Source organism: Bradyrhizobium sp. NBAIM08, assembly GCF_020193935.1.
GTDB lineage: Bacteria > Pseudomonadota > Alphaproteobacteria > Rhizobiales > Xanthobacteraceae > Bradyrhizobium > Bradyrhizobium yuanmingense.
In genome coordinates, this window is sequence record NZ_JADYVR010000006.1 from 229,076 (window position 1) to 284,877 (window position 55,802).

General features: G+C 64.9%; 55 protein-coding genes (2 of these 55 running past the window's edge). 36 read left to right on the plus strand and 19 right to left on the minus strand.

Features of this window, described 5'->3' with window-relative positions; translation table 11 throughout:
* Positions 1–1,454: the end of a bifunctional cytochrome P450/NADPH--P450 reductase gene (locus I6F37_RS22030; RefSeq protein ID WP_225152675.1), read on the plus strand. It extends 1,783 nt beyond the left edge of the window; 1,454 of the gene's 3,237 nt are visible here — the last part of the coding sequence; the start codon falls outside the window, past its left edge; the stop codon is at positions 1,452–1,454.
* A 138-nt stretch (positions 1,455–1,592) separates the two neighbouring features.
* Positions 1,593–2,279, plus strand: a complete 687-nt coding sequence (locus tag I6F37_RS22035; RefSeq protein WP_225152677.1) for a spermidine synthase — start codon at positions 1,593–1,595, stop codon at positions 2,277–2,279.
* Here I6F37_RS22035 and I6F37_RS22040 read toward each other — a convergent pair.
* Both I6F37_RS22040 and I6F37_RS22045 read right to left on the minus strand, forming a co-directional pair.
* Positions 2,276–2,737: an ester cyclase gene (locus tag I6F37_RS22040; RefSeq protein ID WP_225127369.1), complete on the minus strand. Its 462-nt coding sequence runs from the start codon at positions 2,735–2,737 to the stop codon at positions 2,276–2,278. The genes I6F37_RS22035 and I6F37_RS22040 overlap by 4 nt on opposite strands.
* A 122-nt stretch (positions 2,738–2,859) precedes the next feature.
* On the minus strand, positions 2,860–3,774 hold the full coding sequence (locus I6F37_RS22045) for an alpha/beta fold hydrolase (protein ID WP_225152679.1): 915 nt from the start codon (positions 3,772–3,774) through the stop codon (positions 2,860–2,862).
* A 162-nt stretch (positions 3,775–3,936) separates the two neighbouring features.
* Between I6F37_RS22045 and I6F37_RS22050 the strand changes: the two genes are divergently transcribed.
* The 16 genes from I6F37_RS22050 (at position 3,937) to I6F37_RS22125 (ending at position 17,887) form a co-directional block, all read left to right on the plus strand.
* Positions 3,937–4,317: a hypothetical protein gene (locus tag I6F37_RS22050; protein WP_036004795.1), complete on the plus strand. Its 381-nt coding sequence runs from the start codon at positions 3,937–3,939 to the stop codon at positions 4,315–4,317.
* Positions 4,314–5,396: an alpha/beta hydrolase gene (locus I6F37_RS22055; RefSeq protein WP_225152680.1), complete on the plus strand. Its 1,083-nt coding sequence runs from the start codon at positions 4,314–4,316 to the stop codon at positions 5,394–5,396. The genes I6F37_RS22050 and I6F37_RS22055 overlap by 4 nt, the downstream gene beginning before the upstream one ends.
* Positions 5,393–5,986, plus strand: a complete 594-nt coding sequence (locus tag I6F37_RS22060; protein WP_036004801.1) for a GNAT family N-acetyltransferase — start codon at positions 5,393–5,395, stop codon at positions 5,984–5,986. The genes I6F37_RS22055 and I6F37_RS22060 overlap by 4 nt, the downstream gene beginning before the upstream one ends.
* 224 nt (positions 5,987–6,210) lie before the next feature.
* A complete protein-coding gene (locus I6F37_RS22065) occupies positions 6,211–6,666 on the plus strand; it encodes a phasin (protein ID WP_036004804.1) in 456 nt (151 codons plus the stop codon).
* A gap of 186 nt (positions 6,667–6,852) precedes the next feature.
* On the plus strand, positions 6,853–8,139 hold the full coding sequence (locus I6F37_RS22070) for a DUF445 domain-containing protein (RefSeq protein ID WP_225152682.1): 1,287 nt from the start codon (positions 6,853–6,855) through the stop codon (positions 8,137–8,139).
* Positions 8,140–8,339: 200 nt separating this feature from the next.
* Positions 8,340–9,110 (plus strand): triacylglycerol lipase, encoded by a 771-nt coding sequence (locus I6F37_RS22075; RefSeq protein ID WP_036025751.1) that lies wholly within the window; start codon positions 8,340–8,342, stop codon positions 9,108–9,110.
* Positions 9,111–9,240: 130 nt separating this feature from the next.
* On the plus strand, positions 9,241–10,107 hold the full coding sequence (gene paaX, locus I6F37_RS22080; protein WP_036025750.1) for a phenylacetic acid degradation operon negative regulatory protein PaaX: 867 nt from the start codon (positions 9,241–9,243) through the stop codon (positions 10,105–10,107).
* A gap of 75 nt (positions 10,108–10,182) precedes the next feature.
* Positions 10,183–11,175: a 1,2-phenylacetyl-CoA epoxidase subunit PaaA gene (gene paaA, locus I6F37_RS22085; protein WP_036004899.1), complete on the plus strand. Its 993-nt coding sequence runs from the start codon at positions 10,183–10,185 to the stop codon at positions 11,173–11,175.
* A 9-nt stretch (positions 11,176–11,184) separates the two neighbouring features.
* Complete coding sequence (gene paaB / locus I6F37_RS22090) at positions 11,185–11,472, plus strand: 1,2-phenylacetyl-CoA epoxidase subunit PaaB (RefSeq protein WP_015687593.1); 288 nt, start codon at positions 11,185–11,187, stop codon at positions 11,470–11,472.
* 13 nt (positions 11,473–11,485) lie between these two features.
* A complete protein-coding gene (gene paaC, locus I6F37_RS22095; RefSeq protein ID WP_036004817.1) occupies positions 11,486–12,262 on the plus strand; it encodes a 1,2-phenylacetyl-CoA epoxidase subunit PaaC in 777 nt (258 codons plus the stop codon).
* Complete coding sequence (paaD, locus tag I6F37_RS22100; RefSeq protein WP_036004902.1) at positions 12,262–12,756, plus strand: 1,2-phenylacetyl-CoA epoxidase subunit PaaD; 495 nt, start codon at positions 12,262–12,264, stop codon at positions 12,754–12,756. The genes paaC and paaD overlap by 1 nt, the downstream gene beginning before the upstream one ends.
* Positions 12,757–12,758: 2 nt before the next feature.
* A complete protein-coding gene (gene paaE, locus I6F37_RS22105; RefSeq protein ID WP_036043142.1) occupies positions 12,759–13,841 on the plus strand; it encodes a 1,2-phenylacetyl-CoA epoxidase subunit PaaE in 1,083 nt (360 codons plus the stop codon).
* 101 nt (positions 13,842–13,942) lie between these two features.
* Positions 13,943–14,392 carry a hydroxyphenylacetyl-CoA thioesterase PaaI gene (paaI, locus tag I6F37_RS22110; protein WP_225146092.1) on the plus strand — a complete coding sequence of 150 codons (450 nt, stop codon included), beginning with the start codon at positions 13,943–13,945 and terminating at the stop codon, positions 14,390–14,392.
* Between the two features lie 39 nt (positions 14,393–14,431).
* Positions 14,432–15,763, plus strand: coding sequence for a phenylacetate--CoA ligase PaaK (gene paaK, locus I6F37_RS22115; protein ID WP_036025742.1), 1,332 nt, complete (start codon positions 14,432–14,434; stop codon positions 15,761–15,763).
* Between the two features lie 64 nt (positions 15,764–15,827).
* Positions 15,828–16,829 (plus strand): zinc-binding alcohol dehydrogenase family protein, encoded by a 1,002-nt coding sequence (locus tag I6F37_RS22120; RefSeq protein ID WP_225152684.1) that lies wholly within the window; start codon positions 15,828–15,830, stop codon positions 16,827–16,829.
* 2 nt (positions 16,830–16,831) lie between these two features.
* On the plus strand, positions 16,832–17,887 hold the full coding sequence (locus tag I6F37_RS22125) for a YeeE/YedE family protein (RefSeq protein WP_225152686.1): 1,056 nt from the start codon (positions 16,832–16,834) through the stop codon (positions 17,885–17,887).
* Here the strand turns inward: I6F37_RS22125 and I6F37_RS22130 are convergent.
* Positions 17,866–18,780 (minus strand): DMT family transporter, encoded by a 915-nt coding sequence (locus I6F37_RS22130; protein WP_225152688.1) that lies wholly within the window; start codon positions 18,778–18,780, stop codon positions 17,866–17,868. The two genes, I6F37_RS22125 and I6F37_RS22130, sit on opposite strands and share 22 nt — an antisense overlap.
* Before the next feature lie 83 nt (positions 18,781–18,863).
* Between I6F37_RS22130 and I6F37_RS22135 the strand changes: the two genes are divergently transcribed.
* Positions 18,864–20,309 carry a PLP-dependent aminotransferase family protein gene (locus I6F37_RS22135; RefSeq protein WP_225152690.1) on the plus strand — a complete coding sequence of 482 codons (1,446 nt, stop codon included), beginning with the start codon at positions 18,864–18,866 and terminating at the stop codon, positions 20,307–20,309.
* Positions 20,310–20,319: 10 nt separating this feature from the next.
* On the opposite strand, the gene I6F37_RS22140 is transcribed toward I6F37_RS22135, so the two are convergent.
* From I6F37_RS22140 to I6F37_RS22155, 4 genes are all read right to left on the minus strand, one after another.
* Complete coding sequence (locus I6F37_RS22140) at positions 20,320–21,543, minus strand: bifunctional alpha/beta hydrolase/OsmC family protein (RefSeq protein WP_225152691.1); 1,224 nt, start codon at positions 21,541–21,543, stop codon at positions 20,320–20,322.
* A gap of 25 nt (positions 21,544–21,568) precedes the next feature.
* Positions 21,569–22,228: a sulfite oxidase-like oxidoreductase gene (locus I6F37_RS22145; RefSeq protein ID WP_225152693.1), complete on the minus strand. Its 660-nt coding sequence runs from the start codon at positions 22,226–22,228 to the stop codon at positions 21,569–21,571.
* Positions 22,229–22,314: 86 nt separating this feature from the next.
* Positions 22,315–23,538 carry a cytochrome P450 gene (locus I6F37_RS22150; RefSeq protein ID WP_036025735.1) on the minus strand — a complete coding sequence of 408 codons (1,224 nt, stop codon included), beginning with the start codon at positions 23,536–23,538 and terminating at the stop codon, positions 22,315–22,317.
* A gap of 56 nt (positions 23,539–23,594) precedes the next feature.
* The gene (locus I6F37_RS22155; protein ID WP_018648108.1) at positions 23,595–23,804 is read right to left on the minus strand and encodes a ferredoxin; all 210 of its coding nucleotides are present in this window, start codon (positions 23,802–23,804) and stop codon (positions 23,595–23,597) included.
* Between the two features lie 138 nt (positions 23,805–23,942).
* Between I6F37_RS22155 and I6F37_RS22160 the strand changes: the two genes are divergently transcribed.
* Positions 23,943–24,590 (plus strand): TetR/AcrR family transcriptional regulator, encoded by a 648-nt coding sequence (locus I6F37_RS22160; RefSeq protein WP_036025733.1) that lies wholly within the window; start codon positions 23,943–23,945, stop codon positions 24,588–24,590.
* A gap of 97 nt (positions 24,591–24,687) precedes the next feature.
* Here the strand turns inward: I6F37_RS22160 and I6F37_RS22165 are convergent, their stop codons facing one another.
* From I6F37_RS22165 to I6F37_RS22180, 4 genes are all read right to left on the minus strand, one after another.
* Complete coding sequence (locus I6F37_RS22165) at positions 24,688–25,326, minus strand: aspartate/glutamate racemase family protein (protein ID WP_225114446.1); 639 nt, start codon at positions 25,324–25,326, stop codon at positions 24,688–24,690.
* A gap of 168 nt (positions 25,327–25,494) precedes the next feature.
* Entirely contained in the window at positions 25,495–26,505 is a 1,011-nt protein-coding gene (locus I6F37_RS22170) for an amino acid ABC transporter substrate-binding protein (RefSeq protein WP_225152695.1), read from the minus strand.
* 12 nt (positions 26,506–26,517) lie between these two features.
* Entirely contained in the window at positions 26,518–27,867 is a 1,350-nt protein-coding gene (locus I6F37_RS22175) for an aspartate aminotransferase family protein (RefSeq protein ID WP_225152697.1), read from the minus strand.
* Between the two features lie 3 nt (positions 27,868–27,870).
* Entirely contained in the window at positions 27,871–28,743 is an 873-nt protein-coding gene (locus I6F37_RS22180; RefSeq protein WP_074447505.1) for a MurR/RpiR family transcriptional regulator, read from the minus strand.
* An 88-nt stretch (positions 28,744–28,831) separates the two neighbouring features.
* On the opposite strand from I6F37_RS22180, the gene I6F37_RS22185 reads away from it, so the two are divergent.
* The 3 genes from I6F37_RS22185 to I6F37_RS22195 all read left to right on the plus strand — a co-directional run bounded on the left by I6F37_RS22185 (position 28,832) and on the right by I6F37_RS22195 (position 32,666).
* Complete coding sequence (locus I6F37_RS22185; RefSeq protein WP_036004908.1) at positions 28,832–30,013, plus strand: amino acid ABC transporter permease; 1,182 nt, start codon at positions 28,832–28,834, stop codon at positions 30,011–30,013.
* 2 nt (positions 30,014–30,015) lie between these two features.
* On the plus strand, positions 30,016–31,125 hold the full coding sequence (locus tag I6F37_RS22190) for an amino acid ABC transporter permease (protein ID WP_225152699.1): 1,110 nt from the start codon (positions 30,016–30,018) through the stop codon (positions 31,123–31,125).
* Positions 31,126–31,229: 104 nt separating this feature from the next.
* Positions 31,230–32,666: a hypothetical protein gene (locus tag I6F37_RS22195; protein ID WP_051056879.1), complete on the plus strand. Its 1,437-nt coding sequence runs from the start codon at positions 31,230–31,232 to the stop codon at positions 32,664–32,666.
* 114 nt (positions 32,667–32,780) lie between these two features.
* On the opposite strand, the gene I6F37_RS22200 is transcribed toward I6F37_RS22195, so the two are convergent.
* The gene (locus I6F37_RS22200) at positions 32,781–34,199 is read right to left on the minus strand and encodes an amidase (RefSeq protein ID WP_036004868.1); all 1,419 of its coding nucleotides are present in this window, start codon (positions 34,197–34,199) and stop codon (positions 32,781–32,783) included.
* Positions 34,200–34,315: 116 nt separating this feature from the next.
* Entirely contained in the window at positions 34,316–35,092 is a 777-nt protein-coding gene (locus tag I6F37_RS22205) for an SDR family oxidoreductase (protein WP_036004871.1), read from the minus strand.
* 153 nt (positions 35,093–35,245) lie between these two features.
* Here I6F37_RS22205 and I6F37_RS22210 point away from each other — a divergent pair, with 153 nt between their 5' ends.
* Complete coding sequence (locus I6F37_RS22210) at positions 35,246–36,319, plus strand: tartrate dehydrogenase (protein WP_036004872.1); 1,074 nt, start codon at positions 35,246–35,248, stop codon at positions 36,317–36,319.
* A 247-nt stretch (positions 36,320–36,566) separates the two neighbouring features.
* On the opposite strand, the gene I6F37_RS22215 is transcribed toward I6F37_RS22210, so the two are convergent.
* The 5 genes from I6F37_RS22215 to I6F37_RS22235 form a co-directional block, all read right to left on the minus strand.
* Complete coding sequence (locus I6F37_RS22215; RefSeq protein ID WP_036004875.1) at positions 36,567–37,208, minus strand: suppressor of fused domain protein; 642 nt, start codon at positions 37,206–37,208, stop codon at positions 36,567–36,569.
* 163 nt (positions 37,209–37,371) lie between these two features.
* Complete coding sequence (locus I6F37_RS22220; RefSeq protein WP_036004878.1) at positions 37,372–38,445, minus strand: malate/lactate/ureidoglycolate dehydrogenase; 1,074 nt, start codon at positions 38,443–38,445, stop codon at positions 37,372–37,374.
* A gap of 11 nt (positions 38,446–38,456) precedes the next feature.
* A complete protein-coding gene (locus I6F37_RS22225; RefSeq protein WP_036004881.1) occupies positions 38,457–39,368 on the minus strand; it encodes an NAD(P)-dependent oxidoreductase in 912 nt (303 codons plus the stop codon).
* 12 nt (positions 39,369–39,380) lie between these two features.
* Entirely contained in the window at positions 39,381–40,631 is a 1,251-nt protein-coding gene (locus I6F37_RS22230) for a Zn-dependent hydrolase (protein ID WP_225152701.1), read from the minus strand.
* A gap of 32 nt (positions 40,632–40,663) precedes the next feature.
* A complete protein-coding gene (locus tag I6F37_RS22235; RefSeq protein WP_036004923.1) occupies positions 40,664–41,581 on the minus strand; it encodes a LysR family transcriptional regulator in 918 nt (305 codons plus the stop codon).
* Between the two features lie 120 nt (positions 41,582–41,701).
* Here I6F37_RS22235 and I6F37_RS22240 point away from each other — a divergent pair, with 120 nt between their 5' ends.
* The 6 genes from I6F37_RS22240 (at position 41,702) to I6F37_RS22265 (ending at position 47,303) form a co-directional block, all read left to right on the plus strand.
* A complete protein-coding gene (locus I6F37_RS22240; RefSeq protein WP_036004926.1) occupies positions 41,702–42,517 on the plus strand; it encodes a putative hydro-lyase in 816 nt (271 codons plus the stop codon).
* Positions 42,518–42,606: 89 nt separating this feature from the next.
* A complete protein-coding gene (locus I6F37_RS22245; RefSeq protein ID WP_036004928.1) occupies positions 42,607–43,851 on the plus strand; it encodes an ABC transporter substrate-binding protein in 1,245 nt (414 codons plus the stop codon).
* Between the two features lie 174 nt (positions 43,852–44,025).
* A complete protein-coding gene (locus I6F37_RS22250; protein ID WP_036043193.1) occupies positions 44,026–44,904 on the plus strand; it encodes a branched-chain amino acid ABC transporter permease in 879 nt (292 codons plus the stop codon).
* Positions 44,904–45,887, plus strand: a complete 984-nt coding sequence (locus I6F37_RS22255; protein ID WP_036004933.1) for a branched-chain amino acid ABC transporter permease — start codon at positions 44,904–44,906, stop codon at positions 45,885–45,887. Before I6F37_RS22250 ends, I6F37_RS22255 begins: the two co-directional genes overlap by 1 nt.
* Entirely contained in the window at positions 45,884–46,615 is a 732-nt protein-coding gene (locus I6F37_RS22260) for an ABC transporter ATP-binding protein (protein ID WP_036004935.1), read from the plus strand. Before I6F37_RS22255 ends, I6F37_RS22260 begins: the two co-directional genes overlap by 4 nt.
* Positions 46,599–47,303, plus strand: coding sequence for an ABC transporter ATP-binding protein (locus I6F37_RS22265; RefSeq protein WP_036004938.1), 705 nt, complete (start codon positions 46,599–46,601; stop codon positions 47,301–47,303). The genes I6F37_RS22260 and I6F37_RS22265 overlap by 17 nt, the downstream gene beginning before the upstream one ends.
* A gap of 181 nt (positions 47,304–47,484) precedes the next feature.
* Here the strand turns inward: I6F37_RS22265 and I6F37_RS22270 are convergent, their stop codons facing one another.
* The gene (locus I6F37_RS22270) at positions 47,485–48,159 is read right to left on the minus strand and encodes an aldolase (protein ID WP_036004941.1); all 675 of its coding nucleotides are present in this window, start codon (positions 48,157–48,159) and stop codon (positions 47,485–47,487) included.
* 106 nt (positions 48,160–48,265) lie between these two features.
* Between I6F37_RS22270 and ltnD the strand changes: the two genes are divergently transcribed.
* The 6 genes from ltnD to I6F37_RS22300 all read left to right on the plus strand — a co-directional run.
* On the plus strand, positions 48,266–49,183 hold the full coding sequence (gene ltnD, locus I6F37_RS22275; protein WP_225139551.1) for an L-threonate dehydrogenase: 918 nt from the start codon (positions 48,266–48,268) through the stop codon (positions 49,181–49,183).
* A gap of 13 nt (positions 49,184–49,196) precedes the next feature.
* Positions 49,197–49,979, plus strand: coding sequence for a 2-oxo-tetronate isomerase (otnI, locus tag I6F37_RS22280; RefSeq protein ID WP_036043197.1), 783 nt, complete (start codon positions 49,197–49,199; stop codon positions 49,977–49,979).
* Positions 49,976–51,250 (plus strand): 3-oxo-tetronate kinase, encoded by a 1,275-nt coding sequence (gene otnK, locus I6F37_RS22285; protein WP_036004948.1) that lies wholly within the window; start codon positions 49,976–49,978, stop codon positions 51,248–51,250. The genes otnI and otnK overlap by 4 nt, the downstream gene beginning before the upstream one ends.
* Positions 51,251–51,418: 168 nt before the next feature.
* Positions 51,419–53,110: a methyl-accepting chemotaxis protein gene (locus I6F37_RS22290; RefSeq protein WP_225152703.1), complete on the plus strand. Its 1,692-nt coding sequence runs from the start codon at positions 51,419–51,421 to the stop codon at positions 53,108–53,110.
* 244 nt (positions 53,111–53,354) lie between these two features.
* Positions 53,355–55,043, plus strand: a complete 1,689-nt coding sequence (locus I6F37_RS22295) for a methyl-accepting chemotaxis protein (RefSeq protein WP_225152705.1) — start codon at positions 53,355–53,357, stop codon at positions 55,041–55,043.
* A gap of 229 nt (positions 55,044–55,272) precedes the next feature.
* A protein-coding gene (locus I6F37_RS22300; RefSeq protein ID WP_036016234.1) for a methyl-accepting chemotaxis protein crosses the window boundary here: on the plus strand, positions 55,273–55,802 show its 5' portion. It continues 1,165 nt past the right edge of the window; only the first 530 of its 1,695 coding nucleotides appear in the window; the start codon lies at positions 55,273–55,275; its stop codon lies beyond the right edge, outside the window.

A 55,802-nucleotide genomic window follows, 5' to 3' on the forward strand; every position in this document is an offset into this window, starting at 1 on the left:
CCTATCAATCGGTGCCGCGCTTCATCGACGAGCAATTGTCGAAGCATGGTGCGCGCGCGGTCTATCCGCGCGGCGAGGGCGATGCCCGCAGCGATCTCGACGGCCAGTTCCAGAAATGGTTCCCCGCCGCCGCGCAAGTCGCGACCAAGGAGTTCGGCATCGACTGGAATTTCACCCGCACCGCCGAGGACGATCCGCTCTATGCAATCGAGCCGGTCGCGGTGACCGCCGTCAACACCATCGTCGCCCAGGGCGGCGCAGTGGCGATGAAGGTGCTGGTCAATGACGAGCTCCAGAACAAGTCCGGCGCGAATGCTTCCGAGCGCTCGACGCGCCACATCGAGGTGCAGCTGCCGGCCAACCTCAGCTACCGCGTCGGCGATCACCTCAGCGTCGTTCCGCGCAACGATCCTACGCTGGTTGATTCAGTTGCCCGCCGCTTCGGCTTTTTGCCGGCCGATCAGATCAGGCTTCAGGTGGCCGAAGGCCGGCGCGCGCAATTGCCGGTCGGCGCGGCCGTATCGGTTGGTCGCCTGCTCAGCGAGTTCGTCGAGCTCCAGCAGGTCGCGACCCGCAAGCAGATCCAGATCATGGCCGAGCACACCCGCTGCCCCGTCACCAAGCCGAAGCTATTGGCCTTCGTCGGCGAGGAAGCGGAACCGCTCGAGCGCTATCGCGGTGAGATCCTCGCCAAGCGCAAATCGGTGTTCGACCTGCTGCTCGAATATCCGGCTTGCGAACTACCGTTCCACGTCTATCTCGAAATGCTGTCGCTGCTGGCGCCGCGCTATTACTCGATCTCGTCCTCGCCGTCGGTCGACCCCGCGCGTTGCAGCGTCACGGTCGGCGTGGTCGAAGGTCCGGCTGCCTCCGGCCGCGGCACCTACAAGGGCATCTGCTCGAACTATCTCGCCAATCGGCGGGCGGGCGATACGATCTATGCCACCGTGCGCGAGACCAAGGCGGGCTTCTGCCTGCCGGACGATCCTTCCGTGCCTGTTATCATGATCGGTCCGGGCACGGGACTTGCGCCGTTCCGCGGCTTCCTCCAGGAGCGCGCCGCGCGCAAGGCGAAAGGGGCCGCGCTCGGCCCGGCCATGTTGTTCTTCGGCTGCCGCCATCCCGACCAGGATTTTCTTTACGCGGAGGAGCTGAAGGCGCTCGCGGCGAGCGGCATCACCGAGCTGTTCACGGCGTTCTCGCGCGCGGACGGACCGAAGACCTATGTGCAGCATGTGCTTGCCGCGCAGAAGGACAAGGTCTGGCCGCTGATCGAGCAGGGCGCGATCATCTATGTGTGCGGCGACGGCGGCAAGATGGAGCCGGACGTGAAGGCGGCGCTGGTTGCGATCCACCGCGAGAGGAGCGGCAGTGATGCTGCGGCAGGCGCGCGTTGGATCGAGGAGATGGGCGCGAACAACCGCTATGTGCTGGACGTCTGGGCGGGAGCGTAGCCGCAGATCGTGGGGTGGGTTAGCCCCGCGGATTGCGCGAAGCGCAAACCGCTAGGCGTAACCCACCAATTCTGTCCGAGCGGTGGGTTTCGCCTTCGGCTAACCCACCCTACAATCCTGTTCGTGCTAAGCATTCCCATGATTCCCTGGGAAAAGATCGACACCGCCAAGATCCCCGGTTCCGACGAGGAGCTCCGCCTGATGCGGCGGGGCAAGGAGTTCTCCATCAAGCTCGGCACCAACGAGCTGATGAACAGCCGCCTGTCGGGGTCGGAAGCGGCGCTGGCAACCCTTGCCGCGAAGCAGATCGAGAAAGTCGCAAAGCCCGTCGTTCTCATCGGCGGTCTCGGCATGGGTTTTACGCTACGCGCGGCGCTGGCCGTGCTCGGAGCCCAGGCGAAGATCGTGGTCTCCGAGTTGGTGCCGTCGGTCGTCGCCTGGGCGCGAGGCCCGATGGCCGAGGTCTTCGGCGATAGCCTCGATGATGCCAGGGTGAGCATTCGCGAGATCGATGTCGGTGAAATCATCCGGGCGAAGCGTTCGGCCTTCGACGCCATCCTGCTCGACGTCGACAACGGGCCCGAAGGGCTGACCCGGAAGGGCAATGACGCGCTCTACGATGCGAGCGGGCTGCAGGTTGCGAAGACGGCGCTGCGGGCGGGAGGCGTGCTGGCCGTCTGGTCGTCGGGACCCAATCCGCCGTTCACAGGGCGCCTCAAGCGCGCCGGCTTCGACGTCAACGAAGTCAACGTTCGCGCCACCGGCAGAGGCGGCGGCGCGCGCCACGTGATCTGGATCGCGCGGAAAGGCGCGCCTCGAGGCTAGAACATCGTGTTGCCGTTCGCCGGGTTTTCAGGAATCTCCTGAATGACGTCCCAATGCTCGACGATCTTGCCGTTCTCCAGCTTGAAGATGTCGACGATCGCGCGGCCCCTGGTGCCGGGCTCGCGAACGGAGTGGACGTGCAGGATGACGAAGTCGCCCTCCGCGAAGCTGCGCTTGATCTCGCTGCGCGAGTTCGGAAACTTCTCGCGCAGGAAGCCGATGAACTTCCGGAAGCCCTCCGGCCCGTCGGGAGCGGTTGGATTGTGCTGGACGTAACGGTTGCCGACATAGGCGAGGGCGGCGTCGGCGTCCTTCTGATTGAGGCCCTTCTCATAGAAGGCCAGCACAGTTTGGCGGTTGGCTTCTTCCTGCGCGCTGGCCGCCATCGCGGCGCCGCCGGCGAGAGACAACATGAGAATGGAAGCGGCCATTGCCGCCGATCGAATGATGAAGTGCATGTGAGCTCCGAGAGGCCGCAGCCTCTGTCTGGCGTCTGAGACGGTCTGTATAGCCTTCATCGGAACCCGCGTTAAGACAGGCACCGGCTGCTCACATGGTCACCTGGAGGAGACCGGCCGGCCTAGGCCGCCTGCGCCGCCGCGCCATGCGCGTGCTTGTCGATCGCGTCGATGATCTCCGGCCAGAAGCGCATGGGCAGCGCGTGGCCCATGCCCTCGATCATCAGCAGCTTTGCGTTCGGGATCGACGCGGCCGTGTCCTTGCCGCCTTCGGGGCGGACCAACGGATCGACGGTGCCGTGGATCACGAGCGTCGGAGCCTTCACGGCGTGCAGCCGTTCCTTGCGGCTGCCGGAGGCAAGCACGGCGCGGAGCTGACGGCCGACGCCGGCCGGATTGAGCCCGCGCGCGAACACCCGCTCGGCGCGGCCGGGGTCGAGCGCTTCCTCTTCCGGGAAATGCCCGGCGCGCAGCACCTTCCAGGTCTGGCCATAGCGGACGATGAACTCCCCCTTGCTGCGCGGCGGCGGTGCCATCAGCACCGCGGCGGCCTCGCGCGTCGGCGGCGGCACGCGCGGATTGCCCGTCGTCGACATGATCGAGGTCAGCGAGCGCACGCGGTGCGGAAACGACAGCGTCACCTCCTGCGCGATCATGCCGCCCATGGACGCCCCAACGAGATGCGCCGACTTAATGCCGAGCGCATCCATCAGCCCGACCGTGTCCTTTGCCATGTCGATCAGCTTGTAGGTCGCGGCCACCGGGATGCGCAAGAAGCGCAGCTTCAGCAGCTCGAACGGCGTCAGCCGCTTGCCGCCGGTGAGATGGCTCGACTTGCCGATGTCGCGATTGTCGAAGCGGATCACGCGGAAGCCGCGTGCGGCGAGCTGCTCGCAGAATGCATCGTCCCAATGGATCATCTGCGCCCCGAGGCCCATGATCAGCAGCAGCGGCTCGGCATTGTCGTTGCCGAAGATCTCGTAGCAGATATCGATGCCGTTGGCGCGGACGGTCTGGGGCGGTTGATGGGCGGTCACGGGTTCCTCCTGCTGACCGATGCTGTATCGCACGGTTTCATTTCACGAAGAAGCCGCGTCTCCGACGTTGCGTCGGTTGCTTGCCGGTTGACCGGCACCGCGCAACGGTGTGGTATGGCGGGACAAGAAGGGTGCAAAGCCCTCCGCATTGGGAGGACGCCGATGACCGACAAGATCACTGATCCGGTCGCCTTGTGGCAGAAGATGGTTGGCGAAATGGAGAAGGGTTTCAACTCCTTCGCGACCAAGGCGATGGAGACGCCCGAATTCTCGCAGGCCATGAACCGCGCCGGCGGCGTTGCTGCAGGTGCTCAGAAGCAATTCGGCGATCTCATGGAGAGGTACCTGATCTCGATGAACCTGCCGAGCCGCGAGCAGATGACCGGCATTGCGGAACGGCTCCAGTCGATCGAAGGCCAGCTCGGCGAGATCAAGTCGATGCTGAGCCAGATGTCGGCCACGTCGGGCGCGCCGCAACCCGGCGCCGCGCCGCGGCCACCGCGAACCAAGCGTCCGCCGTCCGAAGGCGGAGACCAAAAATGAACGCGCCGGCGGGACTTGATCTTGCCTCGATCCCGGAGCGCATCCAGTCCGAGGTGCAGCGCGCGATTCAGCGCAGCATCAAGGGCGTCGAATATTTCTCGACCTCGGGCCCCTCGCTCGGCTCTACGCCAAAGGACGTGCTGCACTCGCGCGGCACCATGAGCCTCTATCACTACCGGCCGATGTCGGACGAGATCTACCGCGTGCCGGTGCTGATCGTAATGGCAACCACCAATCGCGGCTACATCCTCGACCTCGTGCCCGGCCAGAGCTTCATCGAGTTCCTGCTGAAACGCGGCTACGACGTCTACATGCTGGACTGGAGCGCGCCGAGGCCGGAGGAGAAGAGCCTGCGCATGGAGGACTATGTCCTCGACTTCATTCCGGACTGCGTCCGCCGCGTGCAAGCCGATTCCGGCGAGCAGGACGTCTCCGTCATCGGCTATTGCTTTGGCGGCGTGCTGTCGCTGCTCTACGGCTCGATCCACAAGGACGGGCCAATGAAGAACCTGATCTGCTTCACCACGCCGATCGACTTCCGGGAGATGAAGCTGTTCTCGAACTTCTCCGACCGCCGCTATTTCGACGTCGACCACCTCGTCGACAGCGTCGGCAACGTGCCGCCGGAGATGATCCTGTCCTCGTTCGAGATGCTGCGGCCGGCCTCGCGCACGGTGAGCCAGATCCAGCTCTGGGAAAACATCTGGAACGACGAGTTCGTGAAGTCGTACCGCATGTTCGACCGCTGGGCGACCGACACGCTGCCGCTCGCCGGCGAATATTTCCGCACCATCACCAAGGACCTGATGTGGGATAACAGGCTGTTCAACGGCACCATGTCGGTCGGCGGCCGTGCGGCCAGGCTCGAGAACATCACGGTGCCGATCCTGCATGCGGTCGCCGAGCACGATCACATCGTGCCCTATGAGGCCGCCAAGCACCTGATCGCCAAGATCGGCTCGACCGACAAGGAAGAGGTGATCCTGAAGGGCGGTCACGTCTCGCTCGTCGCCGGCGCCAACGCGGTGAAGCGGCTGTGGCCGAAACTGGATTCCTGGCTGGGAAAGAGATCGACATGAGCGAGCAGCGTTCCTATCCGCGCGACGTCAAGACCGACGCGGGCGCTATCGAGATCCGCCTGATGTCGCCCGCAGACGAGGCCGCGGTGCTGGCCTTCGGCAAGGGCCTGCCGACCCACGACTTGTTGTTCCTGCCGCGCAACATCAGCGAGCCGAAGGTGCTGTCGGCCTGGGTCAAGGAAATCGAGCGCGGAGCTATTCAGAGCCTGCTCGCGGTGAGAGAGGGCAGGGTCGTTGGTTGCGGCACGCTGGTGCGCGATCCCCATTCCTGGTCGCCTCATGTCGGTGAGATCCGGATGGTGGTTTCGCCCGAGGTCCGCGGCAAGGGCGTGGGCAAAGCGCTGTCGCAGGAGACTTTTGCGCTGGCGCTCGGAGCGGGCCTGGAAAAGCTCTCGGTCCAGATGACGGTGGATCAGCAGGCGGCGATCGCCCTGTTCGAGAGCCTCGGCTTCAAGGCCGAGGCCCTGCTGCGGGACCATGTCCGGGACGTCGACGGCAAGACCCACGACATCGTCGTGCTCGGCCATAACATCGCGCAGGTCCAGGCTCAGATGGAGGCCTACGGCCTGCCTGGCGCCGTGCAGCACTAAGCAGGAGGCGTCCGACATTGGGTCCGGATCGGAACCCATTCACGTGCCCCCATGGCTACGGAAGCATCACGATGTCTCTCGTGAGAGTTGTTCACGATCTCGTGATATCGCACTGCAATATCAATATTGCGATGCACAATTAACCGTGCCATATAGGTCGTGCCCCGGGCCAATGCGGACGGGGTGAGCCCATAGCTCAAACCATTGAGGATGGAGAGAACCCCATGACCACTGAAACCAACACCGCTTTCGAGGGCTTCAAGGACGCTTTCAAGAACATCCAGAACCTGGAAGTTCCCGAGGCCGCCCGCGAATTCGTCAAGAAGACTGCCAATACCGCCAAGGACCGTGCTGCCGAGGTGTTTGCTGGCTCCGAGCGCGTGACCGCCGCCGTCGAGAACGCGGTGACCGAGTCCATCACCGAGGCCGGCAAGATCAGCCGCAACATCCAGCAGGCGATCTACGAGGACGCCGAGGCGTTCTTCTCGGGCATCGACAAGCTCGCGTCCGCCAAGTCGGTCAGCGAAGCCGTCGAGATCCAGTCGAGCCTGCTCCGCTCCCGCGGCGAAGTGTTCGTCTCGCGCGCCAAGGCGACCGCCGACTATCTCGGCAAGCTCGCCGCCAACGGTGCGAAGTCCGCTCAGGACAATTTCGCCAAGGTCTACAGCAAGACCGCCTGATCTGGCGCCTGAGCACAAACTGAATTTAAGGCCCGCTTCGGCGGGCCTTTGTTTTTGCGCCGCCGTCATTGCGAGGAGCTCGCGACAAAATTGCGTAGCAATTTTGCGCTGATGCGACGAACAATCCAAAGTCTTTGAACGATTCTGGATCGCTTCGCTCGCAATGACGAGTACTGTGATGCAGTCATGGACTCATCTGTCACCTTTTCCTTCGACGCCCCCGGCGATGCCGAACGAGCGGCCGAGCTGCGCCGCGTCAAGGCGCTGGCGACTTTGGTGCTGGCCGCGACGCTGGCACTGTTCGTCGTCGCGAAATGGCTTCTGCCCGTGCATCCCGTGTTCGGCTTCATTGCCGCCTTCGCCGAGGCCGCGACCATCGGCGGGCTCGCCGACTGGTATGCCGTGGTGGCGCTGTTCAAGCGGCCGCTCGGCCTGCCGATCCCGCACACCGCGATCATCCAGAGCAACCAGGCCCGCATCGCCGACAAGCTCGGCGAATTCATCCAGGTGCATTTCCTCGAGGCGGGTCCAGTCGAAGCCAAGCTGAAGGAGATCGACTTCGGCTCCTTCGTCGCCGACTGGTTGCGCGACCGCAAGCGCAGCGACGACCTTGCGCGCTTTGCGCTGCGGCTGTTGCCGGAGGCCGTATCCGCAACCGAAAGCTCCGGCCTGATGACCTTCATCATCCGCCGCATGTCCTCGCAGCTCCAGGCGATCGACCTCGCGCCGCTGGCGGCCGGCACGCTGCGCGGCTTCGTCGCGGAGGGACGGCATCAGATCCTGTTCGACGATCTCCTGCGCGTGATGCACGAGACCTTGAACCAGACGGAGACGATGGCGATGATCCGCGAGAAGGTGCGCGCGGAATTGCCGACCCTGCTCAAGCTCTATCGTGCCGACAAGTTTCTGGTGAACAAGATCGTGGCCTCCGCCACCGCCTTCTTCAACGAAGTGCGCAGCGACCCCAAGCATCCGTTCCGCGGCGAGTTCGACCGCATGGTGCTGAACTTCGTCGACAGGCTCGGCACCGATCAGGCCTATATCGACCGCATCGACGGCCTGAAACGCGATCTCCTGGCGCGGCCGGAGCTCGCCGATCTCGCCCGCACCGTCTGGGCCAACACGCGCTCCTTCATCGAGCGCAGCGCGAGCGGCGAGACGCAGGTGCTGCAACATCATCTCGCCGGGATGTTCGTCTCAGCCGGCGAGGCGCTCGCCAGCGATGCCGAGTTGCGCGGCGAGATCAACAAGGGTCTCGTCACCGTGCTGCGCAGCTTCGTCGCGGACCAGAAGAGCGGCGTCTCGACCTTCATCTCCGATCAGGTCAAGGCGTGGAATATGACGCAGCTGATTTCGCTGATCGAGATCAACATCGGCCGCGACCTGCAATACATCCGCTTCAACGGCTCGTTGATCGGCGGGCTCGCTGGGCTCGCGCTCTACACCGTAGAATTCCTGCTCCGATTGTTGTGACTTTTGCGTCACGGCCGTTAGCATTAACGCGCGGACCTATTGTCGCCCCGCGTCTCTCCCGCTTGAATACCAGGAACCGGCCGCCTAGCTGATTCATGTTGCGCTGCGGAACGATCCAGAAGCCGGCGAGTTGGAATCTGTCTACGCATTTGCCGGCCTCGCCGGCCTCCTTTTCAGCGATTCTTCCCAGGGGACCATTGATGACCGCTACTGCCCAAACGCTGCGTCCGCCGTCCCGTACCTTGATGTTTCTGGAAGGACGCGCGATCCACGAGTTCGGCGCATTCCTCGGCGCGCTGCCGCTGCTGAGCCTTGCGCCGCGCGGCGATGGGCATCCGGTGCTGGTGCTGCCGGGCCTCGTGGCCTCCGACACCTCCACTGGCGCGCTGCGCACGTTTCTGAGCAGCAAGGGCTATGCAGTGGCTGGTTGGCGCCAAGGCCGCAACTACGGCCTGCGGCCCGGCGTGCAGGATGCGATGCTCGGTCAGATCCGAGAGCTCAACGACACCCACGGCCGCAAGATCAGCTTGGTCGGTTGGAGCCTCGGTGGCATCTATGCGCGCCAGCTTGCCAAGATGGTGCCGGACAGCGTGCGCCAAGTGATCACGCTTGGTAGCCCCTTTGCCGGCGATCCACGCTCGACCAACGCCTGGCGCGTCTATGAATGGGCGAGCGGCCGCAAGGCCGACGAGGTTGATCCGCGTTTCGGCGGCGAGCTTGCCGCTCCGCCGCCGGTGCCGACCACCGCCATCTTCAGCCGTACCGACGGCGTCTGCGCCTGGCAAGGCTGCATGGAGAAGACGGGCGCACAGACCGAGAGCATCGAGGTCGAGAGCAGCCATTGCGGCATGGGCCATCATCCGGCCGCCGTCTATGCCGTAGCCGATCGCCTCGCGCAGAAGGAAGGCCAGTGGCGCCCGTTCGATCGCAGCGGCTGGCGTAGCGTGGTGTATCCCGATCCGCATCGGTAGCGCTCCTCTTCACCTCTCCCTGCAAGCTGGGCGAGGTCGGATGCATCGGAGATGCGATAGCGGGGAGAAGGAGAAGAGCCGTCGTCCCGCTCCACTGTCGCGCCTGCACCAAACGCGCTAAGGCTGCCGCATGGCGCATCCGCTCTCTCGTATCATCGACCAGCTCAAGCGCGAGCCCTCGCGCACCGGCTCCATCGTCATCACAGTGTTTGGTGATGCCATCGTGCCGCGTGGTGGCTCGGTGTGGCTCGGGACGCTTCTGGAATTCTTCGAAAGCCTCGACATCGTCAGCGGCGTGGTGCGCACCGCAATGTCGCGGCTTGCCGCCGACGGCTGGCTGACGCGCGAGAAGGTCGGTCGCAACAGTTTCTATCGCCTGGCCGACAAGGGCCGCCAGACGTTCGAGGCCGCGACGCGCCACATCTACGATCCGCCGCCGTCCGACTGGACCGGACGTTTCGAGCTGCTGCTGATCGGCAATGGCGAGGATCGCGACGCATCGCGCGAAGCGCTGCGCAATGCCGGCTTCGGCAGCCCGCTGCCGGGCGTATGGGTCGCGCCATCGGGCGTTCCGGTGCCGGATGAGGCCGCGGGCGCGATCCGCCTCGAAGTCTCGGCGGAAGACGACAGCGGCCGCCGTCTGCTCAGCGCGAGCTGGCCGCTCGATCGGACCGCCGATGCCTATCTGAAATTCATGAAGACGTTCGAGCCGCTGCGCGCCGCGATCGCGCGCGGCACGGATCTGTCCGAGGCCGACGCCTTCACCGCGCGGATCCTCTTGATCCACCATTACCGCCGCGTCGTGCTGCGCGATCCATTGCTGCCCGAGAGCCTGCTGCCGCCGGATTGGCCGGGCAGGGCGGCCCGCGAACTCTGCGGCGAGATCTATCGCGCGCTGCTTGCTCCGTCCGAACAATGGCTCGACAGCCATGGAACCAATGAAAAAGGGCCGTTGCCGGCCGCGCGAAAGCTGCTGGAACGAAGGTTCGGCGCCTGATCATTATGTTACAGAAATATCTTGCATGATGTAAATCTTGTTATATATTCTCTCCCAATAAACGGGAGGATGCGCATGTACACCCAGGCGCTGAACACGGCCGAGACCGCTGATCGCGATCTCGAGGACGCAGGCAAAGCTGCGCAATTCCAGGCCCGCATCGATGCCGAGGAGCGCATCGAGCCGAACGATTGGATGCCGGCGGCCTATCGCAAGACGCTCACCCGCCAGATCTCCCAGCACGCGCATTCCGAAATCGTCGGCATGCTGCCCGAAGGCAACTGGATCACGCGCGCGCCGACCTTGCGCCGCAAGGCCGCGCTGCTCGCCAAGGTGCAGGATGAATGCGGCCACGGGCTCTATCTCTATGCCGCCGCCGAGACGCTCGGCTCCTCGCGCGAGGAGCTGGTCGACGCCATGCTCGCCGGCAAGGCCAAATATTCATCGATCTTCAACTATCCGACGCTGACCTGGGCGGACATCGGCACGATCGGCTGGCTGGTCGACGGCGCCGCGATCATGAACCAGATCCCGCTGTGCCGCTGCTCCTACGGGCCTTATGCGCGCGCGATGATCCGCGTCTGCAAGGAGGAGTCCTTCCACCAGCGCCAGGGTTACGAGATCATGGTGACGCTGTGCCGCGGCTCGGAGGAGCAGAAGGCGATGGCGCAGGACGCGCTGAACCGCTGGTGGTGGCCGGTGCTGATGATGTTCGGTCCGCCCGACGCGACGAGCCAGCACAGCGACACCTCGACGAAGTGGAAGATCAAGCGCTTCTCCAATGACGAGCTGCGCCAGAAGTTCGTCGATGCCACCGTGCCGCAGGCGCAATATCTCGGCCTCACCATTCCCGATCCCGGCATGATTCAGGACGCTGACGGCCACTGGCGCTACAGCGAGATCGACTGGACCGAATTCAAGCAGGTGCTGGCCGGCAACGGCCCGTGCAATCGCGACCGCATGGCCGCGCGCCGCAAGGCACACGAGGAGGGCGCCTGGGTGCGCGAGGCGGCAGCTAGCTATGCCGCCAAGCGCGCCCAGCGTCAGACCGCCCAGGCTGCCGAATAGGAGAGCGATATGGCCACGCCGAACACGCCGCTGTGGGAAGTCTTCATTCGCAGCCGCAACGGGCTCGCGCACAAGCATGTCGGTTCGCTGCATGCAAGCGATGCGACCATGGCGCTGCAGGCCGCCCGCGACATCTACACCCGGCGCGGCGAGGGCCTGTCGATCTGGGTCGTGCCCTCCAGCGCGATCACCGCGAGCGATCCCGCCGAGAAGGGCATGATGTTCGAGCCGGCGGAATCCAAGATCTACCGGCATCCGACATTCTACGAGGTGCCGGAAGAAGTGGGGCACATGTGATGGGGATGATGTGATGTCTTGCGCCAACATCCAGGTCTCCGAAACGCCGCTGGTGCTTTACGCATTGCGCCGCGCCGACGATGCGCTGATCCTCGGTCACAGGCTGTCGGAATGGTGCGGGCATGCGCCGATGCTGGAAGAGGACATGGCACTCTCCAACATCGCGCTCGACCTGATCGGCCAGGCGCGGGAGCTCTACACCTTTGCCGCCAAGGTCGAAGGCAGGGACAACGACGAGGACAAGCTCGCTTACTTGCGCGACGTGCGGCAGTACCGCAATCTTCTCCTAGTCGAGCAACCCAACGGCGATTTTGCCCAGACCCTGGTGCGGCAATTCTTCTATTCCGCCTTCGCCGATCTCTACTGGCGCGCGATGATGAATTCGCGCGATGCGACGCTGGCGGCGATTGCTGCGAAATCGGAGAAGGAGAGCGCCTACCATCTGCGCCATGCCTCGGAATGGATTATCCGGCTCGGCGACGGCACTGAGGAGAGCCACGCGCGCACGCAAGGAGCGATCGATCATCTCTGGGCCTTTACCGGCGAGATGTTTGCCGTCGACGACGGCGAACGCGCGCTGATCCATGCCGGCATTGCCGTCGATCCCGCAAGCTTGCGCGGGCGCTGGCTGGCGACGCTCTCGGACGTCACGCGTGAAGCAACGCTCGCGCTGCCGCAGAACGAGTGGATGCAGCAGGGCGGCCGCTCCGGTCGTCACAGCGAGCATCTCGGCCACCTCCTGTCGGAGCTGCAATCGATGCAGCGGACTTTTCCGGGGCTGACATGGTGATGGTGACCGATGACGCCGCGCTGCGCCAGCGCGCCTGGGACGCCGCCGCCAGCGTGGTCGATCCGGAAATTCCGGTGCTGAGCATTGCCGATCTCGGCGTGCTGCGCGACGTCGTTCTCGACGGCGATCATGTCGAGGTCGCGATCACACCGACCTATTCGGGTTGCCCGGCCATGAACATGATCGCGCTCGAAATCGAGGTTGCGCTGGAGCGCGCCGGTTTTCAACATGCAAAGGTACGGACGGTGCTGTCGCCGGCCTGGACCACGGACTGGTTGACCGAGGACGGACGCAAGAAGCTGCGCGCCTACGGCATCGCGCCGCCGCAAGCTTCAAACTCGCGCCGCGCGCTGTTCGGCGATCAGACGGTGGCGTGCCCGCAATGCGGCTCGGACAAGACCGAGCTGCTGTCCGAATTCGGCTCGACCTCCTGCAAGGCGCTCTGGCGCTGCAAGGCCTGCCGCGAACCCTTCGACTATTTCAAGTGCCATTGACCATGTCCGCAGCCGCACCGCGCTTCCATCGCCTCGCCGTCAGGGACCTCCGCCGCGAGGCCACGGACGCCGTCTCGATGACCTTTGCCATCCCCAACGAACTCGCCGGCGATTACGCCTTCACGCCCGGCCAGTATCTGACGCTGCGCGCCACGCTCGACGGCGAAGAGGTGCGCCGCTCCTATTCGATCTGCTCCGGCCCTGACGACGGCGAGATCCGTATCGCCGTCAAGAAGGTCGATGGCGGCGCATTTTCGAGCTGGGCCGCCGAAGATCTCAAATGCGGCGACGAGCTCGACGTGATGACGCCGACCGGCCGCTTCGGTCTGGTCCCGCCGACAGATCGTGCGCGCGTTCATGTCGGCTTCGCCGCCGGCTCCGGCATCACGCCGATCCTGTCGATCGTGAAGGGCGTGCTCGCGCGCGAGCCGGGCAGCCGCTTCTTTTTGTTCTACGGCAACCGCACCACCGACAACATCATGTTCCTCGAAGCGCTCGAGGAGCTCAAGGACCGCTTCATCGATCGTCTCTCGATCTTTTACGTGCTCTCCGGCGAGGAGCAGGACATTCCGATCCTGCATGGCCGGCTCGACGGCGACAAGGTGAGGGTGCTGCTCCGCGCGCTGGTGCCGGCGGCCAGCGTCGATCACGTCTTCATCTGCGGTCCTCTTGGCATGAGCGAGGACATCGAGGCGACCTGCCGCGATCTCGGCATCGCCGACGAGCGCATCCATGTCGAGCGCTTCGTTTCCGAGTTCGGCGGCAAGCCGCGGCCGAAAAAGGCGGTTGCGCCCGACGCGCCGCCGAAGGCGATCGCCTCGCTGATCATCGACGGCAAGCGCCGCGACGTGCCCGTCGCCGAGGACGAGGCCATCCTCGATGCCGCGCTGCGCGCCGGCGTCGATCTGCCCTTCGCCTGCAAGGGCGGGATGTGCTCGACCTGCCGCGCCAAGCTGGTCGAAGGCGAGGCGCCGATGGACATCAACTATTCGCTGGAACCGTGGGAGCTCGAGGCCGGTTTTGTTCTCACCTGCCAGGCCAAGCCGTCCACCGAGCGTGTCGTGGTCGATTATGATCATGTCTGATCAGGCGTTCTGCGGCTCCGCAATGCAAATGCGTCGCAATATTTGACAGAGTGAGCCAACCAGAACAACATCATGAGCAACCGTCTGGCCGGGAGAAGCGCGTGAACGTCAAAGCCGCCCTGTCGCCTGAGGATATTGCCCGTGCCTGCGCCGAGGCGATGTGGGCCGAGGACGATGCCTCCAAGGGTCTCGGCATGGAGATCGTCGAGATCGGCCCGGGCTTTGCGACGCTCGCCATGACGGTGCGGCCTGATATGGTCAACGGCCAGCGCATCGCCCATGGCGGCTTCATCTTCACGCTCGCCGATTCCGCCTTCGCGTTCGCCTGCAACTCGCACAATGAGCGCGTCGTCGCGGCGCAGGGCCAGATCACTTTCATCAAGCCCGGCAAGCTTGGCGATCGTCTCATCGCAAGAGCGCGGGAGATCACCCGCGGCGGCCGCTCCGGCATCTACGACGTGCGTGTCACGGTGGGCGAGGTCGTCATCGCGGAATTCCGCGGACATTCCCGCGTCATTCCCGGCAAATGGCTGCCGGCGCAAGATCAATAAAACCAAACAAAAAAGAACAGGCAATGTGGGGAAACGAGGATGGCTCTGACGAGGCTCAAGGAAGGTGGCAACGCCTATAGCGCCGAGATGGATGCGCATGAGCGCGCCTCGCGCGGCGAGATCATGGCGCTGCAGAAGCAGCGGTTGGCGTGGTCGCTGAAGCACGCCTACGACAACGTCGCGCATTACCGCAAGGCGTTCGACAAAGCGGGCGTGCATCCGTCCGACTTTCGCGAGCTCTCTGATCTCGCCAAATTCCCGTTCACGGTCAAGACGGACCTGCGCGACAATTATCCCTTCGACATGTTCGCCGTGCCGCGCGAAAAGCTGGTGCGGGTGCATGCCTCATCCGGCACGACCGGAAAGCCGATCGTGGTCGGCTATACGCAGCGCGACATCGACACCTGGTCCGAGGTGATGGCGCGCTCGATCCGCGCCGCCGGCGGCCGCACCGGCATGATCATCCACAATGCGTATGGCTATGGACTCTTCACCGGCGGTCTCGGCGTGCACTACGGCGCCGAGAAGCTTGGCTGCACGGTTGTCCCCATTTCCGGGGGCATGACCGAGCGGCAGGTGCAGCTCATCAATGATTTCCGGCCCGACATCATCACGGTGACGCCGAGCTACATGCTGGCGATCCTCGACGAGTTCAAGCGCCAGAAGCTTGATCCGCGCCAGTGTTCGCTCAAGATCGGCATCTTCGGCGCGGAACCCTGGACCAACGCGATGCGCGCCGAGATCGAGGACGCCTTCGACATGGACGCGACCGACATCTATGGCCTGTCCGAGGTGATCGGCCCGGGCGTCGCTCAGGAATGCATCGAGACCAAGGATGGCCTGCACATCTGGGAGGATCATTTCTACCCGGAAGTGATCGACCCCGAGACCGGCGCGGTGCTGCCCGACGGCGAGAAGGGCGAGCTGGTCTTCACGTCGCTCACCAAGGAAGCCTTTCCGGTGATCCGCTATCGAACCCGCGACCTGACGCGGCTGCTGCCGGGAACGGCACGGCCGGGCATGCGGCGGATGGAGAAGGTGACCGGGCGCTCGGACGACATGATCATCCTGCGCGGCGTCAATCTGTTCCCGACCCAGATCGAGGAGGTGCTGCTCGCGACCGACTGGTGCGGCGGCCATTTCATCCTCGAGCTCACCCGGGAAGGCCGCATGGACGAGCTCACCATCATCGCCGAGGCGCGGCCCGAGAGCTGGGACGGCCGCGGCCTCGTCGACCATGCGGATCGAATTTCGACCCACATCAAGAATACGATCGGCGTCAGCTCCAGGGTGCAGGTAGTTGCGCCGGCCACGCTGGAGCGCTCGCTCGGCAAGGCCAAGCGGCTCTTCGACAAGCGGCCAAAGGACTGACCGGACGGATTGACTCGACCGGCGCCAGAGGCGACAAGGCCCGCGAGAAATCGCGGGTCTTTTCATGTCAGCCGATGCCAAAACCGTCGAAGCGCGCTGTGTGCGCCTCAGCGCCAAAGCTGAAAATGCCGCTGCGCTTGCGCCGACAATTGAGCGGCAGATGCTTGCGCGCGGGCCGAACGATCTTCTGATCGAGGTGAAGGCTGCCGCGCTCAATCCCTCCGACGTCAAGGCTGCGACCGGGCTGATGCCCTATGCCGTGTTCCCCCGGACCCCCGGCCGCGACTATGCCGGCGTGGTGATTGACGGGCCCGCCGGCACCATTGGGAACGAAGTGTTCGGCTCGTCCGGGGACCTCGGCATTCGTCGTGACGGCACTCATGCGAGCCATCTCGTGGTCGAAGCCGATGCGGTCGTGGAGAAGCCGAAGACTGTGTCCTGGGAGGAGGCCGCCGGCATCGGCGTGCCCTTCGTGACCGCGATGGAAGGCTTTCGCAGGGCGGGCGTGCCGAAGCGCGGCGAGACCGTTCTGGTTTTCGGGGTGAATGGCAAGGTCGGTCAGGCCGCGGTGCAGATCGCGACCTGGCAGGGCGCGCGCGTGATCGGTGTGGTGCGCAGGGCGGAAGCCTATGAAGGCCACACCAACGCGCCCATCGAGGTGATCGACGCCTCCGCCACCGAAACCGCCGCGCGCGTGCACGAATTGACCGGCGGCAAGGGCGCCGACGTCGTCTTCAACACGGTCGGCGATCCCTATTTCCAGGCCGCGCACAAATCGCTCGCGCTTCGCGGCCGCCAAATCCTGATCGCCGCGATCGACCGCATCGTGCAGTTCAACATCCTCGAATTCTATCGGGGCCAGCACACTTATGTCGGCATCGACACGCTGGGTCTATCCTCGGCCGCGACGGGTGCGGTGCTGCGCGACATCGGGCCGGGTTTTGCGAGCGGCCATCTGAAGCCGTTTCCGATCAGGGCGAATGCGATCTATCCGCTGGAGCGCGCGAAGGAAGCGTATGTTGCGGTCGCCGGCTCCTCGCGTGACCGGGTGATCCTGAAGCCGTAACCATGGAATCCACGCAACTCGTTATCCTCGCCGGCCTGGCCATCGGTTTCGTCTACGGTGCCGTTGGCCTGCTCAGCGGTTTCTGCCTGATGAGCAGCATGCGCGGGTTACTGGCTGAGGGCGACGGGCGGCTGGTGCGGACCTACGCGCTCGCAATCGCTGTTGCGATCGCCGCGAGCCAGTTCCTCGCCGGCAGCGGCACGGTCGATCTCGGCAAGTCGATCTATCTGCAGCAATCGTTTTCGCCGGCGGTGCTGTTCCTCGGCGGCCTGCTGTTCGGCTACGGCATGGTGCTTTCGAACGGCTGCGGCTCGCGGGCGCTGGTGCTGCTCGGCCGCGGCAATCTCCGCTCCTTCGTGGTCGTGATCGTGCTCGCGATTGCCGCGCAGATGACGCTGAAGGGCCTCATCGCACCGGCGCGCATTGCGCTGGTCCAGGCAACGCAAGCCACGGCTCCTGCCAATTCGCTGCCGTCGTTGCTGGCGACGCTCGGCTTCACGGAATCGCTTTCACGCGCGCTCGCCGCGGCCGCGACAACCGTCGCGCTGAGCCTGTTCGCTTTCGCGCATCCTGCGTTCCGTCGCTCGCCCGGTCAGGTCGTAGCGGGCATCATTGTGGGCCTCCTCGTCGCCGGCGGCTGGCTGGCCACCGGCTATCTCGGTGCCGACGACTTCAATCCGGTCCCCGTGACCTCCCTTACGTTCGTCGCGCCGATCGCCGATAGCCTGCAATATGCCATGCTCTCGACTGGACTGACGCTCAACTTCGGCATCGCGACGGTGGCCGGCGTCTTCGCCGGCAGTCTGGTGACGGCACTCGCAACTGGCCGCTTCAAGCTCGAAGGCTATTCCTCGCCGCGCCACATGCTCCGCTCAGGGACCGGTGCCGCGCTGATGGGGATCGGCGGCGTGATGGCGTTCGGCTGCTCGATCGGGCAGGGGCTCACCGGCGTGTCTACGCTCGCGCTGGGATCGTTCGTCGCGGCTGCCGGCATCCTGCTCGGCACCGCGGCGGGCCTGCGCGGGGTTCTGCGGGTTCAGCCTCTCGCGGTGGCCTGACTGCGCAACAACCGATCGCCCAGCGTCGCAAGGCCGATGCCGGAGACGATCAGCGCGGCCGCGACGGCAAGGCTCGCGTCGATGGGTTCACCCAGAAGGATCGCAGCGCTGGCGATGCCGACCAGCGGTGTCCCGGTGGTGCCGAGCGACGTCGTCAGGGCTGAGATGCTCTTGTTGACCATCGACATCGCCCAATAAGCCAGGACCGTTCCGACCAGGCCCGAATAGAGAAACAACAATACGAGCCTCCACGACCACTCCACATGCGGGAGGCCATCCACAGCTGTCGCGCCGACCGACAGCACGATCGTTGCCACGAGCACCTGCCAAAGCAAAAGCTGAAGCGGAGATCCGATCCAGCGATGCGCGCGGATATAGATGATGTTCGCAGCCCAAGAGATCGCGGCCAGGATGACCATGCCGGCGCCGAGCAGCACGTTTGGGTTGGTCCAGTCGATCGAGGATGGATTCAGGATGACGGCAAGGCCGATCAGCCCGAGCAGAGCGCCGGCGAGCTTCGGCGCCGTCAGCGTGTCCTTGCCGAAAAGGGGCGCGGCGAGTGCGACCCAGACCGGCGTGGTGTAGCCGAGCACGATGCCCTTGCTTGCGGGCAGGAAGCGAAGGCCGCTGGCAACCAGGATCGAGAACAGCGTCATATGCAGCAGCGCCACGCTCAGGATCACGGGAAAGTCGCGTCGCTCCGGGATCACGAGATTGTTGCTCAGTCCGAGCAGCACGAACAATCCAGCCAGCGCGATCCAACTCCGGATTGCCGCGCTCCACAACGGCGGGACGAACTGCACGAGCTGCTTGGTCACCGACCAATTCACGCCCCAGGCCAGCACCACGATGAGGAACAGGCCGATGGCCGCACGGGGTGACAGGGTGTTCATGTCGCAGGTCCTTGAAGCAGTCCGAGCCGCCGGATAGCATCCCGACTGGCATTTGAAAAAGTGCCAGATTGGAGAAGAAGAGAGTGCCAGTATCCGACACGACGATCTCCGCGTTGATCGAGCTGAAGCGGACCGATGGCGAGGGGCTGGTGGCGCAACTGACGAGCCAGCTGCGAGGCCTGATCGCGACCGGCCGCCTCGGCAAAGGCCGCGTGCTGCCGTCGAGTCGACGGCTTGCGAGCGATCTCGGCGTCTCGCGCAACACCGTCACATACGCGTTCGAGCAGCTCGCGGCCGAGGGATATGTCGCAGCGTCTCATGGCCGCCGTCCCGTGGTCATGATCGACGGCCACGAACGCATCGAACGGGGCGCCGTCGCAGCGGGCGAATGCGTCGGCAAACTGCGGCTCTCGCCTTGGGCTACGAAGCTCCAGCAGGCCGACTGGCCGATGTCTTATCGAGGGGAGCTCAAACCGCTGCGCCCGGGGCTGGGCGATTTCAGGGAGTTTCCGAACGAGGTCTGGGCACGGTGCCTGCGCCGCAGCGCCGTGCATGCAGGCAGGCGCGAGCTGGGACCGGTCAACCGGCTGCGCCTGCGGGAGGCGCTGACGCATTATCTGGCGACGAACCGGGACGTCCGCGCCACGGCGGAGCAGATCATGATCCTGCCGAGCGCGCAGGCCGCGCTGACCTTGATTGCTGCCACACTCATTTCACCGGGCGATCATGTATGGGTTGAAGACCCCGGCTATCCCGGCGCGGCGGCTGCCTTTCACGCATCCGGCGCGCGCCTGACCGGCATCAGGCTGGATGAACAGGGCATGCAGCGAATGCCAGGCCTTGGAGCTCCCAGGCTGATCTTCATGACGCCGTCGCATCAGCACCCAACCGGCCGGTTGATGTCGCTAGCCCGTCGAACCGAGTTTCTCGCGGCAAGCCGGCCCGGCAGGACCTGGATCGTCGAGGACGATTACGACGGCGAATTCCACTACGACAGCCGGCCGGTGCCGGCCTTGCAGGGGTTAGATGCCCATGGCGGTGTGTTCTATGTCGGCACATTCTCGAAGGCGATGAGGTCGGACATCCGGCTCGGCTATCTGGTCGCGCCGGCGGCGCTGGTCAGCACCTTGGAGATCGCGCAGCAGCACATGGGACTGATCGCCGCCAGCCACATCCAGGAGGCGCTGGCCGAATTCATCGCCGATGGGCACTTCCTCGCACATCTGCGCCGCATGCGCCGGCTCTATCACGCGCGCCGCGATCATCTTGTCGAGGAGCTGCAGCGGCATCTCGGTGGCATGCTCTTAGTCGAGGTGCCCCCCGGCGGTATCCAGCTCGTCGCCCGTCTCGAGCGCGGCCGCACTGATCGGGCGGCGGTGAAGCGGCTGGTCGAGGCGGGCGTCGAAACGCGCGCCTTGTCCAGCCTAGCGCTCGGCAAGCCGCGCGATCACGGCCTGCTGCTCGGCTTTGCGGCGTGGCGCGAAAACGAGATCAGCGCGGCCGTGCGCACGATGGCGTCGTGCTTCTAGTGGGGCATCGCTACTCCACCGCTTTCGTCACGATCCGGATCTCCGACGTCAGCGTCCGGTGCACCGGGCACTTGTCGGCGATCTCCATCAGCTTCTTGCGCTGCTCGGCATCGAGGGCGCCGTCGATCGCGATGTCGCGCTCGATCTGGTCGAGCATGCCCTCGCGGGTCTCGCACTCCGCACAATCCTTGGCGTAGATCTTGGAATGCTTCAGCGTGACCGTGACGCGGTCGAGCGGCAGCGACTTGCGGTCGGCATAGAGACGCATGGTCATCGAGGTGCAGGCACCTAAGCCGGCGAGCAGGAAATCGTACGGGCCGGGCCCGGCATCCGCGCCGCCGGCTGCAATGGGCTCGTCCGCCACCAGATGATGCGGGCCGACGGTGATGGTCTGGTTGAACTTGCTCTTGCGGGTCTCCTGCACCACGACCTTCCGCGGCTCCTCCGGCAGATCCATCGGCTTTGCGGGCGTCGCTGCATCGACGTAACGGCTGGCCCAAGCCACGATCACGTCGGCGGCGTAGAGCGCGTCGGCAGGCTTGGTCAGAAGATGATCGGCATGGTCGAGCGAGACGAAGCTCTTGGGGTGTCTTGCTGCAACGAAGAGCTTCGTTGCGTTGTCGATGCCGACGGTATCGTCAACGGGCGAATGCATCACCAGCAGCGCCTTGTGCAGGCCGGTGACGTCCTTCATCAGCTCGTGCTCGGCGATATCGTCGAGGAATTCGCGCTTGATCCGGAACGGGCGTCCCGCGAGCGAGACTTCGACCTCGCCTTGCGCGCGGATGTTGTCGAGATGCTCCCTGAACAGGCCGGTGACGTGGGCGGGATCCGAGGGCGCCGCGATGGTGGCCACCGCTCTCGCCTCGGGAATCCGTCCGGCAGCGGCGAGGATCGCGGCGCCACCGAGGCTATGGCCGATCAGGATCGAGGGCGCCTTGCGGGTCTCGCGCAGATGATCGGCCGCGCGCACGAGATCGGCAACGTTGGAGGAGAACGTCGAGTTGGCGAAATCACCGCCGCTGGAGCCGAGCCCGGTGAAGTCGAAGCGCAGCACCGCGATGCCCTTGGCGGCGAGCGCGACCGAGATGCGCTTGGCCGCCAGCGTGTCCTTGCCGCAGGTGAAGCAATGCGCGAACAGCGCGAAAGCCGCGGGCTCGCCGTCAGGCAGCTCCAGCGCGGCCGCGAGCTGATGGCCGCCTTCGCCGGTGAATTGAAAGCGTTCCGTCGGCATGGGCTTCCCCCCGTCTTGCTCGAACCTAATCGCCCGAATAGCGCTGCTCGGCCCAGGGATCACCGCGGTTATGATAGCCGCGGACTTCCCAGAAGCCCGGCGCGTCCTCGGTCAGGAATTCGATGGCCTGGAGCCATTTCGTGCTCTTCCAGAAATAGAGGTGCGGCACGACCAGCCGCACCGGGCCGCCATGCTCCTCCGTCAGCGGCTGGCCGGACCAGCTGTGGGCGAGCAGCGCGTCCTCGGCGGCAAAATCCTCCAGCGCGAGATTGGTGGTGTAACCGTCATAGGAATGCAGCACGACGAAGCGAGCATCCTCGCGCGGCTGGCAGGCCACCAGCAGCTCACGCGTGGCGAGCCCTTCCCATTCGTTGTCATAGCGCGACCAGGTCGTGACGCAATGGATGTCCGAGGTGAACCGGGACTGCTTCTGCGCGGCGAATTCGGCAAAGGTCCAGAACACGGGGGTCTCGACCGCGCCATAGACGTCGAGCCGCCAGCGCTCGCGCGAGACCGGCGGCGTGACCCCGAGATCGAGTACCGGCCAGTCCTTGGTGAGGTGCTGCCCGGGCGGAAGCCTTTGATCCTCCGGGCGTGTAATCTTGCCGGTGAGAAAGCGGCCCTCGCGCGCCCACTTCTCCTTGGTGCGCGTCAGCTTGCTGTCGGATGGCGTCTCGTCGGTCATGGCCTGTGCTCGTGGCGATGCATGGCTGAGGCGTGCTTGGTGTCGCGCACGCCATGAAAGGCCTGTCCGCTTCCTTTGGGAAGGCTTTACATCGCCTTTCCGAGCAAAAATGGCAACTGGCGGGGGCCGCGCACCGTTCCTTGCGACCAAGTCACCGTGCCTGCCGGATCGAGCCGGAAGTCGGGAATCCGCTTCAGCCATTCCTCCAGCGCCACCTGCATTTCCATGCGCGCGAGGTTGGAACCGACGCAGCGGTGGATGCCGAGGCCGAAGGCCGCATGGCGGTTCTCGCGCCGGTCGATCACGACTTTGTCAGCGTCCGGAAACATCGTGGGGTCGCGGTTGGCTGCCGGGAACGACAGCAGCACCATGTTGCCCGGCTTGACCGGACAGCCGGACACCGTAGTCTCCTTGACCACTTCACGCGCCATCGTCACCGGCGAATAGGCGCGCAGCAGCTCCTCCACGGCGGTTGGAATCAGTCCGGGCTCGGCGATTAGCCGCTCGCGGTCGGCCGGCGTCTTCGCAAGATGCCAGAGCGAGGAGCCGATCGCGCTCCAGGTGGTGTCGATGCCGGCGATCAGCAGCAGGCGCAGCGAGCCCATCACATGGGTGTCCTCGAGCGGATTGCCGTTCTTGTCCCTGGCGTTCATCAGGTAGGAGATCAGGTCGTCGGTGGGCTTGCTCTTGCGCGCTTCGATGTGGCCGCCGAAATAGGCCGTCATCTCCTGCACGGCCTGGAGCAGCTTGCTCTCGTCCTTGATGCCGAGCTCGAGGATCATGTGGATCCAATTAATGAAAAGGTCGCTGTCGCTCTCGGGAATACCGAGCATGTGCGCGATCGCCCGAACCGGGATGTGCTTGGTGTAGCGCGCCGCAGCGTCCACCCTCTGCTCGGCGATGAAGTCGTCGATCAGCTCGTTGCAGATGGCGCGGACGCGCGGCTCGAGCTTCTTCATCGCGTCCGGGGTGAACGGCGGCAGCAGCAATTGCTTGGCCGGCTTGTGCTCGGGCGGATCGGAGGTGATCGGCGGGGCTGCGTTCCTGCTGGTGATTTCCGGCCGTACGTCGCGGACGATGATGCGGCGGGAGGAGAAGTGCTCGGTGTCGTTGGCGATCTCGCGCACGGCCTCATAGGTCGTCGGCAAATAGCAGCCGAGGAAGCGTTTCGTGTGCACCACGGGGCTTACGGCTCGCAGCTCGTCCCAGATCGGGAACGGGTCCTCGGTCCATTGCGGATCGGTGTGGTCGAAATCATGAACCCAGTCGGTGACGGGCGGATGGGCGACAGGCTGGTCGACGTCGGACATGGCAGGGAATCCCTTGGCTCGTATTCGCTGAACGCAGCGGGGCGGCAACGGCCGCACTATTCCTCGATCACATCGATTGCGATTTCCGGGCAGTTGGATTTCGCAAGCCAGGCCTTGTCCTCGAGTCCCGGAGGGACGGTGCCGTCACCAGCTTCGTGCGCGTTGCCGTATTCGTCGAGCTCGAAAAGCTCCGGCGCGAGCGCCTTGCAGCGGGCATGGCCCTGGCATTTGTCGGGATCGACGTGAACCTTCAGTCGCTCTGCCATTCTCGGCTTCCTTGGTCGTGTGCGCGCGAGGGCCCGAAGGCGGCGCGTTTCCTCATCTCGGTTCTATTTAAGTTATATACTATTACATTCGCGGCGGGCTTCCCTTGTCAAGCGGGAACTTGTAGGCTTCGCCCCGACATGCGTTCACGACCAGCCCGCAAGCCCGCGAAGACCTACCACCATGGCGATCTTCGCGATGCGTTGATCGAGGCCGCGCTGCAAGAGGCGGAGCGGGGCGGCGCGGAGGCGATCAGCATCAAGGCGCTTGCCAAGAAGCTCGGGGTCTCGCAGCCGGCGCCATACCGGCATTTTGCCGACCGCGAGGCGCTGCTCGCCGCCGTCACCGCGCAAGCATTCCGGCAGCTCTCGGCGCTCTTGCGTGATGCGATGGCAAAGCCGTCGCAGCAATCGAAGCTCTCGCGGCTCGCACAGGCGACGCTCGATTTCGGCTTGCGCCGGAATGGCATCTACCGCCTGATGTTCGCCTCGCGCACGGTGTCCTGCGCGGCCAAGGGCAGCGAGCTGCACGAGGCAACGCGGGAGACCTTTGCGCTCGTCATCGAAGCTCTGGAAGCGCCCGCCGTGGGCTATTTGCGCGAACGGCAGGCGCTCAAGATCTGGGCGGCGCTGCACGGCGTGGTGATGCTGGCCGAGCAGGGCCTGTTCACGGGCGAGGCGGCGCATGCCACGCGCGAGGAGCTGGTCGAGGATTTCGTCAACGAGACGAAGGCTGCGCTTGCGGTCGCGATCAAGGATGCGCGACGTCGGACCAAGGCCGGCGCTTAGAGCATGATCCGGAAAAGTGCATGGCGGTTTTCCGAAAAGATCATGCTCAAACAATAACCTAAAGCGCGATGACGATCCATCCTAATCGCATCGCGCTTTAGGCCTTCGCCTTCAGCAGCTTCATCAGCTTTTCGACCGCGCTGTCCGGCGTGGTCACGACGGGGCGGCCGGTGGCCTCCGCGACCAGCGGCGCCGTCGCGGCGATGCTGAATTGCGCCAGCGCGATGACGTCGCAATCGCGCAAGCTCCGTGAGGCCTCCGCGATCAGCCGGTCATGCGTGGCGCGGTCGCCGCGGTCGAGCGCGGCCAGCGCGCCGTCGGCGAGCTTCGGCACCACCTCGACGGAGGCGGGAAACTCGGGCGGCATCGACGCCAGCGTCGGCGGAAAGGTCGAGAGCAGGCCGATGCGCCGGCCGATGGTCACCGCCCTCTCGATCATGGCCTCGTTCGGCTTTAGCACCGGCATCGGCGCATGCGCGCGCGCGACGGCCTCGATGCACGGGCCGAAGGCGGAGCAGGTGAACAGGATTCCATCCGCTCCCGTGGCCGCTGCGTAGTCGCCGAGCGCGAGGAACCGTTCCGTCATGGCATTGTTGAGTTGCCCGTCGCGGGCGAGATCCGCCGAGAGACTGTCGTCAAGCAGGTTCATCAGCCGCGCCTCGGGCCACGCCTGCGCAAACGCTGCCTCGATCGGGGCGATGGAATGCTTGAGGGCGTGGATAAGGGCGATGCGCATGGGGGGCTCGATGCTTCTTCTCCCTCTCCCCGTTCTTACGGGGAGAGGGTCGGGGGTGAGGGGCTCTCTCGGCATAAAAAGGTGAGAGTTGGACGCGCGGAAACTCCCCCTCACCCGGGTTGCTGCGCAATCCGACCTCTCCCCGCAAGCGGGGAGAGGTGAACTCCCTTACTTGAACGGAATGGCGTACATCAAGCCGCCTTTGCTCCAGAGACCGTTGAGGCCGCGATCGAGCTTGAGCGGGCTCGCCTTGCCGATATTGCGCTCGAAAATCTCGCCGTAATTGCCGCCGACCTTGATCGCCTTGACCAGCCATTTGTTGTCGAGCCCGAGCCGCGAGCCGAGGTCGCCGCTGGCCCCCAGCAGCCGCTGGATCGCAGGCGTTTGCGACTTCGTCATCTCCTCGACATTGGCTTGCGTGACGCCGAGCTCCTCGGCCTCGATCAGGCCGTAATGCAGCCAGGTGATGATGTCGCTCCAGACCTCGTCGCCGTTGCGGGTGAAGGATCCGAGCGGCTCCTTACTGATGGTCTGCGGCAGCACAATGTAGTCGGCTGCGTTCGGCGCGGCCGTGGTCACCGCGCCGGCGAGGGCCGAAGCGTCCTGGGTCATCGCATCGCAGCGGCCGCCGAAGAAGGTCTGGTACATGGTGTCGACGCGGTCGAACACCAGGGGCTTCCAGTCGATGCCGTTGGCGCGGCCGTAATCGCCGAGCGTGACCTCGTGCGTGGTGCCCTGCGCGACGCAGACGGTGGCGCCCTTGAGGTCCTTCAGCTCCTTGACGCCGAGGTCCTTCTTCACGACAAAACCCTGGCCGTCGTAGAAGTTGATCGGACCCTGCCGCAGGCCCAGCGTCGCGCCGCGCAAATAGGTCTGCGTCGAGTTGCGATAGAGCACGTCGATCTCGCCCGATTGCAGGGCGGTGAAGCGGTTCTGAGCCGTCAGCGAGACGTAGCGCACCTTGGTAGGATCGCCCAGCACGCCGGCCGCCAGCGCGCGGCAATAATCGACGTCGAGACCCCTGTAATTGCCTTGCGAGTCCGGCGCCGAGAAGCCGGCAAAACCGGCACTGACGCCACACACCAGCGTGCCGCGGCTCTTCACCGTATCGAGCGTCGCGGCCGCTGCGATCACCGTCGATGCCGCGAGCAGGCCCGCTGCGATAACCACTTTCCTCATACTACTCTCCCCTCACTGATTGACACTACGCAACACGCTGTCGACGGCCGTGCCCAGCTTGTCGACGATCAGGTCGATTTCGTCCGCCGAGGCGATATAGGGCGGTGCCAGCAGCACGTGGTCGCCGCGCACGCCATCGACGGTACCACCGGTGGGATAGCAGCCGAGGCCACCGGCAAAGGCCTCCGCCTTGATCTTCTGGTGCAGCTTGAGGGCCGGATCGAACGAGGTGCGGGTAGCGCGATCGGCGACCAGCTCGATCGCCCAGAACAGGCCGCGGCCCCTGATGTCGCCGACATGGCGATGATTGCCGAAGCGTTCGGTCAGGCGCTGCTCGAGCTGCTTGCCGCGCTCCTTCACGCGGTCGAGCAGGCCATCCTCGCGGATCACATCCTGCACCGCGAGCGCCGCAGCGCAGGCGAGGGGATGCGCCAGATAAGTGTGGCCGTGCTGGAACGCGCCCGAGCCTGCGCGGATGGTGTCGATGATCTTGCCGCTTGCCAGCATCGCACCGATCGGCTGATAGCCGCCGCCGAGCCCCTTTGCGATCGCCTGGATGTCGGGGGCGACACCTTCTTGCTCCCACGCATGCATCGTGCCGGTGCGGCCCATGCCGCACATGACCTCGTCGAGAATGAGCAGCGCACCGTGACGGTCGCAGATCTCGCGCATCGCTTTGAAGTAGCCGTCCGGGGCGGTCACGGCGCCGGCGGTGGCGCCGACGACGGGCTCGGCGAGGAAGGCGGCGACGGTGTCGGGGCCGAGCCGCTGGAACTCGGCTTCGAGCTCGGCGGCGAGGCGCGCGACGAACCGCGCGTCCGACTCGCCCTCGCGCTTCTCGCGATAGGCGAACGCCGGCGTGACGTGGCTGAAAGCGGTCGAGAGCAGCGGCGCATAGGGAGCGCGACGCCAGGCATTGCCGCCGGCGGCGAGCGCGCCGAGGGTGTTGCCGTGATAGCTCTGCCGCCGCGCGATGAAGTGCTGCCGCTGCGGTTCGCCGCGCTCGATGAAATATTGCCGCGCCAGCTTGATGCTGGCTTCGATCGCCTCCGATCCGCCGCTGACGAAATAGGCGTAGGCGAGCCCGCCGGGCTCGTGTCCGACCAGTGTTTCAGCAAGTGCTTCCGCCGGCTCGGAGGAGAAGAAAGCCGTATGCGCATAGGCGAGGGTGGACGCCTGCTTGGCCATCGCCGCGATCACGCGCGGATGCTGGTGGCCGAGGCAGGAGACCGCCGCCCCGCCGGAGGCATCGATGATGCGACGTCCGTCCTCGGCGAAGAGATAAACGCCCTCGCCGCCGATCGCCTTTGGCGGGGTTTCGCGCAGCGAGCGATGCAGCACGCGGCTGGTGCGAGTGCTCATGGGTCAACCTTTCTCCGGGACGTAGGTGGAGGCAGCAGTGAGCCGCGCCTCGGTGTTTTCCAGCCGCTTCTTCGCGGCGGCGCCGCCGAGCGAGAATGTGACCGCCGCGAGCGACTGCGCGATCGCGATCGCGCCCGTGAGACTGGGGAAAAAGCCGGGCGAGGAGGCTGCCTCGAACAGCAGCACATGGTCGGCGCCTTCGGCCATCGGTGCCGACAGGCTGTCCGCAATCGCGATCAGCGTCGCGCCGCTGCGATGCGCGGCCTGCGAGACGCGGACGCTCGCATGCGTGTAAGGCAGGAAGCCGATGACGATGACGGCTTCGCTGGGCCGGAACGCGCCGAGATCGAGGTCGTCGGGCCCGGACGTGCCGACGAGCTGCACCTGTTCGGGCCGGAACAGGCGCAGCTCGTAGTTCAGGAGTTCCGCGACGCTGCGGCAGCTGCGATAGCCCGCGATCCAGATCCGCTTGGACTCGTGCAGCGCGCGCGCCGCTTCCGCGATCGGCTGTGCCGGGATGCGCGGAAGGCCGGCGGCCTCGGCCTCGAGCTTGTCGAGGATGAGCGTAACATCGGCGTTCGGCCCGTGACGGCGGCCTCTTGTGCGGCCGGAGAAGGGCGCGGTCTGGGACGGCCGCCGCGCCTCGGTCAGCGCCGCACGCAGCTCGTCCCATCCGGAATAGCCGATCGCTTTCGCAAGCCGCGTGAACGCGGCGGGATCGGCACCGGCTTCCGCTGCGAGATCGCGCATCGAGCGGGTGGTGGCATCGTAGTCGTTGGCGGCGACGAAACGGCCGACCTCCTGTAAGCGCAGGGGGAGCGACGGCAATGCGATGCGCAGTTCGCTCAAGGGCGAGGATTTCGCGGGCTCGGCCATGAAACATTTGTTGCATGAATCTGAGTTCGATGCAACAGTTGACGTGCGTCGCCGGAAACCGCTGCATTCGACGAAGGATTTTTGTGCTGTGACCGCCGATCATCCCAGGCCGCCGCCGCGCCGCCGCTTCGTGCTCGGCCGCAACCAATTGAAGGGCCTGTTCTGGCAGGTCCTGGTGGTCGGCATCGCGATCGCAGTGATCGCCTTCCTCTGGTCCAATACCGTCACCAATCTGTCGGCCCGCCGCATTACGACCGGCTTCGCTTTTCTCGGCCGTGAGGCCGGTATGCCGATTGCCGACAACCTGCTCGCCTACAATCCTGGGGATACCTACCTCTGGGCCTTCGTCGTCGGCGTCGCCAACACCTTGCGCGTCGCCGTGATCGGTATCGTGCTCGCGACGATCCTCGGCACCCTGATCGGGATCTCGCGGCTGTCGGCCAATTGGTTGCTGTCGCGGCTTGCCGCGGTCTATGTTGAAACGCTCCGCGACATCCCGCTGCTGCTCCAGCTGCTGTTCTGGTACGTGCTGATGCAGGCGCTGCCGGCTGCACGTGCCGCCTGGCGGCCCGTCGAGGGCATATTCCTGTCCAATCGCGGCCTGATCCTGCCTGCGATCCCGTTCGGTCCGCCGCAACTCACGGTGCTCGGCACCGCGGTGCTGGGCTGTGCGGTGTTCTTCCTCTTCCGTCGCTGGTTGGTCGCACAGCAGATGCGCGACGGCAAGCCGCGGCCGGCCTGGCCGTCTGCGCTCGGCCTCATCGTCGTGGTGCCGGCGGCGGTCTCGCTGGTGCTCGGCGCGTCCTGGACGGTCGAGTGGCCGCAGCTGCGCGGCTTCAATTTCGTCGGCGGGCTGACGCTCGCGCCGGAATACTTCGCGCTGCTGATCGCACTGGTGACCTACACCTCCGCCTTCATCGCCGAGATCGTGCGCAGCGGCATCCAGTCGGTGCCACGCGGGCAATGGGATGCCGCCAACGCACTCGGCCTGCGTCGCAGCTTCATGCTGCGGCAGATCATCTTGCCGCAGGCGCTGCGCGTCATCGTGCCGCCGATGACGAGCCAGTATCTCAACCTGACCAAGAACTCCTCGCTCGCGGTCGCGATCGGCTACCAGGACGTGGTCTCGATCGCCAACACAACGCTGAATCAGACCGGACAGGCCATCGAAGCTATCGCGCTGATCATGGCGGTGTTCCTGACCATCAGCCTTTCGATCAGCTTCTTCATGAACTGGTACAATGCGCGCATCGCGCTGGTGGAGCGCTGATCATGACCGGGATCACGGACATCCCCGATGCACCCCGGACCGCCCGCCGACCGCAGCTGGGCAATCCGGTGCTGCACTGGCTGCGCAAGAACCTGTTCTCCTCGATCCCGAATGGGATCATCACCGTTCTGCTAATGGTGCTGCTCGCCAAGGGCATTTTCAGCTTCGTGCAATGGGGCATCGCCAATGCGGTCTGGCTGACGCCCACCAACGATTCCAGCGCCTGTCGCGCCGCGCGTGGCCTCGGCGCCTGCTGGGCCATCGTCCCCGAGAAGTATCGCTTCATCCTGTTCGGCACCTATCCGTTCGACGAGCAGTGGCGGCCGGCACTGTCGGTCGTGCTGTTCATCGCACTGTACTACCTCTCGACCCGCCGCGCGCTGTGGCGGCGCGAGCTGGTCTATCTCTGGATCGGTGCACTGGCGGTGATCAGCGTGCTGATGTGGGGCGGCGTGCTCGGCCTGTCCTTCGTCTCGCAGGACCGCTGGGGCGGCTTGCCCGTGACGCTGATCCTGGCGACGTTCGGCCTCGCTGTCGGCTTTCCGCTCGGTATCCTGGTCGCGCTCGGGCGGCGCTCGAAGCTGCCGGCGATCCGCTCGCTCAGCGTGCTCTATGTCGAGCTGATCCGCGGCGTGCCGCTGGTGAGCCTGCTGTTCATGGCGAGCGTGATGTTTCCGCTATTCATGCCGGCCGGATTCAACATCGACAAGCTGCTGCGCGCACAGATCGCGATCATCCTGTTCGCCGGTGCTTACCTCGCCGAAGTGATCCGCGGCGGGCTTCAGGCCGTGCCGCGCGGGCAATATGAAGCCGCCGACGCGCTCGGCCTGTCCTACTGGCGCAAGCACCGGCTGATCATCCTGCCGCAGGCTATCCGCCACGTCATCCCGCCGCTGGTCAACACCTTCATCGCCTTCTTCAAGGACACCAGCCTGGTGCTGATCATCGGCATCTTCGACCTGCTGACGACGGCGAAGACCGCGATCATCGATCCCGCCTGGCAGCAGTTTTCGGTCGAGGTCTACATCTTCGTGGCCGCGATCTACTTCGTCTTCTGTTTCGCGATGTCGCGCTACAGCCGGAGCCTGGAGGCGCCGACAACGCCGAAGTGACGGGCGGTTTCTGGTTTGGTGCCGCTTGTTTGCGCTTGCGCCGATTTCCGATCTTGATCTCTAATACCAGAGGTTGCTCCTGCGGTCGACTTGGCGAGGCTGTCATGCGCGTGGCCGTTTTGCGGCAATTCACCGCCGCCCAGATTTGCGTCCTGATCTTCACAACCGCTCTCGGCGTGTCATCGTGCGCCGCGGAGGGGTTGCGGCGCTATCGCGCGCCGATCGGTGAGAGTTCGATTTCGGGAATTTCGTCGGGCGCGTTCATGGCCGTTCAGTTCGGCACGGCATGGTCGTCGGTGATCAAGGGCGTCGGTGTGGTCGCGGGCGGCCCTTATTGGTGCGCAAAGGCGGACGCGTTCGACGCCGTCACCTGGTACTGGGGGCCGATCCGGCGGGCCACGGGTGCATGCATGAAAGGGCCGGCGTCGGATCTGAATCCGAAGGATTTTACGGCAAAGGCCGACGCGAAGGCCGCAACGGGCGAGATCGACCCTCTCAGCAATGTCGGCAGGCAGAAGATCTATCTCTTTCACGGCTACAATGACGCGATCGTCGACAAGGCCGCGACCGATGCGGCCGCCGATTTCTATCGCCATTATCTGGGGGATGCCAATCGCGGCAACTTGTTCTATCAGGCCACGCTCGGCGCGGGCCACTCGTTCGTCGTGGCGAAACAGGGTGCACCCGGGCTCAACGAGTGCAAGGCCAACACGGCGCCCTATATCGACCAATGCGGCTATGACCAGGCCGGCGTCATCCTGCAGCATATTTACGGCCGCCTGAATCCGCCCAATGCCGCGCAGCTTGCAGGTTCGGTGAAGAGCTTTGATCAATCGATCTATACCACGCCGCATCTGCCCGACGCGTTGAGCATGGGCGATGCCGGCTATGTGTTCGTACCCAGGGATTGCGAGCAGGGCAGTCCGTGTCGCGTCCATGTTGCGCTCCACGGATGCAAGCAGGACGTCGCCGATATCGGACGCAGATTCGTGGATGAGGCCGGCTACAATGAGTGGGCGGACACGAACCGCCTGATCATTCTCTATCCGCAGACCAAGACCAGCCCATACTGGCCAAGCAATCCGCAGGCCTGTTGGGATTGGTGGAGTTACGTCAACCATCAGGATAGCTACGTGACGAAGTCCGGATCGCAAATCAAGGCGATCAAGGCGATGCTGGATGCGCTCACGGCCGCTGCCGCGGCGCCTGCCGGCGCGACCGCGCCCTCGCTATCGGCACCGCAGTCGCTCACGGTGATCGATACGTCGGATAGCGGCGCTGACCTGGCCTGGTCTCCAGGAGACGACGGAACGACCTACCGGGTTTCGCGTGCGGGACCCGATGGTGCGTTCCAAGCGGTTGGCGACGTGACAGGCGCGAGCTTTGGGGATTCCGGTCTGACGCCGAAAACAACATATCGATGGCGTGTCTCGGTCATTCTGAACGGGGCGGTGGGCCCGAGCTCCGAGGAGGCGACCGGCACCACGCGATCGACGCCTCCTCGCTGCGCCAATCCCGGCTCCTGCCCGATCGCCAAATAGCGAACCGAGCAACCGTCCCAGCCTGGAGGCGGCCAGCGGGAGGTGAGGTCTCGTGTCCCGGCTCTGCGACGCAGCGCTGGCGCGCTGCCCCTTGTCCGGGACACGAGAGTGAGGCTAGTCCTTCACCTTCGGATCGATCGGCGTCGTACCGCGCAGGCCCAGAATATCCTCCAGCACCTTCGCTCCGGCAATCACCTGCGCATCGGCGCGCGGCGCGCCGACCACCTGCACGCCGACCGGCAGGCCCGAGGCCGTGAAGCCGCAGGGCAGGGAGAGAGACGGGCAGCAGGCCAGCGTGATGGCGTAGACGATGCCGAGCCACTCGACGTAGTTTTCGAACCTCTTGCCGGCGCATTCGGCGACATAGCGATGCTCGATCGGGAAGGGCGGAACGATCGTGGTCGGCGTCAGCAACAGATCGTAGCTCTTGAAGAACTCGACTGCCCGCGCCGTCATGCCGACGCGCTGCGCCTCGGCGCGCGCGAGCTGCTCGACCGTGAGCTTGAGGCCTTCCTCGATGTTCCAGATCACCTCGGGCTTGAGCAGGTCGCGCTTGGTGCGCAGCAGATTGGCCTTGGTGATCGCAAAGTCGAAGGCGCGCAGCACGTGGAAGCATTCATGCGCCTCGCGCCAGTCCGGATGCGCCTCCTCGACGATGGCGCCGGCTTCGGCGAAACGTTCGGCGGCCTTTCGTGTGATCGCCTTCACTTCGGGATCGACCGGGGTGATGCCGAGATCGGGCGAATAGGCGATGCGCCTCGGCCGCTTGCCCGCCTGGGCCGCCGACAGGAACGAGGTTGCGGGAGCCGGCAGCGACAGCGGATCGTCGGCATAGTCGCCGCTCATGGCATCCAGCAGCAGCGCGAGATCCTCGACGTTGCGCGCCATCGGGCCGACCACGCCTAAATTGCGATCGATGCCGGACTTTGGGGTATGCGCGACGCGGCCGATGCTAGGCCGCATGCCGACGACGCCGCAGAAGGCCGCGGGGCTGCGCAAGGATCCGCCCATGTCGGAGCCTTGGGCGAGCCAGGCCATGCCGGTCGCCAGCGCCACCGCCGCGCCGCCGGAGGAGCCCGCGGCCGATTTCGTCGTGTCCCAGGGATTGAGCGTCGCGCCGAACACCTCGTTGAACGTGTTGGCACCGGCCCCGAACTCCGGCGTGTTCGACTTGGCGTAGACGACCGCGCCGTTGGCCTCGAGGTTCTCGACCATGAGGTCAGACTTCGCGGGGATGTTGTCCTTGAAGATCGGCGAGCCCTGCGTGTTCAACACGCCTGCAACGTCGGTCAGATCCTTGATTGGCACCGGCAGCCCGGCGAGCAGCCCGCGCGCGCCCGCCGGCTTCTGCATCAGTGTCTTCGCACTCTCCCGCGCGCGATCGAAGCACAGCGTCGGCAGCGCGTTGACCTTGCCGTCGACCTCCTTGATGCGCTTCTCCAGCACGTCCAAGAGCTCGAGCGGCGAGACGTCGCCGGAGCGCAGCTTGTCGATGACGGTGCAGGCGGTTTCGCGGATCAGGTCTTGAGACAACTATCTTACTCCCGTGCTTGTTGTGTCGTCATTGCGAGCGCAGCGAAGCAATCCAGACTGTCACTGCGGCAAGATTCCTGGATTGCTTCGCTGCGCTCGCAATGACGAGAATAGAGTTAACCCCACCCGGCGCTGATGCCGCCGTCGACGGTGTAGATCACGCCCGACGTATAGCCGGCGCGATCCGAGGCCAGGAACGCCATGAGGTCGCCGATCTCGCGCGCATGCGCGGGACGGCCGAGCGGCAGGCTCTTCTGGAATTCCTTGTAGCGGCTCTCGTCGCCGAACTGGTGCTTGGCCCGCGTCTTGAGCAGGGTGACGTGGCGGTCGGTGCCGACGGGGCCGGGATTGATGCCGACCACGCGGATGTTGTCGCCCAGGCTCTTGCCGCCGAGCGCCCGTGTGAACGCCATCAGCGCGGCATTGCCGGCGCTGCCGCAGATGTAGTTGGCGTCGAACTTCTCGCCGGCCGCGCCGATGTCGTTGACGATGACGCCGCCGCCCCTGGCTTTCATCTGAGCGTAGACGTAGCGCGTCAGGTTGATATAGCCGAACACCTTCAGTTCCCAGGCGTGCCGCCAGGTCGCCTCGTCGATCTTGTCGATCGAGCCGCCCGGGATGTCGCCGGCATTGTTGACGAGCACGTCGATGTCGGCGGCTTCCTTCGCCAGCCGGGCCACGTCCTCCTCCTTGCGCAGATCGACGATGCTCGTTGTGGCGTCGATCTGGTGCGCGGCGCGCAAACGGTCGGCCAGCGCCTTGAGCTGATCGCCGCTACGCGCCGCGAGGAGGAGATGCGCGCCTTCCTCGGCGAAGGCCTCGGCGGCGGCTGCGCCAATGCCCTTGGACGCGCCGGTGATCAGGACGCGCTTGCCGCGCAGATGCAGATCCATGGGGATACTCGTTCGTGGGAACAGCATCAAATCAGTAGGCGCTTGGCCGCGCCATGGTCAACATTGCAGTGCAGCGTTGCACTGCCGCCGCGTTTGGTCCATTGCAGTGCAGTCAGAAGGCGGCGACTGCCGGACCAACCAAGGACGTTCTCGATGAGCAAGAAACAATACCGGATCGCGGTCATTCCCGGCGACGGCATCGGCAAGGAGGTGATGCCGGAGGGCCTGCGCGTTTTGGAGGCGGCGGCGAAGAAGCACAACGTCTCGCTGCATTTCGACCATTTCGACTTCTCCTCTTACGACTATTACGAGAAGCACGGCCAGATGATGCCCGACGATTGGAAGGAGAAGATCGGCAAGCACGATGCGATCTATTTCGGTGCGGTCGGCTGGCCGGCCAAGATCCCGGACCACGTCTCGCTGTGGGGCTCGCTGATCAAGTTCCGCCGCGAGTTCGACCAGTACGTCAACCTGCGCCCGGTGCGGCTGATGCCCGGCGTGCCCTCGCCGCTGGCGGGGCGCAAGCCGGGCGACATCGATTTCTGGGTGGTGCGCGAGAACACCGAAGGCGAATATTCCTCGGTCGGCGGCCGCATGTTCCCGGACACCGACCGCGAGTTCGTGACGCAGCAGACGGTGATGACCCGCACCGGCGTCGACCGCATCCTGAAATTCGCTTTCGAGCTCGCGCAGTCGCGGCCCAAGAAGCACCTGACCTCGGCGACCAAGTCCAACGGCATCTCGATCACCATGCCCTATTGGGACGAGCGCGTGGAGGCGATGGCCAAGAAGTTTCCAGGCGTCAAGTGGGACAAGTACCACATCGACATTCTCACCGCGAACTTCGTGCTGCATCCGGACTGGTTCGACGTCGTGGTCGGCTCCAACCTGTTCGGCGACATCCTCTCCGACCTCGGCCCGGCCTGCACCGGCACCATCGGCATCGCTCCGTCCGGCAACATCAACCCGGAGGGCGATTTCCCATCCGTGTTCGAACCGGTGCACGGCTCGGCGCCCGACATCGCCGGCCAGGGCATCGCCAACCCGATCGGCATGATCTGGTCCGGCGCGATGATGTTCGAGCATCTCGGCGAGAAGGAAGCCGGCAAGTCGATCGTCGAGGCGATCGAGCGCACGCTCGCCGAACGCACGCTGCGCACCAAGGATCTCGGCGGCAATGCCGACACGACGGCGTGCGGCAAGGCGGTTGCGGATATGGTGGATTAGTTCGCCGCTTCACCCTCTCCCCTTGTGGGAGAGGGTGGCTTCGATGCGAAGCATCGAAGACGGGTGAGGGGTCTGTTTCCGCAGATGCAGACCTATCAGCCGTAAAATTGTTCGCCGAGAGAACCCCTCATCCGGCGCCATAGCCGAAGCTTCGCTTCGGCGTTCTTAGGAACGGCGGCCCAAGGCCGCCTATGCCACCTTCTCCCACAAGGGGAGAAGGGAACGGCAGCAGTGCTTTGGCCTACGACTACACATACGACTTCCGCGACGGATCGAATATCGGCGGATAGTCGTTCTCGTCGAGCAGATCGAGAAACGGATCGAGCCCCCTGGACTTGATCAGCCCGAGCTCCTGATGCGAGATCAGGTTCACGGTCAGGATCTCCACCGGATCGCCCGCAATCTCCAGCGCCTCGGCGATCTCCTTGTCGGGGCCGATGATCGGTGTGAGCAACAGGAACGTCTGGAAGTCCGTTCCTGCAACCGGCGGCCACGGAAGCGCGACGCGATGGCCGAAGCCGAACCAGGTCGTGTCGATGAACGGCAGATTGGCCAGCCAGCGCAGATTGGCGCAAACGTCCTGCGTCGGCTCGCGGACGTACCACATCAGCTCGGCCCGGGGCTTCGCGTCGCCGGGGACGCCGTGCATCCGTTGCTCGCTCATCCCGTTGGTGAGAAGGACATAGCCTTCGTCGGAGCCCTCCTGGCAGACCGGGACGAAATCGCGGCCGAAGGCGTGGATGTCGATGCGGCGCTCTGCGTTATCAGTGAATGTGCGCTCGGGCTCGCCAAGCTCGCTCTCGTAGATGGCGAGCCGTTGCCGGTAGAGATCGGATCCGGGCGACGGAAGGTTTGAGCCGGACACGAATTTTGCGAGACGGGAGAGCATGCGAACCTCGGGCGGATGCAATCGGATATCCGCATTGTCGCAAGGTCATGCGGGACGGTTCAAATCCGTGCCGCGAGCACGTCGATATCTTCGCCACCGTCCAGTCTCGCTTGCGCGATTGGTCATGAGGCGAGGCGACGCCGAGGAACGCGCCTCGCTCCGATCAGCTCGCGATCTTCTCGATGGCCGTCTGTTCCAGCCCGAACTTCTTCCCGGCATCCAGGATCTCCTGCCAGGTGGTTGGGTCGACCGGGATGCCCTCGGCGAGACGTTTCTTCTTGATCTCGCGCTCCGGCTCGCCCGCGATTCTGACCTTGTCGACGCCGGGGGCAGGCGGCGAGCCGGTGTGCCAGCTCACGAAGCTCTCAACTTCGCGTGCAAGGTTCTCGCCGGTGCCGAGCTTGCCCGGATCGATGACGATCGAGAGCATGCCGTTAAGGACGTTGTACTTGCCGTCGGACGAGCCCTTGACCACCTGGCCGCCGGAGAGCGCGCCGCCGAGGATCTCGCACACCAGCGCAAGGCCCGAGCCCTTGTGCTCGCCGAACGGGAGGATGGCACCGTAGGGCGGAATCACGGTGTAGCGCGGATTGATCGTGGGCTTGCCCTCGTGATCAATGATGGTGCCGACCTCGAGCTCGACGCCCTTGTTATGGGCAACACGGGTCTTGCCCTGCGCGATCCTGCTGGTGGCGAAGTCGAGCACGATCGGATCCTTGCCGGCGCGCGGGATGCCGACGCAGAACGGATTGGTGCCGTGGCGTGCGTCGCTGCCGCCCCAGGGCGCCACGATCGGGCGCGAGATCACGTTGACGAAGTGGATCGAGACCAGCCCGTGGTCGATGCACTGCTCGGCCCAGTGGCCGATGCGGCCGATGTGATGCGAATTTGAGAGGCCGACAAGGCAAACACCGTTCTTCTTTGCGCGCTCGGCCGCGAGCTCCATCGCTTCATGGCCGATCACCTGGCCGTAGCCGGTGAGGCCGTCGAGGGTGAGAAGCGGGCCGGTGTCGAGCACGATCTTGACGTGCGAATTCACGGCGAGGCCGCCATTGGTGACGCTCTGGACGTAGCGCGGAATCATGCCGACGCCGTGCGAGTCGTGTCCCTTCAGATTGGCTTCGACGAGATTGGTGGCCACGAGCTCGGCCTCGCGGTCCGAGGAGCCGCCGGCCCTGACGATGGCATGGATGGCCTTGGTGAGCGACTCTGCCTTGATGATGCGATAGTCGGCCATTGTTGTTGCTCTTATCCCTTCACGATCCGGCGGCAATGGACCAACGCCGCTTCAATCAGGTTCTCGCTCGCCTCCGGTGTGCGGAAGGCCGAATGCGCCGACAACGTCACGTTCGGCAGCTTCGTCAGCGGATGATCGCCGGGCAGCGGCTCGATGTTGAAGACATCAAGGCCGGCGTGGCGGATATGGCCGGACTTCAGCGCCTCGATCATGGCGGCCTCGTCGACAACAGCGGCGCGGGCGGTGTTGATGAGAATGACGCCGCGTTTCATAGCAAGGATCTTCTCGCGCGTGATCATGCCGCGCGTCTCGTCGTTGAGCAGCAGGTGCAGCGACACCACGTCGCTTCTCGCCAGCACGCTGTCGAGATCGGTAAATTCGACCCCCGGATAGCTCTTCGGCGAACGGTTCCAGGCGATCACCTTCATGCCGCTGCCGGACGCGATGCGCGCGACCTCCGCGGCGATGCCGCCGAAGCCGATCAGGCCGAGCGTCTTGCCGGTGAGCTGCATGCCGTCCTCCCGCAGCCAGTTCCCGGCGCGCATCTCGCGGTCCATCATCGCAATGACGCGGGCCGACGCCCACATCAGCGCGATCGCGGATTCCGCAACCGCCGTGTCGCCGTAGCCCTTGATCAGATGCACGGAGATGCCGAGCTCGGCGAGCTCTTCCGGATTCATGTAGCTGCGCGCGCCGGTACCGAGGAACACGACGTGCTTCAGCCCGGTGCATTTCTTCGCGACTTCGGTCGGCAGTGCGGTGTGGTCGACGATCGCGATCTCGGCGCCGTCGAGAATATCAGGATATTGCTCGGGCGTGATGTCGGGATTCCTGTTGATCCGCACCTTGGGATCACCAGGCTTCCCCAGCCGCTCCATGATCACGGCCAGCGATTCATTGGCGTCGACGAAAACTCCGCGCATGGTTCTCTCCGCTCAGGATGCGACGCCGGCGACTGCCAGCACGGTATGCATGAGGACGTTGGTGCCCGCGGCGCAGTCGCCCTGCGTCGCATCCTCCAGCTCGTTGTGGCTGATGCCGTCCTTGCAGGGCACGAACACCATCGCCGCCGGCATGATCGTGTTGAGATTGCAGGCGTCATGGCCGGCGCCGGAGGTGATGCGGCGCGAGGAATAGCCGAGCGTCTTGGCGGCGCTCTCGACGGCAGCGATCAGCTTCGGATCGAAATGCGTCGGCGGCTTGCGCCAGACGAGGTCGATCTTGACCTCGACCTTGCGGCGCGCGGCGATCTCGGCGATTGCCGCTCGCAAATCGCGGTCGAGCGCGTCCATGATGGCACCGTCGGCACTGCGGCAGTCCATGGTGAAGGCGATCTCGCCGGGAATGACGTTGCGCGAGGGATTGGCGATGACGGCCTCGCCGATCGTGCCGACGGCGTTCGGCCCGTGCTTCCTCGCAATCGACTCCATCGCCAGCACGATCTCCGACAAGGTCGCCAGCGCATCGCGCCGCAGCGGCATCGGCGTGGAGCCCGCATGGCTCTCGAAGCCGGAGATCTTGCCGTCGTACCAGAGCACGCCCTGGCCGGAATCGACCACGCCGATGGTCTTGCCTTCGGCTTCCAGGATCGGCCCCTGCTCGATGTGCAGCTCGACGAAGCAGCCGAGCTTCTGGAAGCCGACCGGCTTGTCGCCGCGATAGCCGATGCCGTCGAGCGCCTGGCCGACGGTGGTGCCCTCGGCGTCCTTGCGCGACAAAATGTCGTCGGTGGTGAAGTCGCCGACATAGGCGGCGGAAGCCATCATCGCAGGTGCGAAGCGCGAGCCTTCCTCGTTGGTCCAGTTCACGATGCAGATCGGCGCCTCGGTCTCGATGCCGGCATCGTTCAGCGTGCGGATCACCTCCAGCGCGCCGAGCGTTCCCAGGATGCCGTCATACTTGCCGCCGGTCGGCTGGGTGTCGAGGTGCGAGCCGATGCCGACGGGCAGCTTCGACATGTCGCGGCCCTTGCGCAGGCCGAACTGTGATCCGAGCGCGTCGACGTGGACTTCCAGTCCGGCATCCTCGCAGGCCTTGCGGAACCAATCGCGCACCTGCTTGTCTTCACGGCTCAAGGTCAGCCGCCGCACGCCGCCTTTGGCCGTCGCGCCGAATTGCGCGGTCTCGTGGATGGAGCCCCACAGGCGGGCGGAATCGATTTGCAGGTTGGTCGCGGCTCGGCTCATGCGGTCGTTCTCTCTTTTGTCCGGCGCCTTTTTCAATGACGCGCCTGTGCGGGCGCGTCAACCGCGAGGCTGCTCTGCGCAATTTGCCGTGCAAGCTCGGCGACGCGCTCCACGGCGACGACATCAGGCGAGGCCAGCCAGCTCGCGGTGAAGGTCAGCGGCGCGATGGAAAGATCGGTGTCGAGCAGCTGCAGCCGTCCGTCGGCGAGTTCGTTCTCGACGATGGCGTCGGGGATCACGGCGATGCCAAGGCCCTCGACCGCCATGTGGATAACGGTCGCCAGCGAAGCGGACGCATGCAGGCGGATCGGCGGCAGCTCCGGCCGGTCGAACACCTCGCGCACGACCTCGTAGGGCTTGGTCTTGCGCGGGAAGGTGATGATCGGAAACCGCGCGAGGTCCGCCGGCGTCACCGGGCCCTTGCCGAGCCCGAGCGAGGGACTCGCGAGGAAGCCGATCGGATAATCGGCGAGCACGCGGTTGTGCACGCCGGAGGCGGACAGCGGTCCGACCACGAAGGCGAGCTCGATCTCCTGTGCGAGAAGGCGCGCGGTGAGGTTCGGCGTGATATCGACCTCGATCTCCAGCGACAGGTTCGGATAGACCTCGTTGACGCTCTTGACGAGCCGCGGCAGCCAGGTGTGCACGATGGTCTCGGCGACGCCGAGCCGCATCACGCCGCGCATCGCCGAAGCATCGCCGATCTCCGCCATCATCGCAGCGCGCAGGCCGATCAGCTTCTCCGCGTAGACCATCATCTGCCGGCCGCTCGGGGTCGGGGAGGCGATGCGATGGTCGCGGTTCAGGAGCTTCACGCCCATCTCGCGCTCGAGCTGGGCGATGCGCTGGGAGATCGCCGGCTGGGTGGTGTTGAGCCGTTGCGCGGCGCCACGGAAGCTACCGAGCTTCACAACCCATAGGAACGTCTCGATCGACCTGAAGTCCAGCATTGGAAGGATTTCCCCAGTCGATAAATCAGATTTATCGAGATTGATTAGAAACGAAGATTAGACTTTATAGCACGCTTGGTGTTGGCTTGTCTTTGTCGAGTTTATAGGCAGGTCGATCACATGACTGTTTTGGTGGCAGCGCAGCAAACTGAAACACCCGACGCCCTCCCGAGCCGCAAGGCCCGGCTCGCCTACCGCGAGGGGCTGGTCGCCTCCACCGCCGGTGTCGCCCCCGGATACGTCCAGGGCAATCTGGCGATCCTGCCGGCGGAATATGCCGGTGCCTTCCACCGCTTCTGCCAGCTCAATCCCAAGCCGTGCCCGATCATCGGCATGTCCGACGTCGGCAGCCCTTACATCCCCTCGCTCGGCGCCGATCTCGACATCCGCACCGACGTTCCGCGCTACCGCGTCTGGCGCGACGGCGAGGTCGTGGACGAGCCCACCGACGTGAAGAGCTACTGGCGCGACGATCTCGTCACCTTCGTGCTCGGCTGCTCGTTCTCGTTCGAGGAGGCGTTGCTCGAGGAGGGCATGCCGATCCGCCACATCGAGAAGAACGTGCGCGTGCCGATGTACCGCACCAACATCGCCTGCGGTGTATCAGGTCCGTTCGCCGGTCCCATGGTGGTGTCGATGCGTCCGTTCAAGCCGGCCGATGCGATCCGCGCGGTGCAGATCACCTCGCGCTATCCGGCCGTGCACGGCGCGCCCGTGCATCTCGGCCATCCGCATCTGATCGGCATCAAGGATATCGCCAAGCCCGACTACGGCGATCCGGTGCCGGTCGCCGACGACGAGATCCCGGTGTTCTGGGCCTGCGGGGTGACGCCGCAATCGGTCATCAACGCCGCGAAACTGCCGTTCGCGATCACGCATTCGCCCGGCCTGATGCTGGTGACCGATCTCAAGAACAGAAACATGGCCGTGATTTAGTGGGCAGCGTCTGCTGCTTCTTCGGGCTTTACCGCATCCACCAATCGCTTCATTCGATCAGCCGAAATTCAGTAACAGGGGACTTTGCCATGACGATCACTCGCCGCGACGTGTTGTTGGGGGCCACCGCCACTGCCGCCCTAGTGCCGCTGGCAGCGCGCGCACAGAGCTCGGAAGTCGTGATCGGCGTGATCTATCCCTTCTCCGGCGGCAGCGCGCAGCAGGGCGTCGACGCGCAGAAGGCCTATGAGACCGCGCTCGAAGTCATCAACAAGGACAGCGATTTCGACCTGCCGCTGGCGAAGGGCGAAGGCCTGCCGGGCCTCGGTGGCGCCAAGATCCGACTCGTGTTCGCCGACCATCAGGCCGATCCGCAGAAGGGCCGCGCCGAGGCCGAGCGCCTGATCACGCAGGAGAAGGTCTGCGCCGTCATCGGCACTTACCAGAGCGCGGTGGCCGTCACCGTCAGCCAGATCTGCGAGCGCTATCAGGTCCCGTTCCTGTCCGCCGACAATTCCTCGCCGAGCCTGCACCGCCGCGGCCTGAAATATTACTTCCGCGCCTCGCCGCACGACGAGATGTACTCGGCTGCGATGTTCGACTTCTTCGACGCCATGAAGAAGAAGGGCACCAAGATCGAGACGCTGTCGCTGTTCCACGAGGACACCATCTTCGGCACCGATTCCGGCAATGCCCAGACCAAGATCGCCGGCGAGCGCGCCTACAAGATCGTCACCGACATCAAGTATCGCGCCAACTCGCCCTCGCTCTCTGCCGAGGTGCAGCAGCTCAAGACCGCCAATGCCGACGTGCTGATGCCGTCGAGCTACACCACCGACGGCATCCTCCTGGTCAAGACCATGGCCGAGCTCGGCTACAAGCCGAATGCGATCGTGGCGCAGGACGCCGGCTTCTCCGAGAAGGCGCTCTACGATGCCGTCGGCGACAAGCTCGAAGGCGTGATCTCGCGCGGCACCTTCTCGCTCGACCTCGCGCAGAAGCGGCCGATGGTCGGCAAGATCAACGAGATGTTCAAGGCCAGGTCCGGCAAGGATTTCAACGACCTCACCTCGCGGCAGTTCATGGGCCTGATCATCCTCGCCGACGCCATCAGCCGCGCTAAGTCGACCGACGGCGAGAAGATCCGCGACGCGCTTGCCGCGACCGACATCCCGGGCGAAAAGACCATCATGCCCTGGAAGCGCGTCAAGTTCGACGACATGGGCCAGAACAACGACGCCGATCCGGTGCTGCTGCAATATGTCGGCGGCAAGTTCGTCACCATCTTCCCGCCGCAGGCCGCGATCGCCGAGGCGATCTGGCCGATGAAGTAAGCGCTGCGGGGGCAGCGGAGCAGGCGCTGTGGGAAGCAAGCTGCTCCCACACCGTCATTGCGAGGAGCGAAGCGACGAAGCAATCCAGACTGCTTCCTTCGAAACATTTCTGGATTGCTTCGCTTCGCTCGCAATGACGAAGCCTGTCGTGACGTTTCGAACGGGGGACCAGAGTTGACAGCCCAAGCCATTATCCAGAGTCTCGCGAGCGGCCTTCTGATGGGCCTGCTCTACGGATTGATCGCGGTCGGCCTCGCGCTGATCTTCGGCCTGATGGACGTCACGAACTTCGCCCATGGCGAGTTCCTGATGATTGCGATGTATCTGTCCTTCTTCCTGTTCGCGTTCTTCGCGATTGATCCCTTGCTGTCGGCGCCGCTGGTCGCTGCGGCACTCTTCATATTCGGAGCGGTCGTCTACCTGCTCCTTGTACGTTTCGCCATGCGGGCCAAGGCCAACGCCGGCATGGTGCAGATCTTCACCACCTTCGGCCTCGCCATCGTCATGCGCGGCCTTGCGCAGTATTTCTTCACGCCGGACTATCGCAGCATCCCACAATCCTGGCTCGGCGGCAAAACCATCTCGATCGGCGGAATCTTTCTGCCGGAGCCGCAACTGGTCGGCGCGCTGGTCTCGATCGCCGCTTTTGCAGGTCTCTACTTCTTCATCCACCGAACCGATTTCGGCCGCGCGATCGAAGCGACCCGCGAGGATCCCGGTGCAGTCGCGCTTGTCGGCATCGACAAGAACCGCGTCTTCGCGTTCGGCTGGGGGCTCGGCGCCGCGCTGGTCGGTCTCGCAGGCGCGATCATGGCGGTGTTCTTCTACATCTATCCCGACGTCGGCGCCTCCTTTGCGCTGATCGCCTATGTCACGGTGGCGCTCGGCGGCTTCGGCAGCGTGTTCGGCGCCTTCGCCGGTGGCATCATCGTCGGTCTCGTCGAAGCGGTCACCGCGCTGGTGCTGCCGCCGTCGCTGAAATCGGTCGGCATCTACTCGGTCTATCTGCTGGTCGTCTTCATCCGGCCGCGCGGCCTGTTCGGATCGATGTGATGGACAAGGATTTTGCAGCGCGGCGCCGCCGCGACCTCATCATCGCCGCAGCGCTCGCTACCATTGCCGCGCTGACGCCGTTGTTCGTGAAGGACGTCGTCGTCCAGAACATTCTGATCCTGACACTGATGTATGCGGGATTGTCGCAGAGCTGGAATATCCTGTCCGGCTATTGCGGGCAGATCTCGCTCGGCCACGCGCTGTATTTCGGCCTCGGGGCCTATACCACCGAGCTGCTGTTCACGAAGTTCGGCGTGCTGCCCTGGTTCGGCATGCTGGCGGGCGGGGTGGTGTCGGCGCTGATCGCGATGGGGCTCGGCTATCCCTTCTTCCGCCTGCGCGGCCATTACTTCGTGATTGCCACCATCGTCATCGCCGAGATCGGCTTGCTTTTGTTCCACAACTGGGAATGGGCCGGTGCCGCGATGGGTATCACCATTCCGATCCGCGGCGACAGCTGGCTGAAATTCCAGTTTCTGCGCACCAAGCTGCCCTACTTCTATTTCGCGCTGGCGCTGTGCTGCCTCGCCTGGTTCGTGACATGGTGGCTGGAAAACTCCAAGTGGGGATTTTGGTGGCGTGCCGTCAAGGACAACCCGGAGGCGGCCGAGAGCCTCGGTGTCGACGTGTTCAATTCCAAGATGGGTGCGGCCGCGGTCTCCGCCTTCCTTGTCGCCGTGGGCGGCAGCTTCTACGCCCAGTTCGTCTCCTACATCGATCCGGAAAGCGTCATGGGCTTTCAGTTCTCGCTGCTGATGGCGCTACCGGCCGTGCTCGGCGGCATCGGCACCCTGTGGGGGCCAGTGTTAGGGGCGGCCATCCTGATCCCGCTGACTGAGCTGACGCGCTTCAAGTTCGGCGGCTCGGGGCGGGGTGTCGACCTCATTGTCTACGGCACGCTGATCGTTCTGATCTCGCTGGCCCTGCCGCGCGGCCTGCTGAGCCTGTTTTCACGCCCGAAGAAGACGGGAGCTGCCCGATGAGCGCGCTGCTCGAAACCCGCGGCGTCTGGCAGCGCTTCGGCGGCCTCGTCGCCAACAGCGACGTCTCGATATCGGTCGACCGCGGCGAGATCGTCGGCCTGATCGGCCCGAACGGCGCCGGCAAGTCGACGCTGTTCAATCTGATCGCCGGCGTGCTGCCGCCGACGCAAGGCTCGATTTGGTTCGACGGCGAGGACGTCACCCGCATGCCGGCGGCGATGCGCTGCCAGCGCGGGGTAGGACGCACCTTCCAGGTGGTCAAGAGCTTCGAGACCATGACTGTCATCGACAACGTCATCGTCGGTGCACTCGTGCGCAACACCGTGATGCGCGAGGCCCGCCGCAAGGCGCATGAGGTGCTGGAGTTCACCGGCCTTGCCGCGCGCGCCGACGTGCTCGCCAGCGACCTCGTACCGGCCGAGAAGCGCCGCCTCGAAGTCGCGCGGGCGCTTGCGACCGAGCCGAAGCTGCTGCTGCTCGACGAAGTCCTCACCGGCCTGACGCCGACCGAGGCGCAGACCGGCGTTGCCCTGGTGCGCAAGGTGCGCGATGCCGGTATCACCGTGCTGATGGTGGAGCACGTCATGGAGATCGTGATGCCGCTGGTGGACCGCGCCATCGTGCTCGACCTCGGCAAGGTGCTGGTCGAGGGCAAGCCCGCCGACGTCGTGCGCGATCCCAAGGTGATCAAGGCATATCTGGGAGATCGTCATGCTGTCGGTGCGTGAAGTCACCACCGCCTATCAGGGGCTGGTCGCCATCTCCGCGGTCTCGATCGAGGTCCAGAAGGGCGAGATCGTCTGCGTTGCCGGCGCCAACGGCGCGGGCAAGTCGACGCTGCTGAAATCCATCGCCGGCGCCGAGCGTCCGCGTTCGGGCACGGTGACGTTCGACGGCAAACGCCTCGACGGCATGGCGCAGCATCACATCACGGCCACCGGCATCGCCTATGTGCCGGAAAACCGCCGGTTGTTTCCGCGCCTGTCGGTGCGCGACAACCTTCGCCTCGGCAGCTATCTCTACCGGGGCGAAGCGAACCGCGAAGAGCCGCTCGATCTCGTCTTCAAGCTGTTCCCGCGCCTCCAGGAACGTCTGGAGCAGCGCGCCGAGACGCTCTCTGGCGGCGAGCAGCAGATGCTCGCGATCGGCCGCGCGCTGATGACGCGTCCGCGGCTGTTGATGCTGGACGAGCCCTCGCAGGGCATCATGCCGAAGCTGGTCGACGAAATTTTCCAGGCGGTGAAGCTCATCCGTGACTCCGGCATGACCGTCCTCATCGTCGAGCAGCGCATGGCCGAGTGCCTGGAGATCGCCGACCGCGCCTATATCCTGCAAACCGGCCGCGTGCTGATGCAGGGTGCGGCGAGCGAGATCAAGGGCAATCCGGACGTGCGGAAGGCATACCTGGGGCTGTAGCCGAATAGTATCGGGCACGCCCGCGCAACATACCCGGTGTCATCGCCCGACTTGAACGGGCGATCCAGTACTCCGAGACGTCAGAGATATGCGGAGAAGCCGCGGCGTACTGGATTCCCCGCTTTCGCGGGGAATGACAGCGGTGGTGAGGCGACGCTCGTCCACCCTTTACCGCAAGTCGCTAATGTTCGTGCCCGTGCTCCGGCAGCGTCACCCCGAACACCTTCACCAGATCCTTCACCTGCGCCGGCGACAAATACCGCGGGTTCATCCCGCGCAGCAGCAGGTACAACTTGGCCGTCTCCTCCAGCTCCTCCGTCGCGAACACCGCAGCTTCCAGCGTGTCGCTGGCGACGACCGGGCCGTGATTGGCGAGCAGAACGGATGAATATTTCCCGGCCAGCCCCTTGATCGCATCTGCAACCGCGGGGTCGCCGGGGCGGTAATAGGGCACGAGCGCGGTGGCGCCGCATTTCATCAGGTAATAGGCCGTCATCGGCGGCAGCGCGGCGCGCGGATCGATCTCGGGCAGCATCGAGAGGGCGACCGAATGGGTGGAGTGCAGATGCACGATTGCCCGCGCGCTTCCGCGCGTATCATAAAGCGCATTGTGCAGCGGAACTTCCTTGGTCGGCGCATCGCCCGACATTAACCGGCCCTGCTGGTCCAGCCGTGACAGTTTCGCGGGATCGAGGAAGCCGAGCGAGGCGTTGGTCGGCGTCACCAGCCAGCCGCCATCGTCCAGCTTGACGCTGATATTGCCGGAGGAGCCCGGCGTCAGCCCGCGCTCGAACAGGGACCGTCCGAAGCGGCAGATGTCCTCGCGCAGCAATGTCTCATTGCTCATGGCCGTCATGCCTGCTTGTCTCACGCTTTGGCAGCGCGGCCAAGCCGTGTTATTCGGTTGCCAAGCTGCCGCAAAGGGCGGCCATCCGGGAAACGCTCGCAAGGGTCAGTTGCATATGTCCGCCTCCACCTCACAAAATCAGCGTATTGCCGTCGTCGGGCTCGGCTCGATGGGATTTGGCATGGCGACCTCGCTCAAGAGCGCCGGCCATGCCGTGACCGGCTGCGACGTCTCGGCGGATGCCGTCGCGCGCTTCGTGAAGGACGGCGGCGCGGGGGCCAAGACGCCGGCCGAAGCGGCCAAGGACGCAGACATCGTCGTCAGCGTGGTGGTCAATGCCGCGCAGACCGAAACCATCCTGTTCGGCAAGGATGGCGCCGCCGAGACCATGCCCAAGGACAGCGTGTTCATCTCCTCGGCGACGATGGATCCCGACGTGGCGCGCCGTCTTGCCAAGCAGCTGGAGGCGACCGGCCGGCACTATCTGGATGCGCCGATCTCCGGCGGGGCGCAGCGCGCCGCGCAAGGCGAATTGACGATTCTTGCCTCCGGCAGCTCGGCCGCCTTTGCCAAGGCGCGGCCGGCGCTCGATGCCATGGCTGCAAAGCTCTACGAGCTCGGCGATGCCGCCGGGCAGGGCGCTGCGTTCAAGATGATCAATCAGCTGCTCGCCGGCGTTCACATCGCCGCCGCCAGCGAAGCCATGGCGTTCGCAGCCAAGCAGGGCCTCGACATCCGCAAGGTCTACGAGGTGATCACGGCCTCGGCCGGTAATTCCTGGATGTTCGAGAACCGCATGCCGCATGTGCTCGACGGCGACTACACGCCGCGAAGCGCGGTGGAGATCTTCGTCAAGGACCTCGGCATCATCCAGGACATGGCGCGCACGGCCCGATTCCCCGTGCCGGTCTCCGCCGCCGCGCTCCAGATGTTCCTGATGACATCGGCCGCCGGCATGGGCCGCGACGACGACGCATCGGTCGCGCGCATGTATGCGCAGGTCACCGGCGTCAAGCTGCCCGGCGACAAGTAACAGAGGATCTCCAATGCCCCGTTTCGCCGCCAATCTCTCGATGATGTTCACCGAGGTGCCGTTCCTCGACCGCTTCGACGCCGCCGCGCAAGCGGGCTTCACCGCGGTGGAATTCCTGTTTCCGTACGAGCATGCCGCCGAGGCCGTCGGCGAACGGCTCAAGCGCAACGGCCTGACCCAGGCGCTGTTCAACCTGCCGCCGGGCGACTGGAACGCCGGCGAGAAGGGCTTTGCGGCGCTGCCATCGCGCTTTTCCGATCTCAAGGCGAGCCTGGAGACGGCGCTGCCTTATGCCAAGGCGACGGGCGTCAAGCGCCTGCACCTGATGGCCGGCATCGCCAATCGCGGCGAGCGCGTCGCGATCGAGGCCTTCTACAAATCGGTGGCCTGGGCCGCCGAGTTCTTCGCGCCGCACGGCATCGACATCGTGATCGAGCCGATCAATGCGCGCAACGTGCCCGGCTACTTCCTCAACGATTTCGGCTTTGCGCGGGATCTGATCCAGGAGCTGAGGCTTGCGAACCTGAAGCTCCAGTTCGACATCTATCACTGCCAGATCATCCATGGCGACGTCACCATGCGGCTGCGCGAGATGATGCCGATCATCGGCCACATCCAGATCGCGAGCATTCCCTCGCGCAACGAGCCCGATGGCGAGGAGCTGAACTATCCCTTCCTGTTCGATGAGCTCGACCGGCTCGGCTATGCCGGCTTCGTCGGCTGCGAATACAATCCCCGCGGCAAGACCACCGATGGGCTTGCCTGGTTCAAGCCTTATGCGGGAGTGAAGTCGTGACACTTGCGTTGGGCTGCATCGCCGACGACTACACCGGCGCCTCCGATCTCGCCAACACGCTGACGCGCGCGGGCCTGCGCACCGTGCAGACCATCGGCGTGCCCGCCGACGATCTCGCGCTGCCCGAGGTCGATGCCGTCGTGGTGTCGCTGAAGAGCCGCTCGATCGAAGCCGGCCTCGCGGTGTCGCGCTCGCGCGCCGCTGAAACATGGCTGCGCGACCGCGGCGTGGGCCACGTGCTGTTCAAGATCTGCTCGACCTTCGATTCCACCGACGCCGGCAATATCGGTCCGGTTATGGATGCGCTGCGCGCCGATTGCGGCGAGGGAGCCGTGCTGGTGACGCCTGCCTTTCCGGAGACCGGGCGCACCGTCTATCAGGGCAATCTGTTCGTCGGCGCCGTGCCGCTCAGCGAGAGCCCGCTAAAGGACCATCCGCTCAACCCGATGCATGATTCCAACCTGGTGCGCGTGCTGGCGCGCCAGAGCAGCACGCAGATCGGCCTCGTCGATCTCGCCACCGTCGCGCGCGGCGCGGAGGCCGTGCGGGCACGGCTGGCCGAGCTCGCCGCCAGGGGCATCGGTGCCGCGATCATCGACGCCGTGTTCGACCGCGACCTCGAGACCATCGGTCTCGTCGCCGCTGAACATCTTCTGTCGGTCGGCGCGTCCGGCATGGGCCTCGGGCTTGCGCGCGCGCTGGTGTCGACGGGCAAGGTGAAGCCGGCGCCGAGCGGCGAAACCGGCGCGGCCGTCGGCGGCCTGGCGGCATGCCTTGCCGGCAGCTGCTCGCAGGCGACGCTTCAGCAGATCGCCAGCGCCGAACGCATCATGCCGGTGCTTCATCTCGATCCGGAGCGGATCGTCGCGGGCGCCGCTGAAGCGCAGCGTGCGCTGGACTGGGCGAGGCCGCGGCTTGCGGAAGGTCCGGTGCTGATCGCTTCGAGCGCGACGCCGGACGCCGTTGCGGCCGTGCAGGCGCGCCATGGCCGCGATGCCGCAGGCCACGCCATCGAGCAGGCCATGGCCGGCATCGCCGAGGGTCTGGTGCAGGCCGGCGTCCGTCGCTTGATCGTCGCCGGTGGCGAGACATCCGGCGCCGTGGTCGATCGGTTGAAAATTCCTGGATTTCTCGTAGGAGTAGAAATCGCGGCGGGAGTCCCGGTGCTGCGCGCGGTCGGTGCAAGCTCCGGCGAGATGTTGCTCGCTTTGAAATCTGGAAACTTTGGCGGTCCGGACTTCTTCTCCGACGCGCTTAGGCTCATGCGCTGAGCGCAGAGCCTCCTTAGTCCATCGTTCATTTCTTTCGGCTTCGGTACTCGTACGGAGCCGCAGTTAACATTTGCGCAGGTGCTCTGCGCTCAGATGTCGCCGCAGCTCCTCTTTGGTTGATTCTTAGAGCTTCGACGCGCATCCGCGCCAGCACAACGAGATCCGATTATGTTCGCCAACATTTCCATCCGCGCCAAGATCATCAGTGTCGTGGCATTCCTGCTCGTCGCGATGGCCGGCATGGGCCTGCTCGCCATCATGAAAATGCGGTCGATGAACGCCAACACGGTCGACATCACGATGAATTGGATGCCCAGCGTGCGGGTGCTGGGCGAGCTTCGGGCGAGCGTCATCACCTATCGCAACGTGGTCCGCCAGCACATGCTTTCCGACACGCTGGACGAGAAGCTCGCCAACGAAAAGACGGCCGTGACGGTGCTCGAGGCGCTTGCCAAATACCGCAGCCGCTACGAGCCGATGATCACCTCGCCGGAGGAGAGGGCGCTCTACACCCAATGGGCAAAGCTCTGGGACGATTACAAGAGGGGCACCGAAGAGGTGATGGCGCTCTCGCGCAAGGAAGCCGGCAAGATCCCACACGAGGCCCGGGAGCTGAATACGAAGACCGTCAACAAGCTCGGTCTTCAGGCAGACGAGGTCCTGACCAAGGACATCGAGCTCAACACCAAAGGCGGAGAACAGGCCGCCCAGGACGCCGCCGACAGTTACGCCTACGCCTTCATGCTGGTCTCGGCCATTCTCGGCGCTGCTATCGTCATCGGCATCGCCGTCAGCTTCTATCTCGTCCGCGACGTCTCTAGCGGCATCAACTCGATCACCCTGCCGATGCAGGCCCTGGGCCGAGGCGACCTCTCCGCCGAAGTCCCGCATCGCGGCGAGAAGACCGAGATCGGCGCCATGGCCGACGTGCTCCAGATCTTCAAGGAGGCGTTGATCGCCAAGAAGGCCGCCGACGAAGCCGCCGCGGCCGACGCCGAAGCCAAGATCGAGCGCGGCCGCCGCGTCGACGACATCACCCGCGAATTCGAAACGATGATCGGCGAGATCGTCCAGACCGTGTCATCGGCCTCGACCCAGTTAGAGGCCTCCGCCTCGACCTTGACCGCGACCGCCGACCGCTCGCAGCGGCTGGCGACCACGGTGGCCGACGCTTCGGAGGAAGCCTCCACCAACGTGCAGTCGGTGGCCTCGGCGACCGAGGAGATGGCCTCGTCGGTCGGCGAGATCAGCCGCCAGGTGCAGGAATCAGCGCGGATGGCGGGCGATGCAGTCGGTCAGGCCCGTGCCACCACCGAGCGCGTCAGCGAATTGTCCAAGGCCGCCGCGCGCATCGGCGACGTGGTCGAGTTGATCAACACCATCGCCGGCCAGACCAACCTGCTGGCGCTCAACGCCACCATCGAGGCGGCGCGCGCCGGCGAAGCCGGCCGCGGCTTTGCCGTCGTCGCCTCCGAGGTGAAGGCGCTCGCCGAGCAGACCGCGAAGGCGACCGGCGAGATCGGCCAGCAGATCTCCGGCATCCAGACGGCGACCAACGATTCCGTCGGCGCCATCAAGGAGATCTCCTCGACCATCGAGCGCTTGTCGGAGATCTCGTCGGCCATCGCGGCTGCGGTGGAAGAGCAGGGCGCCGCGACGCAGGAGATTGCCCGCAACGTGCAGCAGGCGGCGCAGGGCACCCAGCAGGTGTCGTCCAACATCACGGACGTGCAGCGCGGCGCGACCGAGACCGGCACGGCCTCCTCGCAGGTGCTGTCCGCGGCGCAGATGCTGTCGAATGATTCGGGCCGGCTGAAGAACGAGGTCAGCAAGTTCCTGACCAACGTCCGCGCCGCGTAGACAGACGTGGGTTCCACAAGCAAGGGCGGCGCCATCGGCGCCGCTCATAGTTTTTCCTGCGCGCGTTGCGCTGTCGATATCCCCGTAGAATTGCGACGTACTCTTCAGCGAAAGCTCCGTACTACTGCGTAGCGTCGTTAAACCTAACAATCCTGAGCGACGGTAAGATCGTGGCGGAAGTCGTAGCACGATCGGAGCCGGTCCGGACCAGCAACTCCCGACCGTCAGCATTGGGGAGGATTTAATGTCTTGGATCAACAACCTTCGTATTTCCATTAAGGTTTCCGCCGTATTCGCGGCGATCTGTCTCGTCGTCGCCGGCAGCACCGCAGCCATCTACAACTCGCTGAGCGTAATGAATTCCACGGCGAAGATGACAGTGCATACCTATCAGGTGCTGGAGCAGCTTTCCGAGCTTGTCGGTGCGATGGTCAATCAGGAAACCGGCGTTCGCGGCTATCTCGTGTCTGGCGATGCCGGCTTTCTCGCTCCTTACGAAGCCGGGCTGAAACAATTTCAGACTGCGGCGGCCAAAGTCGGCAGCCTGACCTCGGACAACGCCACGCAGCAGAAGCGACTCGAGCAGGTCAAGGCGCTTGCCAACGACTGGGCAACCAACGTCGCGCAGCGCGAAATCGCGCTGATGAAGGATCCGGCAACCCAGGCGAAGGCGCGTGAGCTCGAGGCTTCCGGAGCCGGCAAGAAGTCGATGGATGGCCTCCGCGCTGTCGTCCAGGAAATGGACAGGGAAGAGCGGTCGCTGTTGTCAGTGCGGGCGGCTGCCTCCGACGCCGCCTCGTCCAGCGCCACCATGGCCATGCTGATCGGAGGCCTCGTCACCCTGCTGCTCTCGCTCGTGGGCGCCTTCGGCGTCGCCTTCGCGGTCACCCGCCCGATCCAGCGCATCACGACCGAGATGGGTGTTCTCGCGAATGGGGACACCTCGGTGATCGTATCGGGTATCGAACGCAAGGACGAGATCGGTGAGATGGCTCAGGCGGTCCAGGTGTTCAAGACCAATGCCATCGAGGTCGAGCGGCTGAAGACGGAACAGGCTGAAACCGAGCGTCGCAATGCCGAGCAGCGCAAACGCGACATGGTCAGGCTCGCCGACGACTTCGAGAGCGCCGTCGGCCAGATCATCGGAACAGTGTCGTCGGCATCGACCCAGCTGGAAGCATCGGCCACCACCCTCACAGGTACGGCCGAGCGGTCCCAGAAGCTCGCGACCACGGTGGCCGGCGCTTCGGAGGAAGCCTCCACCAACGTGCAGTCGGTGGCCTCGGCGACCGAGGAGATGGCCTCGTCGGTCGGCGAGATCAGCCGCCAGGTGCAGGAATCAGCGCGGATGGCGGGCGATGCAGTCGGTCAGGCCCGTGCCACCACCGAGCGCGTCAGCGAATTGTCCAAGGCCGCCGCGCGCATCGGCGACGTGGTCGAGTTGATCAACACCATCGCCGGCCAGACCAACCTGCTGGCGCTCAACGCCACCATCGAGGCGGCGCGCGCCGGCGAAGCCGGCCGCGGCTTTGCCGTCGTCGCCTCCGAGGTGAAGGCGCTCGCCGAGCAGACCGCGAAGGCGACCGGCGAGATCGGCCAGCAGATTTCCGGCATCCAGGCGGCGACCAACGATTCCGTCGGCGCCATCAAGGAGATCTCCTCGACCATCGAGCGCCTGTCGGAGATCTCGTCGGCCATCGCGGCTGCGGTGGAAGAGCAGGGCGCCGCGACGCAGGAGATTGCCCGCAACGTGCAGCAGGCGGCGCAGGGCACCCAGCAGGTGTCGTCCAACATCACCGACGTGCAGCGCGGCGCGACCGAGACCGGCACGGCCTCCTCGCAGGTGCTGTCGGCGGCGCAAATGCTGTCGAACGATTCCGGCCGGCTGAAGAGTGAGGTCAGCAAGTTCCTGACCAACGTCCGCGCCGCGTAAGGCGCGGCCGTGGATTGATCAAACCAGGAGCGGTGCCAAATGCGCCGCTCTTTTTTTCTGCGGTAGCGTGATGTCGTCTGGCGGTAGGATCATGGGGAGCCGACCGTAAACATACGGGGCGCCCATTTCATGGATAGTTAAATTCGCCTTACGAGAATTGAGGGAAGACGCCTCGAACAGCGGCCGTCCTGTCTGGAATGAACGCATATCGCATTGTTTGGGGGCTCTGATGCGCAAGAATCTTCCCGTCACCACCGTTGAATATCCGGTCAGTGATGAGACGTTGATCGTTTCGCGGACCGATCTGAAGGGCAAGCTCACGTACTTCAACGAGGACTTCCTCGCGGCCGCCGGCTTCACGTCCGCGGAACTGATGGGCCAGCCGCACAATATCGTTCGTCACCCGGACATGCCGCCGGAGGCATTCGACAATCTCTGGGACACGCTGAAGGCCGGCAAGCCCTGGCTCGGCGCAGTCAAGAACCGCCGCAAGAACGGCGACTTCTATTGGGTGCTGGCGACGGCTTCTCCGATCCGCGAGAACGGCGAGGTCAAGGGCTATACGTCGATCCGCACCAAGCTGCCGGCCGACCAGCGCAAGCTCGCCGAAGAGGTCTATGCCGCCATCCGCGAGAAGAAGCCGCATGGCTATCGCATCGACGCCGGCATCATCCGCCGCCGCTCCTGGCTCGACCACTTCAGCATCTTTACCGGGACGCTGAAGGCGCGCCTGATCACGATGATGGTGCTGCAGTCGCT

Bases quoted from the DNA above. Each gene is read 5' to 3' on its own strand.
- I6F37_RS22165 (WP_225114446.1), bottom strand. From the start codon at position 25,326: ATGCGCATCGCCCTTATCCACGCCCTCAAGCATTCCATCGCCCCGATC.
- I6F37_RS22060 (WP_036004801.1), top strand. From the start codon at position 5,393: ATGAGCGAGCAGCGTTCCTATCCGCGCGACGTCAAGACCGACGCGGGC.
- I6F37_RS22245 (WP_036004928.1), top strand. From the start codon at position 42,607: ATGACGATCACTCGCCGCGACGTGTTGTTGGGGGCCACCGCCACTGCC.
- I6F37_RS22265 (WP_036004938.1), top strand. From the start codon at position 46,599: ATGCTGTCGGTGCGTGAAGTCACCACCGCCTATCAGGGGCTGGTCGCC.
- I6F37_RS22175 (WP_225152697.1), bottom strand. From the start codon at position 27,867: ATGAGCACTCGCACCAGCCGCGTGCTGCATCGCTCGCTGCGCGAAACC.
- I6F37_RS22125 (WP_225152686.1), top strand. From the start codon at position 16,832: ATGGAATCCACGCAACTCGTTATCCTCGCCGGCCTGGCCATCGGTTTC.
- I6F37_RS22145 (WP_225152693.1), bottom strand. From the start codon at position 22,228: ATGACCGACGAGACGCCATCCGACAGCAAGCTGACGCGCACCAAGGAG.
- I6F37_RS22120 (WP_225152684.1), top strand. From the start codon at position 15,828: ATGTCAGCCGATGCCAAAACCGTCGAAGCGCGCTGTGTGCGCCTCAGC.
- I6F37_RS22205 (WP_036004871.1), bottom strand. From the start codon at position 35,092: ATGGATCTGCATCTGCGCGGCAAGCGCGTCCTGATCACCGGCGCGTCC.
- I6F37_RS22255 (WP_036004933.1), top strand. From the start codon at position 44,904: ATGGACAAGGATTTTGCAGCGCGGCGCCGCCGCGACCTCATCATCGCC.
- I6F37_RS22055 (WP_225152680.1), top strand. From the start codon at position 4,314: ATGAACGCGCCGGCGGGACTTGATCTTGCCTCGATCCCGGAGCGCATC.
- I6F37_RS22295 (WP_225152705.1), top strand. From the start codon at position 53,355: ATGTCTTGGATCAACAACCTTCGTATTTCCATTAAGGTTTCCGCCGTA.
- ltnD (WP_225139551.1), top strand. From the start codon at position 48,266: ATGTCCGCCTCCACCTCACAAAATCAGCGTATTGCCGTCGTCGGGCTC.
- paaA (WP_036004899.1), top strand. From the start codon at position 10,183: ATGTACACCCAGGCGCTGAACACGGCCGAGACCGCTGATCGCGATCTC.
- I6F37_RS22180 (WP_074447505.1), bottom strand. From the start codon at position 28,743: ATGGCCGAGCCCGCGAAATCCTCGCCCTTGAGCGAACTGCGCATCGCA.
- I6F37_RS22195 (WP_051056879.1), top strand. From the start codon at position 31,230: ATGCGCGTGGCCGTTTTGCGGCAATTCACCGCCGCCCAGATTTGCGTC.
- I6F37_RS22050 (WP_036004795.1), top strand. From the start codon at position 3,937: ATGACCGACAAGATCACTGATCCGGTCGCCTTGTGGCAGAAGATGGTT.
- I6F37_RS22215 (WP_036004875.1), bottom strand. From the start codon at position 37,208: ATGCTCTCCCGTCTCGCAAAATTCGTGTCCGGCTCAAACCTTCCGTCG.
- I6F37_RS22210 (WP_036004872.1), top strand. From the start codon at position 35,246: ATGAGCAAGAAACAATACCGGATCGCGGTCATTCCCGGCGACGGCATC.
- paaX (WP_036025750.1), top strand. From the start codon at position 9,241: ATGGCGCATCCGCTCTCTCGTATCATCGACCAGCTCAAGCGCGAGCCC.
- paaB (WP_015687593.1), top strand. From the start codon at position 11,185: ATGGCCACGCCGAACACGCCGCTGTGGGAAGTCTTCATTCGCAGCCGC.
- I6F37_RS22040 (WP_225127369.1), bottom strand. From the start codon at position 2,737: ATGCACTTCATCATTCGATCGGCGGCAATGGCCGCTTCCATTCTCATG.
- I6F37_RS22260 (WP_036004935.1), top strand. From the start codon at position 45,884: ATGAGCGCGCTGCTCGAAACCCGCGGCGTCTGGCAGCGCTTCGGCGGC.
- I6F37_RS22150 (WP_036025735.1), bottom strand. From the start codon at position 23,538: ATGTCCGACGTCGACCAGCCTGTCGCCCATCCGCCCGTCACCGACTGG.
- I6F37_RS22065 (WP_036004804.1), top strand. From the start codon at position 6,211: ATGACCACTGAAACCAACACCGCTTTCGAGGGCTTCAAGGACGCTTTC.
- I6F37_RS22155 (WP_018648108.1), bottom strand. From the start codon at position 23,804: ATGGCAGAGCGACTGAAGGTTCACGTCGATCCCGACAAATGCCAGGGC.
- I6F37_RS22235 (WP_036004923.1), bottom strand. From the start codon at position 41,581: ATGCTGGACTTCAGGTCGATCGAGACGTTCCTATGGGTTGTGAAGCTC.
- I6F37_RS22190 (WP_225152699.1), top strand. From the start codon at position 30,016: ATGACCGGGATCACGGACATCCCCGATGCACCCCGGACCGCCCGCCGA.
- I6F37_RS22075 (WP_036025751.1), top strand. From the start codon at position 8,340: ATGACCGCTACTGCCCAAACGCTGCGTCCGCCGTCCCGTACCTTGATG.
- I6F37_RS22130 (WP_225152688.1), bottom strand. From the start codon at position 18,780: ATGAACACCCTGTCACCCCGTGCGGCCATCGGCCTGTTCCTCATCGTG.
- paaE (WP_036043142.1), top strand. From the start codon at position 12,759: ATGTCCGCAGCCGCACCGCGCTTCCATCGCCTCGCCGTCAGGGACCTC.
- paaC (WP_036004817.1), top strand. From the start codon at position 11,486: ATGTCTTGCGCCAACATCCAGGTCTCCGAAACGCCGCTGGTGCTTTAC.
- I6F37_RS22160 (WP_036025733.1), top strand. From the start codon at position 23,943: ATGCGTTCACGACCAGCCCGCAAGCCCGCGAAGACCTACCACCATGGC.
- paaD (WP_036004902.1), top strand. From the start codon at position 12,262: ATGGTGACCGATGACGCCGCGCTGCGCCAGCGCGCCTGGGACGCCGCC.
- I6F37_RS22225 (WP_036004881.1), bottom strand. From the start codon at position 39,368: ATGCGCGGAGTTTTCGTCGACGCCAATGAATCGCTGGCCGTGATCATG.
- I6F37_RS22270 (WP_036004941.1), bottom strand. From the start codon at position 48,159: ATGACGGCCATGAGCAATGAGACATTGCTGCGCGAGGACATCTGCCGC.
- I6F37_RS22170 (WP_225152695.1), bottom strand. From the start codon at position 26,505: ATGAGGAAAGTGGTTATCGCAGCGGGCCTGCTCGCGGCATCGACGGTG.
- I6F37_RS22290 (WP_225152703.1), top strand. From the start codon at position 51,419: ATGTTCGCCAACATTTCCATCCGCGCCAAGATCATCAGTGTCGTGGCA.
- I6F37_RS22140 (WP_225152691.1), bottom strand. From the start codon at position 21,543: ATGCCGACGGAACGCTTTCAATTCACCGGCGAAGGCGGCCATCAGCTC.
- I6F37_RS22220 (WP_036004878.1), bottom strand. From the start codon at position 38,445: ATGGCCGACTATCGCATCATCAAGGCAGAGTCGCTCACCAAGGCCATC.
- I6F37_RS22240 (WP_036004926.1), top strand. From the start codon at position 41,702: ATGACTGTTTTGGTGGCAGCGCAGCAAACTGAAACACCCGACGCCCTC.
- I6F37_RS22070 (WP_225152682.1), top strand. From the start codon at position 6,853: ATGGACTCATCTGTCACCTTTTCCTTCGACGCCCCCGGCGATGCCGAA.
- I6F37_RS22035 (WP_225152677.1), top strand. From the start codon at position 1,593: ATGATTCCCTGGGAAAAGATCGACACCGCCAAGATCCCCGGTTCCGAC.
- I6F37_RS22230 (WP_225152701.1), bottom strand. From the start codon at position 40,631: ATGAGCCGAGCCGCGACCAACCTGCAAATCGATTCCGCCCGCCTGTGG.
- otnI (WP_036043197.1), top strand. From the start codon at position 49,197: ATGCCCCGTTTCGCCGCCAATCTCTCGATGATGTTCACCGAGGTGCCG.
- paaK (WP_036025742.1), top strand. From the start codon at position 14,432: ATGGCTCTGACGAGGCTCAAGGAAGGTGGCAACGCCTATAGCGCCGAG.